The sequence below is a fragment of the Domibacillus sp. F004 genome, from assembly GCF_057814295.1.
The window spans coordinates 548,606-604,691 of sequence record NZ_JBVATB010000002.1; the positions used below are offsets into that span (position 1 = coordinate 548,606).

A 56,086-nucleotide genomic window follows, 5' to 3' on the forward strand; every position below is an offset into this window, starting at 1 on the left:
TACAAATGAACTTAAAAAGCAATCTAAAGACATCTATATACTGTTTAACAATAATTCTGGCGGGGACGCGGCAGACAATGCAAAGCAGTTTCTCGCGCTCTCCGGTATTCATTATGACAATCTTGCATCACGTCAGCTCGATCTTTTTTAGGGGGAACATCATATTATGGAATGGCTTATTTTACTTGGGATCGGGCTTATCGCTGCAACGGTCGGTGCACTCGTCGGTCTCGGCGGCGGCATTATTATCGTTCCGGCGCTGCTGTTTCTCGGCGGTACGTCGCTGCTTGATCCGGTCTCACCGCAAATAGCGGTCGGCACGTCATCCGTTATTTTAATCATTACCGGTCTTTCGTCCACGCTCGCTTACATGAAGCAAAAAAAGGTGGATTATAAACTCGGTTTTATTCTTTTTATTGGCAGTGCGCCCGGCAGCATCATCGGCGCGTATGCAAACAAAGAACTTGATATGAGTCAGTTTAGCTTATATTTTGGTTTATTTATGGTGTTCATGTCATTTGTTCTTATGTTTAAAAATCGTGCAAAGCCGCTGTTTGGCGCACGTGGTATGACCCGTACATTTACTGATAACGAGGGCACGCACACGTATTCAATTGAGCCAATTACCGGAACAATTGCCTCGTTTATTGTCGGCTTTTTTGGCGGACTGTTCGGCATTGGCGGCGGCTCGCTCATGGTGCCTGCAATGATTATGTTATTCGCTGTTCCCCCGCACGTTGCGGTGGCAACATCGATGCTGCTGATTTTCTTATCCGCGGGTGTCTCAAGCGTCACGCACATTTCGCTCGGCAATGTAGAATGGCTGTACGCTGCTGCACTTGTCCCAGGTGCATGGTTTGGGGCTAAACTCGGTGCTTGGCTGAATGCGCGAATCGCTTCGAAAACGGTTGTGCATCTTCTTCGACTCGTTCTTATTTTCGTCGGTGTCCGTCTCATTTGGCAGGGCATTATGTAAAAGGTGGAATTACTTATGAAAAAAACAATACACATTTATCATACAAATGATTTACACAGTCATTTTGAAAACTGGCCGCGCATCGCTCTTTTTTTAAAGGAAAGAAGACATCTTCATGAAGAAGCAGGCGATTATACATTTCTGTTTGACATCGGTGACCACGTAGACCGTGCGCATCCTTTAACAGAAGGGACACTGGGTTCTTTTAATGTAGAGTTATTAAATAAATCAAAATTTGATGCAGTCGCTATTGGAAACAATGAAGGCATTACATTGCCGAAAGAAGGATTAAATCGTTTATATGAACAGGCGAAGTTTCCCGTCCTTTGCGCGAATATATTTGATCAAAATGGTGCGCGGCCAGAATGGGCATTGCCGTATAGCTTCTTTCAAGCAGGTGATATAACAATCGCGGTAACGTCTGCCACAGCGCAGTATACAGCGTTTTATGAAGAAATTGGCTGGGAGATTAGGGATCCGCTTAACGAGTTGAAAATGCAAATTAAAGCGCTCAAAAAGCGAGCAGATTTTGTGATCGTACTCTCTCATCTGGGCATGTATGATGATGAAAAGATTGCACAGGAAACAGAAGCAGATGTCATTCTGGGCGGACATACACATCACTTATTTCACGAAGGAAAAGAAGTAAACGGTACATTGCTTGCGGCTGCTGGGAAATATGGTTATTTTACCGGTCATGTCGAAATTGATATTAATGAAGAAACAAACACTATTTGTGCAAAACGGGCACGTGTATATGAAACAAATCAGTCATTAAAAGCACCAGATGATGAAAAAGAACAGCAGGCATCCTTTCTAGAACGCGGGAAACAGGTACTGTCTATACCCGTTGTGCATCTTGAAAAGACATTAACGAGCGATTGGTTTAACCCATCTGTGCTGCCGAAAATGCTGACAGAAGCGCTAACGGAATGGTGCGGTGCGGATTGTTCCTTTTTAAATGCAGGTGTTGTGCTCGGAGACTTATTAGCCGGCACTGTGACGAAATACGATATTCATAGGCTGCTGCCTCATCCGATTAATCCGTGTGTAATTGAATTAACAGGAGCAGAGCTAGCCGAAGTACTCCGCCAGACAGGCGACGAAAATTGGGCCCATACGCAAATTAAAGGACTCGGTTTCCGTGGAAAAGTGATGGGACAATTCGTCTATGACCGGATTGAGATAGACGGCCCCGCTATTTTCATTGACGGGAGTGCACTTGATTTGAAAAAAACGTACAAACTGGCGACACTCGACATGTTCACATACGGTCATTATTTTGTAGAACTTCATCGCGCGCGTATAAAAACCTATTTTATGCCGGAATTTTTACGTGACGTATTAGAATGGAAATTATTGAAGTTATAAGACCTCTTCCCGCATACAATGCGGAAAGGGGGTTTTTTTATGCGACGGCGAAGAAAATGGCGAAGCAAGTCACAGTTGTCCATACGCCACCGCTTTATGATGGCTGTCCTTTTATTTATATTCGGCATTTTATTTATTTTATGGCTGATTAACCGGAATATTCAGCCCGTCCTTTTAAATTATGCAGATATGCAAACTGAGAAAATTGCTTCCATGGTGCTGCAAAAAGCCATAAGTAAAGAAATTACAGAAAACCTTGATATAAAAGACATTATGATTACGGAAAAAGGAGAAGGAGGCGCCACGACCTTTAACGCGGAAGTAATCAATAAAGTGCTCGCGGAAGTGACTGATCTTGCGGAGAAAAATTTGGATCAAGCAGAGGCAGGGAACCTGCAAGAGCTAGAAAAATTGTCGGGTGTTGATATTGATGTACAAAAGACCATGCAAGGAGAAGGCATTGCCTACACCATTCCACTCGGACAAATTACGAACAATGCGATACTCGGCAATATCGGGCCAAGGATACCGATTCGATTCTATGCGCTCGGGGACGTGACGTCCAATGTGGAGACAAAAGTGGAACCATTTGGCATTAATTCGGCCTATGTCGAAGTATACATTGAGCTTGAAGTAAATGTGAAAGTGATCGTGCCATTTGCATCAGAGACGAAGATCGTCAAGCAAACATTGCCAGTCGCAATGGGGCTCGTACATGGCACTGTGCCGAATTACTATAATCCGGATTCGGTTGGTATTCCAGCAAAATAATGTGGTGGTAAAGGTTCGTGTTTTCTGATAAGATGAAAACGAAATTAAACGCAAGAGCAATGAATGCAATCTCTCATTGCTCTTTTTATATGCTTATGCAGAGGAGAAATAGGATGGAGAATACAATCTTTTCGCTGTTGCCGCCAGTACTCGCGATTATTATGGTAATCCTTACACGTCGTGTGCTTCTGTCACTTGGCGTCGGCATTATCGCAGCAGCATTATTGTTAGCAGAGTTTAGCATTGGCAAAATGGTTTCAATCGCATGGTCCGCTTTTTCAATCAATGTTTATACGGTGACAGACGGAGTATTTGAATGGAGCATGTGGAATCTGTACATCATTTTCTTTTTGCTTATTCTTGGTATGATTACCGCATTTATTAACATATCGGGCGGCAGCCGCGCGTTTGGTGAATGGGCGGTAACACGTGTGAAATCGCGTACGAGCGCGCAAGTAATGACAGCGTTGCTCGGCATTCTTATTTTTATCGATGATTATTTTAATGCGTTAGCGGTCGGACAAGTATCACGTCCGATTACAGACCGCCATCGAATTTCTCGTGCGAAACTTGCGTACATTATCGATTCAACATCTGCACCGGTTTGTGTAGTCGCACCGGTTTCCAGCTGGGGCGCCTACATTATCGGTTTGATCGGCACGATATTGACAGCTCATCAAGTGGCGGATTTAACGGCATTTTCAGCATTTATGCAAATGATACCGATGAATTATTACGTCTGGGCGGCACTCGGGATGGTGTTCGTTGTCGCGCTGATGAACGCTGATTTTGGGCCGATGAAAAAGCATGAAGATCATGCCATTCAAACGGGTGAGGTTGTTTTTCATGGTCGTGAAATTCCAGGTGAAATGAAAGAAGATTTGCCTGTAAGTGATCGTGGGAAAGTAGGCGGTCTTGTATGGCCGATTGTCGCATTGATTGCAGGCACCGTTGCTTCAATGCTGTATACGGGCGCTCAAGCTGCTGGTGAAGGGGCAGGTCTTCTCGCGATTTTTGAAAACACAGATGTAGCCAAATCATTGTTCTTAGGCGGCCTTTTTGGTTTCGCTGTAGCCATTCTCGTATTTGCCCGCCAAGCATCCGTTTTTCCTGAAGGAGCAGGTGCTGTTTTTAGAAAAGGAATCGTAGAAGGAGTAAAAGCGATGCTCCCTGCTGTATACATTCTGTTTTTTGCCTGGACGATTGTGACGTTGATTGGTGAACTTGGCACGGGCACTTATTTGGCAGGACTTGTTGAACAATCAAATATGAACACGGGTCTTTTGCCTATTGTTTTGTTTGTGATTGCGGGCATTATGGCCTTTTCAACTGGAACAAGCTGGGGTTCATTTGGCATTTTACTTCCGATTGCTGGTGAAATTGCGGCGGTAACAGACATCGCATTGCTGCTTCCGGCAATGGCCGCTGTACTGGCAGGTTCGGTATTTGGCGATCATTGCTCACCTATTTCTGATACGACTATTTTGTCTTCAACAGGTGCTGGCAGTAATCACATCGATCATGTGATGACGCAAATTCCGTACGCGCTTATTTCCGCGGTTATTGCAGCGATTGGCTATCTTGTGCTTGGCTTTACAGGCAGCACATTTGCAGGGCTGTTCATCACGCTGGCATTGCTCGGGGCAGTGGCCTTTTTCTTGAGAAAGAAAAGAATAAGTATTTCATAATGAAAGAAGCAGAGGGAATTTTTTAAACATATATAAGGACAATTAGTTACCGAAATAGAAAGCCTGTATCCTAGATTACCAAGTAATCATTGATACAGGCTTTTTAAAAACATATCTCATCTTTACTAACGCTTCTCGTTACTATTACTTTCAAGCTCCAAAAGTCAAAAGACATTCCTCTCACTATAAAAATTCTTGATGTTCAGTTTCTGAATGATAACCCGTTTTCTTTTAAAGCAGACCTTAGTATAGGGAAAGAAGCTGGTCCAATACCGTGAAATTGTAAAATCTCTTTTTCAGTATATGTTGACAGCTGCTGCAAAGTAGTTATTCCATTGTGTTCCAATGCTCGTCTTGCGGGTGCCGAGAGAAGTGAAAGAAATCCGCTGTCAGGCTTGCGTTCTTGCTCACAAATTGGGCAGGAAGGACAATCGCTGCTTTTATAATAGTGGTGTCCTTTGTTGCAAGTTTTCAAACTCTTTTCTGAAGTTGTCATTTTCATCTATCTCCAATCTTAAGAATTTATTTTTTATGTTAAACACGCTGCCAATTAATGAATGGCATCCTGTATTCTTATCCAGTATCACTGTTTTGGTAGAGGTATTGCTTAGTCCGTTTTATCATCACTTCATTTTTCCAAATAGCGTTTTAACGCATCCAAATCTTTTGCACAAGCATTTTTAAAAATGCCAGCCATCATTTTCCCAAGCCATTTTGACAAGCCGGTAAGTCCTTTTATCTCACCAAATAAAATAATTTCTGTATGATCAGGCGATGGAGCGAGTATATATGTATAGATATATTCTCCTTTGCCCGTTGTTCCTTTCGTTCCATCACAGCGCAGCACCACTTTTTCTGGTTCCTCAAGTCCAACAACTTCAAAATATTCAGCGGCTTCTTTACCGAACATTTTTCTTGTTTCTTTCCATTGGCTTCCAACTTGCAAAGGCCCCTCATCGAATCGATCTAATCCCACTAAACCTTGCATCCAGTGCTTAGCAGAATCAAGGTCAATCAACCCTTTATATGCTTTTTCTTGAGAGACATAAAGGATTCTTTTTACTTCAAAACGAATACTCAAGCTCATTTCCTCCTTTTTGACGAATACGACTTTTCGCTTGCCGATATTTTTTCCATTGGTTCGATCCTTTTTTGCAGCGAGACATTTTCTTGCTCAAATCTGCTACTGCTTTGGCGCGAAATTGGGAAAGACTGCGCATCGCCCGTCCTGAAACTACTAAAGCTTTGTCCTCTGTTGCCACCGTCACCGCATGAATTTCTCCTAAATCACCACCGGCTACTTTACCGTCATACGAAGAGAGATCTTTTTCAGGAACTTGAACGGAATAACAAAACCAGTACGCTCCATTTCGCCACACAATTTCCGCATAATTGCAGTTTTCAAGATTTTCCTCGGACCGATTGGGAATGATGACTGCCTTGTTTTTCTTCGGAACCTTTTCCGTCCACGCTTTCTTTTTTGTTAACAAGTCTGAAAGAGCGTATCCATATTCGGCTTTCTTGATCGTGATGGTCTCTTTGAAAATGGACATGGACGCTTTTTTTAACGGAATGCAATAATAGTATTTTTTTCGCCACGGATATTTGGCTTTTTTATCCGTTTTTCGCAGCTGTCAAATGGTCTCACGGTTCGCTGCGTATTTATCCGCAATCGCTTGAACCGTTTGAGAATGAAGATCGTAGGTTTGTTTTCGAATGGCTTGAATCTCTGTTTTACTCAGCCACTTTTTACACGTGACATAATAAGAAGTCGCTTCTCGAACGATGTCATTCCAAACAGAAGCGGCTTCCCGTTGCATGATCCTTAATTCATCGTATACATGTTGATTATAAGGAATTCGAAAGGAATGTGTGACAAACATAGTGGTTCCCCTTCCTAGCTTGATACGCTCATCATAACAGAATATACGTTCTAGAAACAAAAGATAAGCGTTGAAAAAACAAAAAATTAGAACGATTAACATGTCAAAAGACACACCTCGTTCGACCTCACTCTCATCCCATGTCTAAAGACGATGGGCTTTCCCATTCGGAAAATCTGTAACACTTCTAAAATGGCATCCTTGTTAAATGAACCTGCCGCGTTAGCAGAAAAAGAAAAATTCTTTATTCTTTCCTCTTAATATGTATGTGTCGTTAAGAATTTCACTCTGCTTTTATTAGATGAGGAACTATGTTAAAGTAATTTTATATGGTCCAATGATTGGAGATGAAGCAGATGAGTACGAAAGAAGAATACTTGCGTAAACCGGAATGGTTAAAAATAAAGCTGAACACGAACGAAAACTATACAGATTTGAAAAAGATGATGCGTGAAAAGAAATTACATACGGTCTGTGAAGAAGCCAAGTGTCCAAATATTCACGAATGCTGGGCTGTTCGCCGTACGGCCACTTTTATGATTCTCGGCAGTATCTGCACGCGAGCATGCCGTTTTTGTGCGGTGAAAACAGGTCTGCCAACAGAACTTGATTTAGAAGAACCAGAACGCGTAGCGGATTCTGTTGCGCAAATGAATTTGAAGCATGTTGTGGTCACAGCCGTTGCCCGTGATGATTTAAAAGATGGCGGCGCTTACGTATTTGCGGAAACGGTTCGGGCGATACGCCGGAAAAATCCGTTTACATCCATTGAAGTTTTGCCATCTGACATGGGGGGCATAGAAGAAAATTTACAAATGCTTATGGAAGCAAAACCGGATATTTTAAATCACAATATCGAAACGGTTCGCCGTTTAACACCGAGAGTTCGGGCACGCGCAAAGTATGACCGCTCGCTTGAATTTTTGCGTAGAGCGAAAGAAATGCAACCGGAAATCCCGACCAAATCAAGCTTAATGATCGGCCTCGGTGAAACAAAAGAAGAAATCATTGAGGTAATGGATGATCTTCGTGCGAACAATGTAGATATTATGACGATCGGTCAGTACTTGCAGCCTTCGAAAAAACATTTGAAAGTTGTGAAATATTATCATCCGGACGAATTTGCGGAACTGCGTGCCATCGCGATGACAAAAGGATTCAGCCACTGTGAAGCGGGTCCTATGGTGCGTTCTTCTTACCATGCCGACGAGCAGGTAAATGCAGCGGCAAAAGCAAGACACGAAAAAGGCGAGGCGCGGGAAGCAAAATGATTACCATACAAAATGATAGCTATGAACTGATCGAAGAGCGGATGGATGGTTTCGATGAAGAAGCCTTCCGTGCCCGCTACAGTGACATTTTATCGAAATATGACTTCATTGTCGGCGACTGGGGCTACGGCCAGCTGCGGCTGAAGGGGTTCTTCGGTGATGACAACAAAAAAGCGTCATATGATAATAAATTTTCTACAATACGGGATTACTTACTTGAATACTGCAACTTTGGCTGCGGCTATTTTATTTTAAAAAAGCTGCCTGTCTCAAGTGCAAAATAAAAACCGGCTTAATGGCCGGTTTTTTTGTATAAAAGGGCGAATCTATGACAATATGAGCGAATCGGGAAAAGGCCCTGTTCGCAATGAACAGAGCCTTCTTATTAAATAACTTCATACAAAAATTCTTTTAATTCAGCAGCTTCTTCCTCATTTAAATCAAAGGCATACTCAATATAGCCAGGCTCGTCCAAATCATCGCGGCCAATAATTGCATACTTGTTTCCTTGCAAGTTTAGAACGATCCGCTTCCCGTAGTAGCGGTCCGTCTGCATTAACGCAAAATCATATCTCGCATGGTCACCGGCGAAACTGACAAAACGTGTCGTTGTCGTGTCCATTTCATCGTAAAGAAAAAAACGTTCACTCATCCGTGATCCTCCACTCGTTCATTTTCAACCATTGTATCACATGTTACAATAAGAGCGGAAAGGATGGATGCCAGTGTACTTTATTGACCGAAAAAAAATGGAATTAACACTCCGCTTTATGGAAGAGCAAATAATCTTTTTGGAACAACAGCCTGTATGGATCACACCGCTTGAACAGGCGGCGCTCGAACGGATTGCGCAAAGAATCGTTGAATCGATCATTGATGTCGGCAATGCGGTGATTGATGGTTTTATTATGCGTGACCCCGGCAGCTATGAAGACATCATCGATATTATGGAGGATGAAAAAGTCATTGCAAAAGAGCAGGCTGTCCCGCTTAAAGATGTGATTGGTCTTCGTAAAAAGCTTGTTCGTGAGTATACGGATATTTCACACGATGAAATGGCAGCGCTGTTAATCGCAAATAAAAAAGAATTGATTGATTTTCCGAAACGAGTCCGTGCCTATTTAGAAAATGAACTTGGGCCCGTTTCCGCATTTTTACCTGAGTGAGGAGAGAGAAAATTGACAAAATATAAAGGCTATTTAATTGATTTAGATGGAACAATGTATCTCGGCACGGATATTGTGCCGGGTGCTCCGGAGTTTATTGATCGGTTGAATGCGGCAAACATCCCGTATTTGTTCGTGACGAATAACTCATCACGTACGCCGAAACAGGTGGCGGATAAGCTTGTGAAAATGGGTATTCATACAACGCCGGAAAATGTGTTTACTACATCACAGGCGACAGCTCAGTTCATTCATGATGAAAAACCAGGGGCATCCGTCTATGTAATCGGTGAAGACGGAATTCTTGAAGCCCTTGCAGATAAAGGATTAGAGGTTGTAACCCATGAACATCCAGATTACGTTGTAACCGGTATTGACAGAGGCATTACATATGAAAAACTTGCAGGTGCATGTTTGTCTGTCCGAAACGGTGCCCGCTTCATATCGACAAATGGGGATATTGCTATTCCAACAGAACGCGGCTTTCTGCCAGGCAACGGCTCGCTTACATCGGTCGTAACAGTCTCAACAGAAACACAGCCGGTCTTTATTGGCAAACCGGAACCTGTTATTATGGAGCAGGCTCTTGCCGTACTCGGTACAAAGAGAGAAGAAACCATTATGGTTGGTGATTACTATGACACTGATATACGTGCAGGTATTGGGATCGGCATTGATACATTGCTCGTTTATACAGGAGTTACACAGCCGCACCACCTTGACCGTTACGAAATCAAGCCAACCCACACGAGTCACAATTTAAATGAATGGCCTATGTAAGAAACAGCTTAATCGCTGTTTCTTTTTTTTGAGATAAAGTTGGGCAAATGAGGGTATAGAGATAGCATGATTACTTAGGAGGAGGGTATGTATGCAACTTCCGAAACAATCGAAGTCTTACTGGAAAGATCATGCGTTAGCACCGTCTTTTGCACCGCTCGCTGCAAATATAACTGTTGATGTGACAGTCGTGGGAGGAGGAATTACAGGCATTGTGACCGCCTGGCTTTTAGCGAAAGAAGGAAAAAAAGTCGCTTTACTTGAATCGAGAAAGTTGATAGATGGAACGACGGGATCTACAACGGCGAAAATAACAGCACAGCACGGGCTTATTTATGCTGAACTGATTGATACGATGGGTGAAGAAAAAGCGAAGTTGTATTATAAGGCACAAGAAGAAGCACTCGCTTTTTTAAAGAAGACGACAGAACAAATGTCTATTGACTGTGATTTTGCAACACAAGATGCTTATGTTTACGCGGAAACGAAAAAAGCGGTTATGGAAATTGAAAAAGAGATTGAGGCGTATGAAGTTCTTGGAATAAACGGGGGACTGGCCGGAACAGAAGCAAGGATGAAGCTGCCATTTAAAGCAGAAGAAGCTATTGTGATGCGTGACCAGGCCCAGTTTCATCCGGTTAAATTTTTAGAAGAGCTCATCCGGGACATGGAAGAGGATGTGCTCATTTTTGAAGAAACGAGGGCGGCTTCAATCGAAAACAATAAAGTTCATACAACAGAGGGATATGAAGTGACAAGCGAAAAGACATCGTTGCCTCTCATTTTCCTTTTAACGATTTTGATGGATTTTATTTTTCGAAGCTCCATGTCGAGCGTTCCTATGCGATCCGTGTGAAAAGTGACAGAGAACTGGAAGATGGAATATACATCAGCGCGGATAAACCATCGCGGTCCTTACGTTACGCAAGGATGGAAAATGGAGGAAAATTGTTGATTGTCGGCGGTGAGAATCATCCAACTGGGCGCAGCGAGCAGGAAACGATGCATCACTATGAAAAATTAAACGACTTTACACAGCTTCATTTTGGCATTAGCGACATTTTATATCGCTGGTCAGCACAAGATTTACTCACATTGGACCGTGTACCGTATGTTGGTTTTAGTGCTGAGAATATTCTTGTGGCGACAGGGTACGCAAAGTGGGGAATGACAAATGGCACAGCTGCTGCTCGTTTGATGACCGATCTTGTGATGGGCCGAGAAAATCGGTTTACGGACTTGTTTGATCCGAAACGGCTGAAAATGAAAAGAGCGGATATGAAAACCTTCGTAACTGAAAATGTGAAAGTGGCAAAAGAGTTAATTGGCGGAAAGCTGAAAGGGCCAGCGACAACGGTTGATGATTTGAAGCCGGGCGAAGGCGGACTGGTTACCGTGGACAGCAAAAAAGCCGGTGCATATAAAGATGAACAAGGAAACTGTCATCTCGTTAACACGACATGCACCCATATGGGCTGTGAGACGGAATGGAACGATGCTGAGCGCTCATGGGATTGCCGTGCCACGGCTCGCGCTATTCATATGACGGCGAAGTGCTCGAAGGCCCAGCGCTTAAACCGCTCGCCCAATTTGACAGTGAAAACAAAGAGGAAACTAGTAAAGAATAAATTGTTTAAAAGATGAATAAGGAGCTGTCCATTCGAGGAAAGCTCCTTTCATCCTTTATTCCGTATGCGCTGCACGGTGAGCTAATCTGCTTGCCGCAGCAGCCGCAATTGCACCGACAATGTCATCTAAAAATGTATGCACCTGGCCGGTTGATTTATCGTTTAGCAATTGCAAAATACCTGGTTTTTGTTTATCAATATACCCATAGCTTGTTAATCCAATTGTTCCGTATACGTTCACGATCGCCGTCGCAATTGTTTCGTCAATGCCATATAAGCTTTCATCAGTTTCAATAATTGATTGAAGCGGCTCTTCAAGCATTTTTTTCTCCGCTAGCATATCAAGCTGTATACCGGTTAACACGGCATTTTGTACTTCGCGTTTTCGCAAAACCGCTTCCACGTGTACAACTGCTTCTTCCAGCCGCAAATTCGGGTGGTATGGCTGTTGCAAGTAAACGACGAGTTCCGCGATATCTTCCACTTTCACACCGCGTTCCGCAATCCAGCGGCGCGCTGTTTTTTCTGACATACTCATTACGTGTTTTTCTTCTAGAGACAAATGAATCACACCTTTTTTTGTCATTATATTTTATACACTATATTCATGCCCATATCTATTGTGTCATACTCGTAATGAAAATGGTACAATAAAATAGAATAATCCGAAAAGAGGTGCACAGATGAAACCATTTGTGTATGTAACGAGACAAGTACCGAATGCAATTTTTGAACGATTAACTGATAAGTATGAAGTAGAAACGTGGAAGGAAGCGGATAAAGCCGTTCCACGAGAGATTCTTCTAGATAAGGTATCAAAAGCGGATGCGTTGTTGACTGTTATTACAGATGTGGTGGATGAAGAATTACTCTCACGAGCTGCCTCGCTAAAAGTCGTTGCGAATATGGCGGTTGGTGTTGATAATATTGATCTTGATGCAGCAAGCAGGCACGGTGTATCGATTTGTAATACGCCGGATGTACTGACGGATACGACAGCAGATCTCACATTTAGCCTTCTTCTGGCAACCGCCCGCCGTGTAACCGAAGCCGCGGAATTTTTGAAAGAAGGAAAGTGGGCGAGCTGGGCGCCGATGATGTTCGTTGGAACGGATGTCCATCATAAAAAAATTGGCATCGTCGGCATGGGCAAAATTGGGACAGCTGTAGCGAAACGGGCTGCCGGCTTTGATATGGATATTTTGTATCATAACAGGAACCGTCATGAAGTGGCGGAAGAAATGCTAGGCGCACAATATCGTTCACTGGAAGAACTGCTGACGGAAGCAGACTTTGTCGTCTGTTTGGCGCCGCTCAATGACGATACACGTGGTTTGTTTCAACGAGAACATTTTCAAAAAATGAAAAATGATGCGATCTTTATTAACGCAAGCCGCGGATCTATTATAAACGAGCAGGCGTTAATTGAAGCACTTGAAGCAAAAGAAATCGCAGGGGCAGGACTCGATGTTTTTGACAAAGAACCTATTCAAGCGGATCATCCTTTTTTAGCGATGAAAAACGTTGTTGCACTTCCGCATATTGGGAGCGCATCAAAAGAAACACGCATGGCAATGATGAGGACATGCTGTGAGAATATTGAAGATGTTCTTGACAATCGCCACCCTAGAACGCTTGTTAATAAAGAGGTACTTCACTTCGATTAAAAAGAGCTGATCCGCCTATGGGATCAGCTCCTTCTTTATTAAAAAACTTGCTCCACTTCAACGACGCCCGGCACTTCTTCGAGCAGTGCACGTTCGATCCCCGCTTTCAATGTAATGGTAGAACTAGGGCAGCTGCCGCATGCGCCAAGCAAACGAAGTTTTACAATTCCATCTTCCACATCAACGAGTTCACAGTCGCCGCCGTCACGAAGCAGGAAGGGGCGTAATTTATCAAGGACCACTTGTACTTCATCGAATAATTCTTGTTCTTGCACTTCCATGGATAATTGTCTCCTTTCCAATCAATACATATATTATAATGATTTTAAATAAAAAATGCAATTTATCACGGTAAAAAGAAGGGAATTGATGAAAAAGACTCGATCGATGTTTGTTTACGAAGTAAAATAAATTTGTGCTGTTCCATGGATTTCCTGTCTTTAAAAGATCTATCGGTAAAGTTTCAAGCAAAAGAATCAAGTGAATTTTCTAATCTATCTTCGAGTAGCAGCCATATTCTATTTTCTCACCGCTAAAGGATGCATTGAAAAAGAACAGGTCAACAGGCCGTTACTATACTAAGGCTCTCTCCCGCCTGTGGCAAGGTTTTATTGATCGGTCTGTAAGCGGTCACTTATAAAATGAACGATCAAAACCAACAAAAAAGCCGGTAATAAGTGCCCGGCTTCAAAAGAGTTATCCATTATGATATTTGTACATCCATAACACACCGGACTTCAAGAATCGTGCGACACGACCTGTAATGGCACGATCTGCTACAAATCCGAAGCCCTGCTTTTTACCGAGTGAACCGAGTACGCCTTTTAGTTTCATTTCCGGCATTTTCTCTGGGAGCGGTTCACCCTTCCAGCGTTTTTGCAAAACGTCAACAATTTGCTCAGCTTGTTCTTCAGCCAGCTGTGCGCTCGGTGCATGCGGCAAGCTTGCACAGTCCCCGACAACATAAACATGATCATTACCTGGCACATTATGATAAGGAGTCAAGATAACACGGCCGGACCTGTCTTTTTCCACGTTCATTTCACGTACGACATGGCTAGGCTGAATACCCGCTGTCCAGACGATGGCATCCATCGGATACACATCTTCACGATTGTAAAGACGTTTTGGCTCCACACGAGTAATGCTTGCATTACTAATGACATCAACCCCATGATCGGTAAACCATTTTTCAATGTAGCGGCTCAATCTTTCCGGGAAGTCTTTTAAAATACGCGGACCACGGTCAAATAATTTAATGTCAAGATCCGGGCGGCTTTCACGCAGTTCACTAGCCAACTCAATACCAGAAAGGCCAGCACCGACAATGCCGATTTTAGAACCTGCAGGCATGTTATTCAATGTTTGGTATGTTTGACGTGATTTATGGATGGTTTGAATGCTGTGTGTATGCTCAGCGGCTCCCGGCACGTTATGAAATTTATCTTCACAGCCCAGGCCAACAATAAGATCATCGTAGGCAACTGCACCATTCGTTTTTAATATAACCTCTTTTTTATCTACATCAATGGCTGCAATTTCATCATAAATGAGCTTTAGCTTTTCATGTTCTGGAAATGGCACGCGCACTTCATGATCGGATACAGTTCCAGCTGCAAGCGCATAGTATTCCGTTTTTAAACAGTGGTACGGCACTCTGTCCACGAGTGTAATCGTGACATCGTCGGGCAAATGATTCGGCAGCAGCCTGAGAAGGACGCGCATATTCCCATAGCCTCCCCCTAATAAAACTAAATTTCTCATAGGTATACCCCTCTATTCGATAATTATATGTATATAAACCTGTTCAATTATTCACACCAAGTATAACGAAAATAGCATTATTATACAACCGGAATGGGGTAAACTTATGGCTTTTTTCAAAATGAATTTGATAGTACAATGAAACAGAAGAGGTGAACCTATATAATGAAGCCAATTATCGAATTTTGCGTCAGCAATTTAGCAAACGGATCGCAAAAAGCGTTTGAACAATTAGAATGTGATTCCAATCTTGATGTGATCGAATATGGTTGTCTCAGCTACTGTACAAGATGTTCGGAATCGCCATTCGCACTCGTCAACGGAGAAGTTGTCGGCGGCGAAACGCCGGAGGAACTTGTTGCTAATATATATACATTTATAGAAGAAACATGGCTATTTTAAACATCAAAAAAATCGGGGACAGTTTTATAGTACCCCCGGTTTTTCTTATGCTGATTCTCCCTGCATTTTTCTATGCTTGCGCAACTCATCCCATCGGTCACGCGTCATTTCGATGATTTGCTTTTCATTCGAATTGCGCTGCCGCTCAATAACTTTTGAAAAATAGGATACAGCTTGGTCGAATTTCTCGAGCTTGCGATTTAATTCCCCGAGCAAATACAACACTTTGATTTCTGACATTTTCGCTGAAACATCTTCTTTTGAAAAAGCTTCTTCATATTCGCGGGCGGCGATGGATATAAACCGTTTTTCCTCTTTTTTTCGTCCCAAGTCGCGGTAAATCCATGCGATTCGAAGTGCAAGCCCTGCAAGGGTCAGGTGCTTTTCCTTTTTCAAAACGCCTGAGTATAGAGCGAGTTTAAAGCTTTTGATTGCTTTTGAAGCTGTTCGTTCTCCGCTGTAATCTTGTTCCACCCAATGGTCTGCTATAGAAGCACGCAGCACACCAGCTGTTCCAGGTGCGAAATAAGGGGTAAAATCTTCGGTAAAGGAATAGCCGCAGTGACGGCAGACAGACACGTTGTAAAAGGATGGATTAATTTGGCCATCTTGATATAGTGGTTTTAAATCAGTGTCAAGTCCAACAACTTTAATGGTACTTTTGCGTACTTTTGTCGTATGAAAGGATTTCTGACATAAAGGACACTTTAGTTCTTTCGTGTAAAGAGGGGGGACAATTGACATTAGTTAAGCCTCCTGTTGATCGGTATAAGGTCTTTGTGCTTACTTTTATTATACAACAAGTCAGGTAAAAAGAATTAGTTTTCTAAAAAAATCAGCAAACAGTTCAGTTGAGGATTCAGGTAATAAACCGTATACTAGAAGAAAAGAAAAGAGGAGATTTCGTTTGTCTGAACAACAAATTGTCACTATTACGGAAGCAGCGGCTTTTCAAATAAAAGATATGATGAAACAAAATGAAGAAGAAGGATCATTATTGCGTGTAGCTGTCCACGGCGGCGGATGCAGCGGTCTTTCATACGGGATGGGCTTTACACCGGAAGCGGAAGCGGGTGATATTCAGCTGAATCAGTATGGTATACCAATTGTCGTAGCAGAAAATGACGCAGCGATTTTAAATGGAACCATCGTTGATTACAAAGAGTCGCTTATGGGTGGAGGTTTCACCATTGATAATCCAAATGCGATTGCTTCTTGCGGCTGCGGGTCATCTTTCAGAACGAAAGCGGACGCCGGAACGCCGGAGGAATGCTAACATTAGGCCATCCGCTAAGTGAATCGGTGGGGCTTATGTATTCCATTTGCGGGTCTTTCGTTGTAAGGCCAGCGTCTTAACTATATCGAGTGATTATTTTTACGCTTCTTGACGTATTTAACGATACGTTGGGAGGCGTTTTTTTATGTCGGAAGAACGATGATCAATCAAGCGAAGACGTACGAAGGTGGAAAAGAGAGCGAATCAATCAACAGATATTCAACCGATGGCACTCGAACCGGCTTTTCATTATATCATTAACGCGAAGATAAGCGAGGGCGTTCAAGATCAGCCCCGTGATGATTACTCAAACAGATGGCGTTCCGTTCCGTCTGAGTGGCTTAATGGGTGCGATGGTGCAAGCAATGATGGAATGACGTAATTACAGAAAAGCGGTGTTCCCATTGTATTAAAATCGACACCTATAAACGTGTATGTCAGCGGTATTAATAAGCCATGTGAAACGAGGATCAAGTTGCGCCACGCAATGTTGGTGCGGGCTATGAGGAGTTGTAATGGCTACGGAAGACTTAAACGTATCAAGGAGCCTGCAGGACTTCTATAATGGCGTGCTAGATCGTATACTAGATAATCTTTACCTTGAACAACTGCAAAGTAATTAAACTTTGGAGGTAAGAAAATGAAGTCTATTTTGATTCGGGTACCTTTTAAAAATATAAAGTGCCCTTTAAACTACTCTACAAATAGTGATATTTATCCGTATTTATGGGAGATAAATACTCCTATTTTGCCTGCCTTTTCTGTTGAATATTTCTCAGTTCAAACTGGTGCTTTGTCAAACGTTTCTAATGATGAGGGCAGAATTGAAGGCAACAAAATAATTATTGCAGCAGAATATCAACTATTGAAGCATGTAGATAGTCTGTTAATCGCTTTATATTATGATGGAATAAAGGATTACAGTTTACTCTTCCCATGGGTGAAAAATAATTCTTTAAGAAAAAGACTGGGTAATTTTTATGAAGAAGCCGAGAAAAACTATGAACAAGGTGCTTGGCTTTCATTTGCTCTACTATGCGGTGCTGTTTTCGAAGGAATGTTGCATGCCAAATTGAATCCACCTGAGAATAGAAGGACGTTTGAGGATATGACATCCGACGCATTTGCCAATGGAACTTTGAATAAGACGCAACATGACATAATGAAAAAAGTGAGGAAATCTAGAAATTTGGTTCACCCAAATATGAATAATATTCCTTATGTTACGAGAAGAGACGCGATGGATATAAGAGTAACTTTAGACAAATTAATAAAGCATTTTAGTGGGCTAAAATAAGTTTTAAACGATTTAATTTTTAGTAATAAGACAAACTTGTTACGATCATATACTTAAAACATGAATATATAAGGTGAAGATCTTATTTCTTAGTAATGTTTCCGTTTTTTAAAAAAGTAAATTCACTAAACACATATATGAACACATAGTGGATTTCTTTATAAAATAATTAAGGGGTGATTGAGATGGACGGAGAATCTATGCGGAGGTTAAAGAAACAGGGATTCATTATTGCCGGGTTCAATCTGGTATTTTTTCTTAACCTTGCACTTGAATTTATTCTATCCAATTAACTTTATTTTATAAATAAGAAGACCGACTGAGCTATAATGTCGGTCTTTTTCTTCATTCACTATTCCGCTTTAAATCTTAACCGTAAGCACCCAACTATACACTTAAAGGTTTGTCACGTCACTCCGCCAAGAACCGGTTACAGCAGCGACAGAGCCGGCGGAAACGAAGGATACGGCGGCAACAACGAAAGTAGCTGCGCAAGCCGAGCCGACTAAAGCCCCGCAAGCTAAAGCCGAAGACACGGTTGAAGAAGGCGGCTGCATTAAATATCGCGGCGCCGAGTGGTCCAATGAAAAAAAACAGACGTAAACTGTCGTAGCCTCAACACCGGGCGAATATCTTGTAATGTGCGGCATGTCCAAGCTCAGACGCAGCATCGGAAGTGGGGCATGTTCAGCCAGGGAATCCCGAAAGTAAGGAAGGAGAGCTGAGGCATGAAGCAACGGTGGAAAAGCTACGGGCTGTGGATCGCAGTGGCGGCGCTTGTCGGTATGGTACTGCAGGATTTTGGTGTAATGATCCCATCGGAAAGGTACGATACTTACGTAGATATCTTGCTAACGATCGCAGTGCTGGCGGGCATCATCAACAACCCGTCAGGATTCAATGACAAAAAGAAATAACGAGCGGCTCTTTTTTATATGTTTGGGGCAGCGATTACAAACCGAACCTACAACGCATCATTCGCCATTGATAATCCAAATGCGATTGCTTCTTGCGGCTGCGGGTCATCTTTCAGAACAAAAAAAGACCCAGGAAAATTGTTAAGGACTTTTTAATGAAATGTAAAGAAAACAAACGCAAATGCGTTTGTTTTTTTTGTTTCTGTAAAAAAAGTAAAGTTTCCATCATTTAGATATTTAAATAGAAAGTCGTGTGCTAGTATCATAATGATCATTTTAAGATGATCATTATAGATGTGGAAGGATGAGTTGAATGGGCAAGAAATTGAATTTTTATAAAGGAGTCACCGCTTTTTCTGCTGCTGCTGTCGCAGTAACAACGCTTTCTCCGGCTGCATCAGCTGCCTTTACAGATGTTTCTGAGCGATATGATGATGCTGTAACGTATTTGCTTGGCAAGAAAGTAACGGAAGGGCTTGCCGACGGAAGCTATGGGACAGCTGAACCGATTAAACGAATCGATGCAGCGATTCAAATAGCCCGTATGCTTCAGCTACCTGAATCAGGAGTTTACAAGAATACTAGCTTTACCGATGTGCCTGAACGGGGCAAATGGGCAGTAAATGCGCTTGCGGAGCTTGGAATTGTCGCAGGTAAAACGTCTTCCAAGTTTGGGTCAAATGACTTTATTACTCGTGGCGAGACAGCGCGTATGATGGCACTTGCCTATGAGCTTAACATCGATGCCTCGATAACTAAAACGGTTTTTACAGATGTAAATAAACGCTTTGCGCCATATGTTCAAGCGCTTGTTGACCAGAAAATTGCTTTCGGAAAAACAGCTGCTTCATTTGGTTCTGTACATAATATCACACGTGGTGAATGGGCTTTGCTGCTTCAGCGTACCGACACCATTGCAGGTCCTCCTGATAGAACACCGCCTGTTGTTACACCTGAACCGGAGTCACCTGGTTCTGGATCAGGGTCTGGTGGCAGCAGCTATAAATATGATCTAACGCTTATGCACACAAATGATACACATGCCCACATTGAAAATGCAGCCCGCAAAGCAACAGTTGTGAAAGAGTTTCGGGAAGAGAACCCGTCTTCTTTATTAGTAGACGCTGGAGATGTTTTCTCAGGTACGCTTTATTTCAACGAATTTAAAGGGCTAGCAGATTTAGAGTTTATGAATCTTCTTGGCTACGATGCGATGACATTCGGAAACCATGAATTTGATCTGGGTACAAAACCGCTTGCAGACTTTATTAAGAACGCAGAATTTCCATTTGTGTCCGCAAACGTAAATGCGTCAGCAGATGAGAATCTCTCTTCTTTCATGAACGAAGCGGTAACAGATGCACCGATGGACGGGAAAGTATACAACGGCATTATTAAAAAGGTAAAAGGAGAAAAAATCGGCATTTTCGGCTTAACAACGGCAGAAACGACAACGATTTCGTCTCCTGGTGATGACGTTCTATTCGAGAACTATATTCAAGAAGCAGAAAAAGCGGTTGACTCTTTTAAAGCGGAAGGTGTCAATAAAATTGTTGCGCTATCCCACATTGGTTTCAAAGATGGCGGCGGTGACAATGATGTGACGCTCGCTGAAGAAGTAGAGGGCATTGACGTCATCGTGGGCGGTCACTCACATGATAAGTTAAGTGAGCCATATATCGATGAGACAGGTGTAGAGCCAACCGTCATCGTGCAGGCGAATGAATATAATAAATTTGTAGGAACACTCGATGTTCAATTTGATCGATCTGGAAAAATTAAAGGGTATGCAGGAGAGTTAATTGAAATTGATGCAAAAAACGATGACGGATTGTTTGTATATGAAGAAGACCAGGAAGTGAAAAACATTTTAGCAACGAAATATAAACCAGCTATTGAGGACATGAAAGCACAAGTTGTCGGTTCCGCTTCAGAAGCGCTGGATGGCGAACGTGCTAACGTCCGTACGAAAGAAACGAATCTTGGCAACCTGGTCACAGATGCGATGCTTGCAAAAGCGAAAACAATTGACACGAGAACCGTGATTGCTCTTCAAAACGGCGGGGGCATCCGCGCTTCCATTGATGCAGGCGATATTACGATGGAAGAAGTATTGACTGTTATGCCGTTTGGCAACGCATTAGCCATCATGGACTTAACAGGTGCAGAAATTAAATCCGCTCTTGAGCACAGCGTCAGTCTTGCTCCAGGCCAAAACGGGGCATTTCTGCAAGCAGCCGGCTTGAAATTCACGTATGATTCTTCGAAAGAAGCGGGTTCACGTGTGACATCTGTTCAAGTAAACGAAGAGGGCACATTTAGAGCGCTTGATGAAGCGAAAACGTATACCGTTGCAACCAACACGTTTACGGCAAAAGGCGGCGATAATTATACAATGTTTAAAACAGCGTATGAAGAAGGCCGTGTGAGTGAGCCTGGTTTCGTTGACTGGGAAACATTCACGGAATATTTAGCAGCGAATCCAAATGTAAAAACTGAAGTAGAAGGACGCATTATTGAAGGGAAAACCGTTAAAGCAAGTGATATCAGTGGGACGGTTGCCGATCCAAAAACGATCGAAGGAAATATTGTCGTTTCTGCTGAAGAAGACAGCCAGTTATCTAATGTCACGATCAAAGGAGATTTAATCATTTCCGGCGGTTCTCTTGACCTTGTTAATGTAACAGTCGAAGGTGAAACCATTATCCAATAAAGGATTGTGAAAGATGAAAAGTCCATTCAAATTTATTCTTATTTTTATGCTAGCATTCAGTACATTTCTGCCGTATGTGCCAGCAGTAAAAGCTGCATCGATCACAGTGGCAGATGCCATTTCTAATAATTCAGGGACCGCAACGGTAGAGGGATATATTGTCGGTTTTGCGTTGTCAGGAAGTAGTTATACGACGGATCCTGAGCGTTATAAGGCCACCAATATTGGCATTGCTGACGAAGCGGGGGAAACAGATCCGACTAAGATAATGCCGGTTCAGCTTACTACTTCTGTTCGCGCAGGGATTAACTTGTTGGACAATCCCGGAAACCTCGGCAAAAAAGTACAGGTGACAGGTACGCTGGAAGCTTATTTTTCAGTACCGGGCTTGAAATCCCCAGCTACTGTCATCCTTTTGGACAATAACAGCCCAGAAGAACCTGAAGAACCGATAGATCTTGTGAAAGAATCCATTTCAGCTGTCCGCGAAAAAGCGGAAGGCACGAACGTATGGACATCGGGAACAATTACAGCTGTTTTTGGAAACCTGGTTTATATGCAGGATCATACGGCCGGTATTGTTTTGTACGGATCCGGCATGAATGTAGCAGTTGGTGATCGTGTCGATGTAAAAGGAAAGATCGATGACTTTAATACATTGCTTGAAATAGCTGTTCAAGCCGGTGGCGTAACAGTGACGGCGACAGGAGATGCACCGGCTCCATCGCCAATAGCTGTATCTGATTTAACAGAAGCAGTTGAAGGTACTCTTGTAAAAATTGATCATGTATCTATTTCAGCTTATTCTGGTGGAAATTATACAGCAAAAGATAAAGATGGGAACGAATTTCAAATCCGTCCGCAGGATGCCTCTCTTTTAACAACAGATACAAAGTATGATTCTATAACCGGCGTGCTCGGCTCTTACAATAATGTCTATCAATTAATTCCACGCGGGGCAGATGATATTGAAGCTGACTCATTCACTGTTCAGGCAGTTACAGCGAGCCCCACTGCAGGTATCGTTGAAGCAGGCACGACGGTTGCACTTGCTTCACTGACAGAGGAAGCAGAAATCCGGTATACAACAGATGGTTCTGAACCAATGAAAGACAGTGCGCTTTACACAACACCGATTACGATTAATGAGAATAAAACAATTAAAGCAAGAGCATTTAAAGATGGATTAACCGATAGTGTTGTGAAAGAATTTACCTATGTTATTCAAAAGGATATCATTCGTATTCACGACATTCAAGGAGCAGGGCATACGTCTCCATATAACAATTTGATGGTCGAAAATGTAGAAGGCGTTGTAACCCATATTGTGGACAGCAGCAATTTCTATATGCAGAGCGTTGAATCAGACGGTAATGAACAGACGTCTGAAGGAATTCTTGTTTACAAAAGGTCACATGGTTTAGATAAAGGCGACCTTGTTACCGTAAAGGGAACCGTAAAGGAATGGGTGCTTGAAGGATATGCTGAAAAACAGCAGACGGATCTACCGGTAACAGAAATAAACGCTTCTGCTGTAACGATAAAAGAATCAGGTCACGCACTTCCTGAAGCCATCGTGTTAAATGAAGACCGATTGATGCCGACTGAAGTGATTGACAATGACCAATTCGGTACTTTTGATCCGGAGCAGGACGGCATTGACTTTTTCGAAAGCGTGGAAGGAATGCTTGTTCAAGTAAATAGTCCGAAAGTGGTCGCACCGCAAAACTACGGGGAAGTCGTCGTTGTGCCAGGAAATATGGCGGTCAATACAACAGCGGGTGCCTTGCGCATTACAGCAGATGACTATAATCCTGAACGTATTCACCTTGATTTGGACAATGAAAAATTTGTTGCAAAAACCGGTGATTCATTTAACGGCAATGTGACAGGTGTGGTGAGCTACGGCTATAGCAATTTTAAGGTACTTGTTGACGACGTGCCCGTGCTGGTGGACGGTGGTTTAACAGGAGAAGAAACGACATTGACAGCGACTGAAGAAGGGTTGACCATTGCATCTTATAATTTGGAAAACTTTTCAACTGTTTCTGGCACGGAAAAAACGGACCGTCTCGCAGCAGGAATTGTCCAAAAAATGAAGTCGCCGGATATTATCGGTGTAACAGAAGTACAGGATAATGACGGCCCAACCGATTCCGGAATGACAGATGCATCCGAAAGCGCCGCTGCATTAATTTCCGCCATTAAAGGACTAGGCGGTCCAACATATGTATACACAGATGTAGCACCGGCAGACAAAATGGATGGTGGACAGCCAGGCGGAAATATACGTGTCGGTTTCTTATATAATCCGGAACGTGTTTCTCTTACAGCAGGAGCCAAAGGAACGGCGACAGAAGCGGTTGCTTATGAAAATGGCAAATTAACTGTAAATCCGGGCCGAATTGATCCGGAAAATGCGGCCCTTAGTGACAGCCGCAAACCGGTTGCCGCTCAATTTACATTTAAAGGTGAAACGGTCATTGTTGTCGCGAATCACTTTAATTCAAAAGGTGGCGATGAACCGCTATTTGGCAGAAACCAGCCGCCATACTTAGGTAGTGAAGTACAGCGCAAGCAAATAGCTGCCATCGTTAACGGATTTGTGCAGGATGTAAAAACAGCCGATCCGGATGCCAATGTTGTACTTGTTGGAGACTTTAATGACTTTGAATTTACAGATGCCCTTTCGTTCTTAAAAGGTTCGGAATTGACAAATATGATTGAAAAAGTACCGGCAGATGAGCGGTTCACTTATTCATATCAAGGAAATGCGCAAGTGCTTGATCATATTTTAGTCACGAACAACATGGCGGCTTCGACGGAAGTGGATATTGTTCATACGAATTCGCAATTTATGGAAGAAAATGGCCGTGCAAGTGATCACGATCCGGTTGTGATTCGGACTACGTTTGCGGGTGAAACGAATCTTGGGGAAATTCGCTATATTCAGAATATGAAAGCAAAAAAAATAACCATTGCAAAACCAAATATCTATCTGGACATTGATGCACAATCTATGTTTGAAGAAGGGATTGTCATTAAACATTCCGCTACACTTCAAGGAGAAGGGCTAAAAAATAATACAATTATTATCTCCACACCGCAAAAAGGACAGGTTATTGATCTGCGTGGGGCAGAAGTAAAAGAAGTCCGGATTGACACAGAACAAGAGGTGGAAATCATCGGCGCTGAAAAGGTAAAGAAATGGACCGATTCAGAAGGACAAGAAATGCAAAAGCCCGCTGCTTAATAAGCAAATAAACCGTCCGGCAGCTGCCGGACGGTTTTTAGGTTTTTAAGTGGTGAAACGGTAGAAATAGCAGTAAATAGAAAAATACAAACCGGTGCACAAAGGCGGCCCGGCTTTCTTGTATTTATATTCTTTTCAATGCTTCGCTAATAGGCACATCGCCTTGTACAATTTCAAAGATACGGCTTTCCGTCTTTTCAGCAAGCAAGCTTTGAACGAGTACCTCGGCCACGTCAGCTCGCGTGATCGGCTTTGTCCGGTCGGCGACTTGAACGGCGGCCTCAATTTTACCGCTGGCTGGACCGTCTATCAATGCTCCGGGCCGAACGATTGTGTAAGCAAGTCCGCTTTTCATCAAATGAGCATCTGCATCATGTTTTGCCTGCAAATAATGCTGAATAGACTCTGGTCCTGCGTCCGGTCGGTCTGCTCCCATCGAACTAAGCATGACAAAGCGTTCGATGCCATGCGAAACGGCAAGGTCAATTGCTTTAATCGCGCCGTTCCGATCGACAGCAGTCGTTTTATCCGGTCCGGTTGATGCGCCGGAACCTGCCGTAAAGATAACGGCATTCACATCGTTCATCGCATAACTGAAACCTTGTTCTAAGTCTGCCAATATAGGTTTAGCTCCGAGCTTTTCCATATCCGCCATCTGAGCCGTTTGGCGCACCATGGCTTTGACGTGGTGCTGTATGTTTTCCGACAAGTTTTTGACGACGAGCCGGCCTACATCGCCGGCCGCACCGATGACAAGTACCATCATAATGGACCACCCTTTTTTATAAGGCTGTGATAGACAATTGTATAACAGAGCCCTTTATCAATACTTTACCCGTATTGATGAAATTAAAACAAGGAAGTGCTGTGAAGCGGCTGCACTTTGGCTGACGGATCAATATAGGATTTGGCATTATTCACGGCAGTTGGTGCTTCTCCAAAACCGGTCGCAATCAATTTAACTTTGCCGTCGTACGCAGCGATGTCGCCCGCTGCATAAACACCTTCTATATTCGTTTCCATACGTGTATTGACCGGAATCTGATTTTTTACGATATTTAGACCCCAATTTTTCATTGGCCCAAGAGAGGAAACGAAACCATAATTAACAATCAAATCATCAATTTCCAGCGATTCAGTGCGATCGCCTTTTACTTCTTCAAGATGAATCACTTTCCCGTCAAAGGAAACCGGTATAAAGGGTGTCACAACCTGAACGCTTGATTTGTTCAGCAAATCAACGCTATGTTCATGTGCCCGGAATTTATCGCGCCGATGAATAATCGTTACTTCTTTTGCGACAGGTTCAAGCATCAACGCCCAATCGACCGCTGAATCACCTCCGCCTAAAACGGCGACACGGCGGCCAGCAAATTTTTTCAAATCCGTCACAAAATAGTGAACGTTTGGCAATTGTTTCGTCCCTTCAATCTCAAGGAGACGCGGCTGAAAGGCACCATTTCCCGCTGTAATAATGACGGCTTTCGTAAAATGTTCTCCTTTATCAGACATAAGCCGAATGCTGCCATCTGCTTGTTTCTCTAATTCTTCCACAGATTCTTCCAGACAAATTTCGACTGGAAACCGGTTCATCTGTTCCACGAGCCGATCCACAAGCTCCTGTGCTTTTACGGCCGGGAAACCCGCTACATCATAAATAAACTTTTCTGGATAAAGTGCTGAAAGCTGCCCACCCATATGTGGCAGACTATCAATAATCTTAACAGATGCCCCGCGCATACCAGCATAAAATGCAGCAAAGAGTCCAGTAGGACCGGCACCGATAATTGTAATATCTGTCATAAATTGATCACTCCTTTTTCTCATCATACAAAACATTTTGCCTCCTGTCGCGTCGGAAAATTCTTCGCAAAATAGCTTGAAAAAAGGAATGAAAACGACTATTATTAAAATAGTTCTGCAAATCTAAACATTTTGTGACAAATGAAAGGCGTTTTATATAATCATACGTGAAGAATATCACATTCTTTATGTCACTATTTTAAATAGAGGTGGGTAAATATGTCAGTGAGAAAGCCGAAAATTGTAGTCTTAGGTGCCGGTTATGGCGGTCTTGTTACTGTAACACGTCTTCAAAAAGCGTTGTCTGTGGATGAAGCAAATATTGTACTTGTAAATAAAAATGATTATCATTATGAAACAACGTGGCTTCACGAAGCATCGGCTGGTACACTGCACCATGACCGTGTACGTTACGATGTCGATTCCGTTATTAACCGCAGCAAAGTAGAATTTATCCGTGCAGAAGTACAGGATATTAAACCTGATGAAAAGAAAGTGATTTTAAACACAGGTGAAGTAGAATACGATTATCTCGTTGTAGCACTTGGCGGCGAATCGGAGACATTTGGAATCGAAGGCCTAAAAGAACATGCTTTCACCATCTCAAACGTTAACACAGCGCGTCAGCTGCGGGATCATATTGAATATCAATTCGCTACATATGCATTGGAAGAAGATAAACAAGAGGAACGCTTAACGATCGTTGTCGGCGGTGCTGGATTTACAGGCATCGAATTCCTTGGTGAGCTTGTGAATCGTGTTCCTGAGCTTTGCAAAGAATATGACATTGATTATGCAAAAGTACGCATTTATTGCGTAGAAGCTGCGCCGATGGTTCTTCCTGGTTTCGATCCGGAACTTGTGCAATATGCCGTTGCGTTGCTTGAGAAAAAAGGCGTTGAATTCAAAATCGGTACACCGATTAAAGGAGCAACTCCGGAAGGCATCATTGTTGCTAAAGGTGAAACAGAAACAGAAGAAATTAAAGCCGGTACTGTTGTGTGGGCTGCTGGTGTTCGAGGAAGCAGCATCATTGAAAAATCAGGCATCGAAAATATGCGTGCCCGTGTAAAAGTAAATCCGGATCTTCGTGCGCCAAATCAAGAAGACATTTTTGTCATTGGTGACTGTGCATTGATGATTAATGAAGAAATTAACCGTCCGTACCCGCCAACTGCGCAAATTTCAATGCAGCAAGGTGAAACAGCTGCTCGCAATATTGTGAAATTGGTAAAAGGAGAAAGCGATCTTGAAACATTTGTTCCTCATCTTAAAGGGACTGTATGTTCACTCGGTGATGACGATGCAATCGGCGTTGTATTTGACAAGAAATTGACAGGTACAAAGGCATCATTTATGAAGAAAATGATTGATAACCGTGCACTCTTCATGATCGGTGGCCCATCGCTTGTTCTGAAAAAAGGGAAGTTTAACGTACTTTAATAAATAAAAGGGCTCCGAATGTCAATTCGGGGGCCTTTTTTATTTGCAAAGGGGAAGAGACTGAGTGAAAAGGGGAAAAGTGTGGTTAGCTGCTGCCGGTCTTGTGATCGATAGCCGAGGGCGGTGGCTTGTTGTGAAAAAAGCATATGGCGGATTAAAAGGACAGTGGTCATTGCCTGCGGGATTTGTTGAGGCAGGAGAGCGTGCAGACGAAGCGGCCGTACGTGAAGTGAAAGAAGAAACGAATATTGACGCCACTGTATGCGGTGTAGCAGGCATTCGATCCGGTGTCATTAAAGATGATATAAGTGATACAATGATTATTTTTTATTTGACACTTAACGACGAAAAAGAACCGACTGCACACACAGGAGAGCTGCTTGAGGCATGCTGGATGACGGTAAAAGAATTGCAAGAAAGTGTGGATACATCCGTTTTGCTCCGAAATATCGTTACCTTATTTGAAACAGCCGGTCTTAGCTGTAAGGAAATTCCCGATCCTGGTCCGCAATTTGGCTATACGTCATACCGATTTTTCCTTTAAAATGAATATATCCATTTTAAAGGAAAAATCGTGTACTAAAAAGAGATGAAATTGGATATCCTACTTAGGAAGAAGTTTATTTCCGCCTTCGTTCAAAGAAGAAATGGAAATGCTTTTGTAAAGCATCGGCTGCGACTCCCCCTCGTTGCCGGTGTTTTTTGTCACAGATTCGTTGATTGACCTTTTTTGTCTTGTTCAGTAAACTAAACAGTAATGAGTTTAGGGGGAATCGTTTCATGCATATTGCAACCGTACTCGTGTCGTCATTACTCTTTTTTGTACTCTTTTTCGGCATTGGGTTTATTTTAAACATGCTGCTGCGTATGACGTGGATCATGGCTGTTATTTATCCACTCGTTACGATCGCGATTGTCGATGGCATCAGCACATTTGACTACATATTTAAGACGAATGAATCATTTGGCATTCTTGGCGAAAGAATTATAGGCCTGCAGCCTGTTGACATTACTATTTTATCAATCGGTTTTCTCGGTGCCGTTACGAGCGGATTTGTCATGCGTCTGTTGCGGGCAAAAGGGTATCAAATGTTTTAAAACGATCCTTACGCGGGATCGTTTTTTTTATGACCCTTTAATACGTTTTCAAGTTGTTCAAGCCCCACAAGCAGCTGCGGCGATGGACGGCAAAAGTATTTTTCTTCCATCACATAAATCGGTAGACCATTATACCCCGGTCGTTTTTTCACAATAGTCGTATTCACTTTGTCTGTCATCACACCAACCCAAGCAAGAAGCAGGACATCAGGTTTTTTTGAAACAACTGTCTCCCAATCTGTCTGTACACTTGCTTCTTCATGATCCGCAAACACATTTTCAGCTCCGCACAAAGCACTCATTTCTGTCAGCCAGTTTGCACGTCCAGGTGTAAACACAGGCTTTGGCCACCATTCCCAGTATACGCGCACTAGACGATTCCAATTGCGCGATCGGTACATGTCAAGCGACTGTTGCCACCGCTGCATCGCTTCCGATCCATTTATCCCGCAAGCCTCACCAATCTGCATGATCGACAGCCCGATATCATCAAGTGAATTTGGATTCGTCACAATATGCGGAATCCCTCGCTGCTCAAGCTCCGCCACATTTTTCTCCATTCCAGGTACACTTAACGATGCCAGCACCATATCGGGCTTTAATGCTTCCAATTTCTCCATATCAATCGACAAATCAGGCCCAAGCCTTATGCGTTCTAAATCTGAATAATCATCAACTCCGATAATTTGATCTTCAATATTTAAATATTCACATACTTCCGTATTGCTCGGACAAATAGACACAATCCTCATTCAAAATTCCCCCTTTATTCACTCCATTGTATAATAGCATGGAGGTGATATACATGTTTACGATTAAAAACGGACCAATCACAGAAACGAAATCAGATGCACTTCTCGTTGGACTATTTGATAAGCCGTTAAAGTTTGAAGGTGTACTAAGAATGCTCGATGATGCCTTTCAAGGAAATCTCACGGAGCTTGTCAAAAACGGCGATCTTTCCGCCAAAAAAGGAAAGGGTGCGATTATTCCGGCGATGGGTCAAATTCAAACGAAGCGCATCGTGTTTGCAGGAATTGGCAAAGAAAAAGAAGTGGATTTTCATGCCATTCATGAAGCCGTGACGAATGCAGCGAAGCAGTCAAAGAAATATGGACTCGAATCCATTGCTGTTGCCCTTGATTCATTTGTGACCGAAAACGTAACGGCTGTTGAAGCAGCCGAAGCCATTTTTGAAGCATTTTTCATGGCGCGGTATGAATACACGGGCTACCGAACGCCAGGCAACGAACCAGAAAAAATCTTGAAATCAATCGACGTATGGACAGACGGAGATGCGGCCGAAGTGATGGCAGCGTGCGCTGTCGGCAAAGCGATGGCAGAGGGAACAAATACGGCAAGACGTCTCACAGCCACGCCGCCCAATATGATGACAGCTACTGATCTTGCCGGCCATGCGCAAAAACTCGCCGAGCAATATGGGTTTGAAATTGAAATTTTGGAGCGGACAGAGATGGAGAAAATCGGCATGGGGTCATTCCTTGCTGTCGCGCAAGGTTCGGTTTCGCCGCCCAAAATGATTACACTTAAATATAAGCCGAACGATGAATGGGAAGACGTGCTTACCTTTGTTGGCAAAGGTGTCACGTTTGATACAGGCGGCTATTCGATTAAATCAAAAGACGGCATTGTCGGGATGAAAACAGATATGGCAGGGGCAGCTGCTGTTCTTGGTGCGATGGAAATTATCGGCGAACTGCAGCCGGATCAACCAGTAATGGCCGTCATTCCGGCAACAGACAATGTTATTAGCGGCCATGCATTTAAGCCGGATGATGTAATCACGTCGCTGTCAGGAAAAACGATTGAAGTGAAAAATACGGATGCAGAAGGGCGGCTCGTGCTGGCAGACGCAATCACCTACGCGAAACAGCAGCGTGCTGGGCGCATTGTCGATGTTGCTACATTAACGGGAGGTGTCATTATTGCACTGGGAAAAGATAAGACAGGAGCATTAACAAACAATGAACCATTTTTTGAACAAGTGCTTGAAGCCTCACATGAAGCAGGTGAGTTTATTTGGCAGCTGCCGCTCACAGAGTTTGATAAAAAACGGATCCGGCGCAGTGACGTTGCTGATTTAAACAATTCGCCGGGACGTGATGGACACGCCATTATGGGAGGGGGATTTATCGGTGAATTTGCGGAGGATACGCCGTGGGTTCATCTTGATATTGCGGGAAGCGCGGAAATGTCGCCGGGTGTCATGACGCGCACATTGGCTATTCTTGCCTTATCGTAAAAAGCATTGACAAGAGAGCAGCTGATTTGCTATTGTGTAATACGGCTTTTTAGTCTATTAGCATAGTAAAGGAAAAGAGGTACATATAAATGAATGCAGTCGTTATTGCCGTTCTCATTATGCTCGTTCTCAGCCTGCTCCGTGTCAATGTTGTTTTTTCACTCATTACTGGCGCGCTTTTAGGTGGATTGATCGGTGGACTTGGGATGGATGGCACAATCACCGCTTTTTCAGACGGCGTGGGCGGAGGGGCAAACGTAGCGCTCAGTTATGCGATGCTCGGCGGGTTTGCGGTCGCGGTTTCAAGCACTGGATTGCCGGAAGCACTCGTTGAGTTTGTTTTAAAATTTATTGGCAAAAAAGAAGAGGCACGGTCGCAAAAGCTGCCGAAGGCTCTCATACTCATTGTCATTTTGTTAATGGCTTGTTTTTCTCAAAATGTTGTACCGGTGCATATCGCGTTTATTCCACTTTTGATTCCGCCATTGTTAAAAATTATGAATGAACTTCGGATTGACCGGCGACTGACTGCTTGCATTTTAACATTTGGTCTTATTACACCGTATATGCTGCTGCCGGTCGGATTCGGACAAATTTTCCAAGGGATTATTGCGACGAATATGACGGCAAGCGGGCTTGAAGTAACGCTGGATCAAGTGCCGAAAGCGATGTTATTACCCGCTGTTGGCATGTTGGCCGGCTTGTTGATTGCAGTGTTTTTCACGTACCGAAAGCCGCGCGATTATGAAGATTCGCATTTACCCGTACTTGATGAATCAGACGCGCCTCTGAGTTATACAAAATCAGGTTTAATGATCGCAGGGATCGCCATTGTGGCTGCGCTTGCTGCCCAGCTTTGGACTGAATCCATGGTTTTTGGTGCACTTGCGGGGATTATTGTGCTCTATGTATTTCGTGCGGTGCGCTGGAGTGAAGCAGATCAGCTGCTCATGAACGGGATGCGGATGATGGCGTTTATCGGATTTGTTATGATTGCGGCATCCGGTTTTGCGAGCGTCATGGGTGCGACAGGGGACGTTGAAACACTTGTTGAACATTCAGCCGCGGCTATCGATGGAAATAAAGCGCTTGGTGCGCTGTTAATGCTTCTGGTCGGCTTACTTGTCACGCTTGGGATCGGTTCCTCGTTTTCAACAGTGCCGATTATCGCGACGATATTTGTTCCGCTCGCGCTTGAGCTTGGCTTCAGTCCGATGGCAGCCATTGCGCTTGTCGGAACAGCCGGTGCGCTTGGGGATGCCGGATCACCTGCATCAGACAGCACGCTCGGGCCCACGTCCGGTTTAAATGCGGACGGGCAGCATGATCATATTTGGGATACAGTTGTCCCAACATTTTTACATTATAATATTCCGGTCATCATTTTTGGCTGGATCGCAGCGATGGTGCTGTAATTGAAGCGCCCGCTTCCTAAAAAGAACGGGCGCTTTTTAATTTTTAGGAGGAATGGATATGGAAATTCAAAGAAAAGGAACATTACTTGAAGCGCTCGGCATGGAGATTGTTGAGGTGACCCGGGGACGAGTCGTGATGACCATGCCGGTGGATGAACGGACGCGTCAGCCGTTTGGCTATTTACATGGCGGCGCATCGGTTGCACTGGCTGAAACGGCGGCGAGTTTAGGCGCAGCAGCACTGATCGACCCCGAAGCGGAATTAAGTTTTGGACTAGAAATAAACGCGAATCATATTAAATCAAAACGTGACGGTATCGTAACAGCAACGGCTGAAATCGAACACCGGGGCCGGACGACGATGGTGTGGACCATTAAACTGACAGATGAAGAGGGAGCATTAATCTGCTTATCACGCTGCACAATGGCGGTTGTGAAAAAAAGATAATGTTTACTTCGTAGTCAGCGGGGAAATCTTTAGATGAAGGAGGGGATTCTCATGCCATGGAGCAAAAAGAATTATCCTGATTCGATGAAAAATTTACCGGACGATGTACGGGAAAAAGCCATTGAAATTGCCAATGCGCTTCTTGAAGACGGATATGCAGAGGGGCGGTCGATTGCCATCGCCATTGACCGGGCGCGAAGCTTTATCGGAAAAGAAGAAGCGGGACGGCCTTATTATGAAGTAAAGGCTAAAGAAGATAAATGGTGTTTAATGAAAAAAGAAGGGAAGCGGAACATACTTGCCGGGGAGACGAAACAGGACGTGCTGATGCGCGCAAAAGAATATGTCAGCGAACATGATGGCATTTTAATTGTTTATAAAGAAAATGGTGAAAAAGCAGAGACACTGTATAAATAAGAAAATACGAAAAAGGCTGCGGAGAAAGAATAGCCTTCCCCGGCAGCCTTTTTCTTGTTATTTCTTCTCTTCCAAATCATCTCGTACACTTTTACTCCACATTTTCACCCCGGAGTTGTAGGCAGCGCGACTAATTAAATGACCGGCGACCGGAGCGGTAATGAAGAAAAAGGCGATCCCGAGTAAGAGCCGGGAGCTGAACAAGCCATCCTTGGCAAGAAAATAAAAAAATGTCGCCAAAAGAATGCACATGACACCGAGCGTAGCGCTTTTAGAGGCCGCATGGTTGCGCGTATATACGTCTGGAAAACGGATCACACCGAATGCTGCAACGAGACTGAAAAACGCGCCTGTGAGCAAAAGAAATGCGATGAACACGTCACTGATCACGGTCATATTCGATAATCTCTCCTTTCTCCAAAAACTTCGCATATGCTACAGTTCCGATAAAGGCCAAAATACCAATGAGCAAAATAACATCTAAAAAGTTGCTTGTATTAAGGATCATAGAAAGGACAGCAGCGATTGATACGAGAATGACACCCATGGCATCCAGGGCGACGATGCGGTCGGGCGTCGTCGGTCCTTTGACGAGCCGGTAAATAAATCCAAGCATGGCGATAGCCAACAGGACAAGCGTTATTTTTAAGACGATATCCATCATCCGCGGCTCACCTCCATAATGGCTTTTTCAAATGAATTTTTAATGCTGTCAATGGCTTCTGACACCTCGCCAATATCAATCGCATGAATATACAGTGTTTTATTGTCATCCGATACATCAATGACGAGTGTACCAGGTGTTAATGTAATTAAGCTGGACAGCAACGTTATTTCCCAGTCTGATTTCAATTCGGTTTCCATCGCAAAAATACCGGGCCGCATCGTAAGTTTTGGACGGAGTACGAGCTTTAATACATCTATATTTGCTTTTATCAATTCAATTAAAAACAAGAAAAACAGATAGGCAACTGCCCAGACACGATGTATGTAAAATCGGTTTTTAAAAAAACGGCGCATACCGAACATAACGAGCAGCCCAAGTAAATAGCCAATAATGAATGTTCGTGCACTGAATGATACTTGCAAAAACATCCAAAGAAACGCTAAAAATACATTTAATAAAATTTGAAATGCCATACCATCTACTCCTTTAACACGGCGTCGATGTAGATTTCCGGATGGATGAGTGTGTCAACAGCCTGCATCACATAAGGATATACTGCTTCTGTTCCAACGCCGTACAAAACAGACAGTAAGACGAGTGCCGCGGCTGGCATGAACAATGAGCCTGTCCGCTTTTTCACATCAGGCAATGGGATTTCAGGTGTTTTCCAGAAAGCCTCCATAAACAGATTTACAACAGAATACAGGACGGCTAAACTCGACAGCAAGACGACAATTGCCCCCACATATTCACCTTCTGAAAAGCCGGAGCGAACGATTAATAACTTACCGGTGAATCCGGATAATGGGGGAATACCGGCCAGTGCGAACGAAGCAAGTAAAAAGGTCCAGCCAAGTGCTGGATACTGACGGATCAGCCCGCCCATTTTCGTTAAATTGGAAGTGCCGGCGAGATAAATAATGATTCCGCCGAGCAGGAAGAGCGCTGCTTTAATGATCATATCATGAATGAGATAAAAAACGGTTCCTGCAATAGATTCTTCGGTCATCGTGGCAATGCCGAACAACAGTACGCCAACAGCAATGACAATGTTATAAATTAAAATTTGTTTCACATCGCGGTACGCGAGAGCACCTATGACACCAGCCACAATCGTCAAGAGCGCAAGAAGCGATAATAAGTCATGAGTAAACGGCTGGTCGTGATAAAAGAACAGCGTATACGTGCGCAAAATCGCGTAAATTCCGACTTTTGTCAAAAGAGACCCGAACAAAGCGAGAATAGGTGCCGGCGGTGCAGCGTAAGAACCAGGCAGCCAAAAATAGAGTGGGAAAATAGCTCCTTTTAAGCCAAAAACGATTAAAAACAAAACAGCGAGCACCGTAATGATCGGCTCCGTACTAATCTCGGAAATACGCGCTGAAATGTGGGCCATATTTAGTGAACCGGTGACAGAATATAAAAATCCGACGGCAATAACAAAAATGGCCGATGAAATGACATTTACAAGAATGTATTTAATCGATTCACGCAGCTGTATTTTGGTGCCCCCAATGACGATTAATACATAGGACGACATGAGCATAATTTCAAAGAATACAAACAAGTTGAAAATATCACCTGTCGTAAAGGAGCCATTCACACCGAGCAGCAAAAACTGAACGATGGGATAGTAGTAAAACCGTTCACGTCCGTTTCCAATTGAATGGAATGAGTAGAGAACGACACATAACGTAATAATCGATGCTGTTAAGACAAGTAAAATGCTCAGCATGTCCGATACGAGTGTAATACCGAACGGTGCCGGCCAGCTGCCCATATCGACCGTTTGAATGCCATCCGTTTTTACTTTTGCCATTAGGATCAGTGCCGACACGACTGTCGAAGCAGAAGCAATAACGGACACGACCCGCTGAGCAAGAATACTTTTTGAGACAAACAGCAAGACAATCGCAGCCATAAGAGGGATAAGAATCGGCAAAACCGGTAAATTAATCATCAGCTTCTGTTCCTTTCAATTGCTCCATATTGTCTGTGCCAAGCTCTTGATAGGCGCGATAGGCAATAACAAGGAACAGTGCTGTGACGCCAAAACTGATGACGATTGCGGTTAAAATAAGCGCCTGCGGAATCGGATCCACGTACGAGGCAGCATGTTCACCGAGAACAGGTGCTGCGCCTGTTTTTAATCCGCCCATCGTCAGCAGCATTAAATGCGTGCCGTGGCTGAGTAGCCCGGTACCAACAATAATTCGGAGCAAGCTTTTCGAAAGCATTAAATAGACAGCCGCTGCAAATAGCAGACCGGCGATGATACACATTAAAATTTCCATTATTCACTCTCTCCAATCGTTTGAATAATGGTCATGGTTACACCAATGACAACAAGGTACACACCAAGGTCAAACAGCATCGCGGTGTGCAGGGATGTGATTCCAAAAATCGGCAGCCAAACATCACCGTATACATGGGTGAAAAAAGGAACATTAAATATCAATGATCCGGCGGCTGTACTAGCTGAAAACAATAAGCCGAGACTAATGAGCCATTTATAATCAGCAAGAAAGCCTTTTTTAACGGTTTTCATATCAAACGCCAGCATTAATAAGACGATTGCACCTGAAGTGAGCAGCCCGCCGACAAATCCGCCGCCAGGGTAATAGTGCCCGGCGAAGAAAAGGTGAACAGCAAAAAAGATAATCATAAAGAAAACGACTTTGGCGACGGTTTGAAAGATGACATCATTCGTTTTCATTTTGCTCGCCGCCTTTCTCCATACGCAATTTAATTAACCCGTAAATACCGAGTGCCGCAACAGATAGCACTGAAATTTCAAACAAGGTATCAAAGCCACGGAAGTCAACGAGAATGACATTGACCATATTTTCGCCGCCGGCTTTTGTATACGTGTTTTCAATGTAATATTCATTGATTGACGGAAATAGTTTTGTGCTGTGTGCTGAAATTCCGATCAGCGCCACGATGAGGCCCACACCAGCAGCAATGACCGCATTGCCAATTTGGAAACGTCTTTTTTCATCATGAAGGGATAGTTTTGGTAAATGGTAAAAGCAAAGTAAGAATAACGCTGTCGAAACCGTTTCAATGACGAGTTGTGTTAATGCAAGATCCGGCGCCCGGAAAATAATGAAGAAAAGCGAGACAATATACCCGACTGCACCGAGTGAAATAATTGATGTAAGACGTGATTTGGCTATTAAAATAGTAGCTGTTGCGATCAATAGGACAATCAGTAGTCCGACTTCATAAAAGCCAATTGGTGCTGTGCTGGATGAATCAAAACGGAATGCATCTTTCACCCACAAGGTAAAACCAAGAATAGCAATGAAAAAGGCAAAAATATAAACGAGATAGCTGCGAATAAATCCCGTCATGTATGATTTTGTCACCGAGTGTGATCCTCGCTCTGCTGCATACAAACTAGCGTTATACAATTTATTGAGTGTGACTTTTCCCGGGAAATAGTCGTACAATCCGATCCATTTCGGCAAAAATTTGTACAAGATAATCCCAATGACGACAACACCGATGGTCATCATTAATTCTGTTGTCATTCCATGCCAGAATGAAATATGTACGTCGAGTTGGCTGCCGTTTGGAATAATGGATGGCACGATGGCAGCGGCGGCTGGCTGAATTAAGCTGTACGACAGCAAGTTCGGGAATAACCCGAAAAGAATGACCAGCGCTGCAAGTACAATAGGTGAAATTAACATTCCAACCGGTGCTTCATGCGGCTGTTTCTCCAGTTTTTCCGGCTGAAATTTCCCACCGAATACCTTAAAGACAATAATCATGCTGTAAATGAAGGTGAAGACACTGCCAATCCATGCAAGAACAGGGAATAGAAGTCCCCACGTATCAAGATTGAATAGATTCAGTTCAGTCAGCTGAACCATCGATAAAAGAAACATTTCTTTACTTAGAAACCCGTTAAATGGCGGCAGGCCGGCCATTGAAAAGGCACCGATCACAGATAAAGTAAACGTAATCGGCATTAAACTCATTAATCCGCCAAGACGCCGAATATCACGTGTCCCTGTTTCATGATCAATAATACCCGTTACCATAAACAAACTGCCTTTGAAGGTCGCATGATTAATTAAATGAAACACAGCTGCAATAACGGCTGCTGTATATATATTATCATCAAGCGAGTCAAAGTGAAGCGCTGCCGAACCGGCACCGAGCAGCGACATAATTAAGCCAAGCTGACTGACCGTTGAGAACGCAAGAATCCCTTTTAGATCCGTTTGTTTCACGGCATTGAAGGATGCCCACACCATTGTGAACAACCCAATGGTCCCAACAATCCAGAACCAGTAGCTAGAAAAAGCAAAAATAGGGCTGAAGCGGGCGACAAGATAAATCCCTGCTTTTACCATTGTTGCCGAATGCAAGTACGCACTGACAGGGGTAGGCGCTTCCATTGCATCAGGCAGCCAAATGTAAAAAGGAAACTGTGCCGACTTTGTAAACGCACCAAGTAAAATAAGGATCATTGCCAGCAAAAAGAGCGGATGATTATTTAATTGAGGTGCCTGTGCAGCAAGCTCCCGTACACTAAATGTATCACCCATGAGCGAGAGAACGAGAAAACCGCCGAGCATCATCAATCCGCCAAAAACCGTAATGAGCATTGATTTTAATGCGCCATAACGGGAACGATCGCGGTCAAACCAGTATGCGATTAAGAGGAAGGATGAAATGGACGTCAATTCCCAAAACATATACAGCGTAATGACATTGTCTGATAACACAACGCCGAGCATTGCCCCCATAAACATAAGCAAATATACATAAAAATGCTGTAAGCTTTCTTTTGTCTTAGACAAATAGTAAATAGAGTACAGCACGACGAGTGCCCCGATTCCTGTAATCAGAAGAACAAACAGTAAGCTAAGGCCATCCACATACGCCGTGAAATCAATACCGAGCGATGGAATCCAGGCAACGGTTTGCGTGACGGAATCATTCTTCATTGTGACAGGAAGATATTGAAGAAAAGAAACAAAGAGAACGACCGGCAAGATCAAAACGAACCAGCCCGTATGTATAGTAGCTGCTTTTTTTCGTACGAAAGGAACGAATGCGGCCATAATAAAAGGAGCGAGTATGGCCCAGTGAAGCGAAGACAATAAAATCCCTCCTAAAGTATAGTATATGTTTAAAAGTATAGCGTAAAAAAATGATTGTGCATATCTTAATTCAGGGTAAGGTTGAAAACGTAATCATTTATAATAAATATGAAGAGAAGCGTAATTTTCATCAATTAAAAAATTTGGAAATGGCTAGAAACAGAGCAAATTTTGTTAGAAATTGTGCTTATTATCCAAAAAACATCGAAAATTGCTTGTCATCGTAACCACCCTCTTGCATAATGAAGAGTGACTGACTGTGACAGGGGAGAATCAATTTAATGAAAAACACATATTTAACCGGCTATATGCCGCTGCTTGCTATTTTACTTTTTAGCTTGTCAATCGCTATGTATGGACAGGCTCTCGTGGTTGAAGTGCTTCAAAAAGCGAACTTATACAGCGGAATGCTCGATTTCTTTACAAAAACAGAAATGAATCTTGTCGTAATCGGCGGGCTTATGCTTGTATTCACAATGATATTCGCTACGCTTAAGCTGCTGGCGAATACGGCGAATGAACTCGCCCTTTTATTTTTTTCAAAGGATACAGAAGGCGAATTGATGAAAAAAACACGGTTTGGTGCTGTTATTTTTTTCATTGGCGGGCTTGTCTCTCTCATTAGCTTTTCGTCTGCTGTCGGTATTCTGATTATTTTCCTTGTAACGGCAATGACGTACATCGTTTATTTCGTTTACAAATTAAGCCCACACATTACGACACCGCAAATGATCGGGATTATCGTTTTTGAAGCACTGTTCTGGATGTTCTTCGGACTGTTGCTCGCTTTAATTATCATGAAATTATACAATGGCATCTTAGCTTCTCTTCCATTGTAAAAAGAAAGGTCTCTGGAATTTTCCAGAGACCTTTCTTTTTACGAGTGTAATGAGAGGCAAATTTGAAATTGGGTAAATAAGGCGGCAATCAATGATTTATCCGGTTTAATCATTCCTTTTTCTGTCACAATGCCTGTGATCAAGTCAGCGACAGGTTGATCCTTCCGAATATATTTACAATTGGATAAATAGTATATATATTAATGACTAAAATTGAAAGAACAATCTAAGTAGGTGTATAAATGACCCATTTTGATCAATCAGTATTATTAAATAAGCTGCCGAAACAGTTTTTTGCGGCGTTGACGAAGAAAGCGGCACAGTATGTAAACGCAGGCTGCGACATCATTAATCTCGGACAAGGAAACCCGGATCAGCCCACGCCTCAGCATATAGTTGAATCGCTAAAGAGCGCTGCAGACCGCCCTGATTTCCATAAATATCCGCCGTTTCAAGGCCAGCTATTTTTAAAAGAAGCTGCCGCTGAATTTTACAAGCGGGAATATAACGTAGACCTGGATCCGGAAATCGAAGTGGCTATTTTATTTGGCGGTAAAGCGGGACTTGTCGAAATACCGATGTGTTTATTAAATGAAGGTGACTACATGCTTGTGCCGGACCCGGGTTACCCGGATTACTGGTCAGGGGCAGCAATGGCCGGCGCAAAGATGGATTACATGGCGCTGACAGCCCAAAATCTTTTTTTGCCGGAATATGGAAAGTTGAGCCGTGAACAGCTGGAGCGTGCAAAGCTTTTGTTATTGAATTATCCGAACAACCCGACCGGTGCTCAAGCAAATCGGGCCTTTTTTGATGAAACAGTTGATCTTGCCAGGGAGCATCACATATGTGTCGTGCACGATTTCGCTTATGGTGGTGTTGGTTTTGACGGCGTTAAGCCACCGAGCTTTTTACAAGCAAAGGGGGCAAAAGAGATCGGTGTAGAAGTATATACATTATCCAAAACATATAACATGGCTGGCTGGCGTGTTGGCTTTGTGGCGGGAAATAAAAGCGTGATTTCAGCGATTAATTTATTGCAGGACCACATGTATGTGAGCTTATTCAGCGCTATACAAAAAGCAGCAGCGGATGCATTAACCGGTTCGCAAGACTGCGTACGCGAGCTTTCGAATATGTACGAAAGCCGACGGAATGTGTTCATTCAGGCGTGTAGGGAAATCGGCTGGGATGTCACCATGCCAGCGGGATCTTTTTTCGCGTGGCTCCCAGTGCCGGTACCCTATACATCGGTTGAATTTGCCGATCTCCTTTTGGAAAAAGCCCATGTAGTCACGGCACCGGGAATTGGATTTGGAATTTATGGAGAAGGCTATGTGAGGGTTGGGTTATTGACGGATGAGAACAGGCTGTTAGAAGCTGTTGAACGGATCGGAAAGCTGGAGCTATTTGTTGACAAAACGGGGAAAAAGTGACACAATCCAAGCAAACTAGTTGGCATTCAGAATGGAGAACGAGTGATGAGTGAAGTGATCGCAACGTACCGGCTGTTTGATAAAGGTGGTCAATTTGAAAAAAGAGCAGAAGGTATCGCACTCGGTTTGACAATTGGTTCATGGACGGACTTGCCTCACCTTGAGCAGAGGAGCAGTTAAAGAAGCATAAAGGGCGAGTCATATCGATCAAAGAAACCGGATGTGAAACAGCAGAAGGACGAGAAGCGTATCTTGCGGCAAACTTCAGCACCGATTTACCAGCTATTTTAGTGCCGGTATTTGGTGAATTTTCATTAGATGGAGTCATCCAGTTAATGGATCTTGATTTTTCACGTGATTTGGCAAGATGGTTTCCTGGGCCGAAGTTTGGGGTAAATGGTATTCGTGAATTAACAGGTGCCTATGATCATCCACTCGTGATGAGCATTTTTAAAGGCGTCATAGGCCGTGACCTTTCCTACATGGAAAGACAACTGAAAGCGCAGCTTGATGGCGGTGTTGATATTATTAAAGACGATGAAATTTTATTTGAGAATAAACTGACACTCTTTGAAGAGAGATTAAAGCTTGGCAAACAGGCCATCGCTGAAAGCGGTAAAAAAGCGTTGTATGCAGTAAATTTGACTGGACGTAAATGCGACTTAAAAGAAAAGGCGCGCCGCGGTATTGAACTCGGTGCAAACGCCTATTTATTTAACGTATTCGCATACGGATTGGATGTATTGCAGAAACTTGCGGAAGACCGTGACATTCCGGTGCCGATTATGGCACATCCAGCTATATCCTGGCGTATTCATATTTGCACCCCATCACGGCATTTCGACAGAATTGATGCTTGGTAAGCTTGTTCGTATGGCAGGGGCTGATTTTCACTTTGTTACCTGAAAATGCCTTTGCATGTAAAAGTATATGGCGACAAGGGTGGAGTGACGTTTACTGGATAGGAAATGATTAAAGCCCTCGGTATATGCGAATAGCATACACAGGTTCCGGTGCCCATTATTCCAAACAATGCAGACATACCAAAGCTTGCTGAAGAGTTTGACAAGTAAGTATCAGCTGATGCCGGTGCCGTATTAATTCGCAATCATGGCATTACGGTTTGGGGACGTGATGCATTTGAAGTAAAAAAAAATTTAGAAGCGTGTGAATTTTTATTTGCGGGGCATATTAAATTACTTATTCTGAAAGGAGGATGAAAAAATGGCTTCTATTTATTTTCAAGAAACAGGTGAACGTGTAGCGGATCAAAATGCGGTCAATGCTTTTTTGACAGGGCAGGAAGTCATTTATGAAAAATGGGATATTACGAAGCTTCCTGAAAACTTGCGCGAAAATTATTCGTTAACAGATGAAGAAAAGCAGCAAGTGCTAGATGTATTCAAGACGGAACTTGATGATATTTCTGAACGTCGCGGCTATCAGGCGCGAGATGTTATTTCCTTATCAGACAGCACCCCAAACCTTGATGAACTATTGAAGAAGTTTGAAAACATTCACATTTATACAGATGATGAAGTGCGTTTTATTGTGAGTGGACATGGCATTTTCGCCATTCAAGCGAAAGATGGCCAATTTTTCAATGTGGAACTTGAGCCGGGCGATTTAATTTCAGTACCGGTCAACACACGTCATTACTTTACATTGATGGAAGATCGTCAAGTAGTAGCCATCCGTGTTTTCGTTACGCCAGAAGGCTTGGTGCCCATTTACGATGACGAGCAAGCACAAACAAAAGCATAAAAAGAACCGGAGCAGCTGCTCCGGTTCTTTTTATTTATCTCATGATTCGTTTCCAGATCTGCTGGTGCGGCCCGTAAGATTCCAGGTAGTGGATGTTTTCAGGGGTGTCTTTTCCGACCCAGACAGATGCTGTATAGCCTTCTGTCAAACCGGCAAACCAGAGATCGCGAACGTTGTTTGTTGTGCCTGTTTTTCCGCCAATATAAGATGTTGCAAAATTAGCTTTTCTTCCGGTTCCGTTTTTTACAACGCTTGTCAGCATATCGCGCATTTTATACGTTGTTGCTTTCGACCATATTTTAACCGGCTCCTCTTTCCACATATAAAGAGTATTGCCATGCAAGTCCGTTACTCGTTTAATTGCACGTGGTTTTGTGAACGTGCCATCGACAAATGATGTGTAGGCACCAGCCATTTCCAACGTCGTAAACCCGTCAACACCGCCAAGCGAAGCAGAAGGATGGTGATCTTCCACCGTAATACGGTTAAAGTCAAATTTATCAACATAAGAAAATGACCGTTCAATGCCGGTCCGCATGTAAAGGCGAATCGCAGCTGTATTATATGACTTTGTCAATGCTTCTTTCAGTGTCACCATTCCATATTCTTGCTTGCTGTAGTTATTCGGACAATAGCCCTGATAGCAATATTTGTCCGCTGAAACGAGATCATTCACACCGGCACCGAATGTTTCTATATACGGAGCGAAGTCGAGCAGCGGTTTAATTACTGAACCTGGCTGACGGTACCCTTGGTGTGCCCGGTTAAATTGCGTCACATCAAAGTCTTTCCCGCCGGACAACGCGACAATGTCACGCGACTGATTTCCAATGACAGCAGCAGAACCTTGCACAGATGAACCGGCGAGTACGTTATTTACCGCACTGACCGTTTTTTCTTGCATAGCAGGATCAAGTGCCGTATGAATAATGACACCTGAGGCCAGCACTTCTGCTACGCGTACGCTCAATTTTTCTTGAATCGCCTTGCGCGCATCACCTTCTGCGTTAATCAGCTGTTGGTCAAATCCTTCTGCTTTCGCGATTAAATCTGTGAATTCATCCCTCACATATGTGGAGTAGTCGGGATATTTATGGAGACGACTGCGTACATTCAATGTAATTTTTTCATTTTTAATTTGTTCGGCTTCATTTGCTGTAATAAATTCTTCCCGCGCCATAATGTCAATAAGGCGTTCTTGACGCGTTTTTGTATTATCAAAGCGTTCCACTGGGTCATAGAGTGATGGATTGTTTGGAATTGCTGCAATAAAGGCCATTTGTGCTTTTGATAGCTTGTCCACCGGTTTTTGGAAATAATACTGTGCCGCGGCTTCCACACCGTATACATTGTGATTGAAGTAAATAACATTTAAATACAAATTCAAAATGTCATCTTTCTCAAGCTTTTTCTCAATTTGATACGAGTAAAGCACTTCAGATATTTTCCGGGCCAATGTCCGGTCTTGCGTTAAATAAAGGTTACGGGCTACTTGCTGGGTAATCGTGCTTGCACCTTGCTCGATTTCATCTGACTGGGAATTAACTAAGAACGCCCGCATGACAGCCGCTGCGTCAATACCGGAATGTTCATAAAAATGTTTGTCTTCCGATTGTAAGAACAATTCCTTTAAAAAGGCAGGAATTTTTTCACTGTCAACAACAACTCGATTTGGTTGATGAAGCTCGACATACGTGTTGCCATTCGTATCTTTTATCTTGCTTGCCTGCGGCAAATCAACTTCTTTAATAATGATTTTTTCTTCTACATAATCATCAAAATTTTGCACTTTACCTGCTTCGGCATCGGCGTAATAAAACGTCATAACGGATGCGGGGATAAGCAAAATAATGAGGACATACCCAAAAACCGTTCTCATTCACTAACCGCCTTTTTTGAGGTTTGACTTTTCTATCTTATGTATATAATCATAAAGGAAAAAAAGATGGAAATAAAGGGTTGTTTTTCACATGAATGAGCTATTCGAACGAAATATTGTACATAAGTTCGTACTCTTTTTTTACTAATTGAAGTGCTTGTAAGCTGCGAACTGTAAATGCATCATCCTTCGCGATAAGCCGATTTTCAAGTTTCATGACAGCAGCTTGAAGCGAATCTTTATAATTTTCCGCTTCACCGTTAAATGGGTGAACAGCTGACTCGGGGATATTAGCCTGTTCGTTAAGAGCAAGTGCTTTCCGCTCATGAAAGAACGAGACGTCTGCCGTATTTGGGTAATGCAGGTCTCCTTGCGCAGGGTGCCGCAGCACAGATGATATTTTGATCGTATAGCCGCCAGGGCGAATTGCTGTAACTGTTCCTGTATATTTGCCGGATTTATAATGGGCTGTTACTGAATCACCAATATTCAATAAAATCTCCTCCTTCAAAATTCATTCAAGATTCATTGTATCAATTTTCGTTATTTAAAGGAAATGACACAATCACGATGTTGGATTTATGCTGTTCTCCTGCTATAATATACGGGTACGACAGAATGGAGGCATGCAGTATGCTGACTAATTTGATGCTTGGTTTTGGCAACTTTTTATACTTTCCTGAAGATAAATCTGAGTATATCCCAGCCGCCATTTCAATGGGTGTATTTGTTTTAATGGCTTTCGCTGCCTTTTACTATATTAAACGGGTGTCGGAAAAGGAAGAACAAAAAACAAAACAATTGGAAGAGCAGATTAGTAAGATAAACAAACAAAATAAAGGATAAATGAAAGAAGACATTCCGCGATCTGCGGGAGAGGTTCGCGAACTCCCTCTATAAAAAACTAAGGGAAAAACCGGCATGTGACGGTTTTTTTCTATTGTCTTCGCGAGCTTTTTCTTCTTTTTTATACGACTAGAAAGAAGGAACATAAAGATGCTAAAAGATGAAAAAGCTGTGGTCGTATTTAGCGGCGGCCAAGACAGTACAACATGTTTATTCTGGGCAAAACAAACATTTAAAGAAGTGCTGGCAGTGACATTTGACTATGGACAGCGTCACGATGCAGAAATTGACGTGGCAAAAGAAATCGCTGCTCATTTTAATGTCCCGCATCACATATTAAATATGGGCCTATTAAATCAGCTGGCACCGAATGCGTTGACACGCACAGACATTGCGATTGAAGAAAGAGATGGAAAGCTGCCGTCCACATTTGTGGAAGGGCGCAACTTGCTGTTCTTATCGTTTGCTGCCATTCTTGGCAAACAGCATGATGCCCGCCATATTGTGACGGGCGTCTGCGAAACAGATTTCAGCGGGTATCCAGACTGTCGCGATTCGTTTATAAAATCATTGAATGTGACGCTTAATTTATCGATGGATCATGAATTTGTCATTCATACACCACTTATGTGGCTCGATAAAAAAGAAACATGGGCGCTGGCCGATCAGCTTGGTGCATTTGAATACGTACGTGACAATACACTAACGTGCTATAACGGTGTAAAGGGCTCAGGCTGCGGTGAATGCCCTGCCTGCAAGCTGCGTCAAAATGGACTCGATCAATACCTTAAACAAAAAGGGGGAAACGTGTCATGATGCAGCAAATTTATCCGGCACCGGCACATGATTTCCGCTATGAATTAAATAAAGACTTTCAATTTGCTGCGGCGCATTACGTACCGCATGACGAAGCGGGAGCATGCCGGAAGTTACATGGACACACCTATTTTGCCAATATTACGGTCGCTGGTGATGAGCTAAACGAATCTGGCTTTTTGACCAACTTTCAACTGATTAAGTCGCTTATTCATAAGCGCTTTGACCATACTGTATTAAATGACGATACGTTATTTTCTGAAGACGTATCGGAGCGCTTTCCGACAACAGAAGTCGTCGCACGCGTCATTTGGGAAGTTATCCAAAAAGAGCTTAATGAAACACCGAATAAACCGAAATGCCTGCAAGTCTATTTGCGTGAAACGCCGACAAGCTATGTAGTTTACCGCCCGAAACAAGGAGATTTCTTATGATTCCTGTACTTGAAATTTTTGGCCCGACTGTGCAGGGGGAAGGGGCTGTGATTGGACGGAAAACGATGTTTGTACGAACGGCAGGCTGTGATTACCGCTGTTCCTGGTGCGATTCAGCTTTTACATGGGACGGCAGTGCGAAAGACGATATTCGTAAAATGACTCCTGAAGACATTTATGAAGAGCTGCTGACCATTGGCGGCGACACATTTGATCATGTGACGATTTCCGGAGGCAATCCCGCTCTTTTGCCCCACATTGCGGGCTTGCTCGATTTGTTTAAAGAAAAAGGGATTGTGTCGGCGCTTGAAACGCAAGGATCTAAATTCCAGCCTTGGTTTCGTGACATCGACGAGCTGACCGTCTCACCGAAGCCGCCAAGTTCTGGAATGGACACGGACTTTGATAAGCTAAGGGATATTATTAAACGAACAGCTGGACAACAAGTTAGTTTAAAGGTCGTTGTCTTTAATGAAGAAGACTTAGCCTATGCAAAGAAAGTGCACCATATATTTCCTGGTATTCCCTTTTACATTCAAGTAGGGAATGATCGCCTTGACGAAGTAGATGATGAAAAACTGCTTGTCTACTTGGCAGAACGTTATGAATGGCTTATTAACCTTGTTATGCCGGATCCCGAATTCAAACGGGTTCGTGTTCTTCCCCAGCTTCATACATTTGTATGGGGAAACAAAAAAGGCGTGTAATGCAAATACCCCGTCTGCACAATGCAGACGGGGTATTTGGGAGGGAGTAGCTTTATTTTATAGAGTCCACTGCTTTTTTCATTCTTTCTACGCCGTCTTGTACGAGCGACCGCGGGCAAGCAACATTTACCCGCATAAACCCTTCGCCGCCAGGCCCATATTTTGCGCCATTTCCAAGGGCAACGCCGCTGTCTAAAAATAAGGCGAGCAGTTCTTTGTCTGAAAGGCCAAGTTTTCGGCAGTCGATCCAAACGAGGTAGCTGCCTTCTGGCTCCATGACGGTAAGTTCAGGGATTTCCGCTTCTATATACTCCTTTACAAGGCGGTTGTTTTTTTGAATGTAGTCAATTGCTTCATCCAGCCAATCGTGACCGTAACGGTAGGCTGCCTCCATTGCGGCAATCCCAAGTCGATTTAACGTAAATGCCCCTTGGCGCGCAAATACTTTTTGCATTTTCATCCGTACTGCTTTATCTGGAATGATGAGAGCAGACGCTTGCAGCCCTGCCAAGTTAAAGGTTTTGGACGGCGCGATTAACGTGACTGTAAACGCTGAATACTCTTCAGCTAAAGAACTGATGGGCACATGTTTATGAGGTGCTCGAGTTAAATCGGAGTGGATTTCATCGGATACGATGTATACATTGTGCTTTTGACAAATGTCTGCAAGCCGCGTTAGTTCCTCCTTTGTCCAAACCCGGCCTCCAGGATTATGGGGCGAACATAAGACAAACATTTTCGCTTTTTCTGAAATGATTTTTTCTTCAATATCGGCAAAATTCATTTCATAATGATTATCTTGAAGGAAGAGTTCACTGTGCACGAGTTTTCGATCATTTTTTTCGACCATATCGAAAAAAGGATTGTAAACAGGGGGCTGTACAATGACCGCGTCACCTGGCTTTGTCAATGCTTCTATAGCAGCAGCAATGGATGGTACGACACCGTGATTAAACAGCAGCCATTCTTTTTGAATATTCCAGTTATGGCGAACATGCATCCATGTGACAATAGATTCACGCGTAGAGTCTGGCACAAGCGTATATCCATAAATGCCGTGAGCAGCTTCTTTTTGGATCGCTTCAATTACAGCATCCGGTGCTTTAAAGTCCATATCGGCTACCCACATTGGAAGCACATCTTCTTTTCCAAACACCGCTTTTAATTCATCCCACTTTACAGCATTCGTTCCACGGCGCTCGATGACTTCATCAAATCTTGACATCAAATCCACTCTCCTTGACAATAAAGTTACTCCCATTATGTTAATGGAAAATGAAAGGTGATACAAATGAACGAAACTGCCCAACTTAATTTTGCACTAGCCGACGTGTTAAATGGCTTCGATCCATTCAACGCTGGCGCAGGCTTTTACGATACGGAAATTGCGGATGTTATTTACGCCGTCCACCGTTTGGATGAAATCAACGAACTCGCTGCAGCCATTCGATCTATTTATGAGCATTCTTTTGATGCACCGATGCCAGGTGGAAATCCACTACAGCTTGCGGAGCAACTGCTTATAATTAAAAACAATGCCTCTTGCTATTTGTGAGAAATCACAAAAATAATCGATTTTTTTATTAAAATGCACAAAGCTGGGTGATTTTGATATAATAAAACACGTAGTTTTTTACATACTTGAGGAGGCTCATTAATATGAACCTAAATGATAAAGAAATAGAAATCCTTGAAATACTGCAAAAAGATGCACGCTTTGAAGCGGTTGACATTGCAAAAATGACTGGGCTTACCGAAGCGGAAGCGGGAAAAATCATCCGCTGTCTTGAAGAAGAAAAAATCATTGTTCATTACGCGACGCTTGTGGATTGGGCCAAAATGGATAATTACACTGGTGTAACGGCAATGATCGATGTGAAAGTAACACCGAAGCGCGGCGTCGGCTTTAATGAAGTGGCAGAAAGAATTTACCGCTTTGATGAAGTCAGTTCTGTTTATTTAATGTCTGGCGCGTACGATTTATCGGTGACCGTTGAGGGGAAATCGATGAATGAAATTGCCCGTTTTGTTTCTGAAAAATTATCGACACTTGATTCTGTTATATCGACAACTACTCATTTCCAATTGAAAAAATATAAGCATGACGGCATCATTTACACATCAAACGATCAAGATCATCGAATTGTGGTGTCACCGTGATGACGATGACGAAAAATTACATTGCCAAATCAGTTGAAAATATGCGTCCATCTGGTATCCGGAAGTTTTTCGATCTGGCTGCGACGATGGAAGGTGTTGTTTCCCTTGGTGTTGGGGAACCGGACTTTGTTACATCATGGTCGATTCGCGAAGCGGCTATTTCATCATTAGAACGAGGATTCACATCTTATACAGCGAATGCAGGATTAATTGAATTGCGTCGTGAAATTGCCCATTATATGAGCAGCCGTTTTCATGTAAACTATTCGCCGCAGGATGAAATCATTGTCACAAACGGTGCCAGTCAAGCACTCGATATTGCGATTCGCGCGATTACTGACCCGGGCGATGAAATTATTGTGGTAGAACCATGTTTTGTTTCTTATGCACCGCTCGTAGAACTTGCTGGCGGGAAAGCCGTTACGATCGGTACAACCGGCGAAACAGGGTTTAAATTGCAGCCGGAACAGCTTGAAGCGGTCATTACAACGGAAACGAAAGCGATTCTCCTTTGTTATCCGAACAATCCAACCGGAACACAGCTGGATAAAACAGATTTACAGCTTATAGCGGATATTGTGAAAAAACATGATTTGCTCGTAATTGCGGATGAAATTTATGCGGAACTTGCCTATGATCAAGATCATACATCGATTGCTACACTGGATGGCATGCGTGAACGAACCATTTTAATTAATGGGTTTTCAAAAGGATTCGCGATGACAGGCTGGCGTCTTGGCTTTACATGTGCGCCTGAAGAAATTTCAGGCGCAATGCTGAAAATTCATCAATATGCGATGATGTGTGCATCAACACCGGCGCAATATGCTGCAGTTGAAGCATTGCAGCATGGCATGGCTGATGTTGAAAGCATGAAAAAGGATTATCGCCGCCGTCGTAATTATCTTGTCCAATCATTAAATGAAATAGGGCTGGACTGTCATTTACCAGGTGGTGCATTTTACGTTTTTCCGTCGATTCAGTCAACAGGACTTACATCTGAGCAATTTGCTGAGCAGCTGCTGCTTGAACAAAAGGTAGCTGTCGTACCAGGTTCTGTTTTTGGCAAAGGGGGGGAAGGTTACATTCGTTGTTCGTACGCTTCATCTATGTCTCAATTACAGGAAGCAATCAAACGAATCGGCCTTTTTATTGAAAAAAGAAACATGCCTGAAGTTGCGTTGAAAAAATGAATGAAAGAAAAGCAAAAAAGGAAGAGCGAAATTTTCGCTCTTCCTTTTTTATGTAGTAAATACATGGTTTTACTGCTTTTTTATAGGGAAAACGAGTCATTAATATTAAGTCATATGAAAGTGTGGTATAATATCGCGACGCATAAAACAAGAAAACAATTAAAACTGGAGAGATTTGATGGAACAAAAATTTGAACCTGGACAAATTATCACTGGAAAAATCACCGGTATACAGCCATACGGTGCTTTTGTTGCGCTTGAACATGGCCGCCAGGGACTTGTTCACATATCAGAAATTACCCACGGGTTTGTACGGGACATTAACGATTATTTAACAGTCGGTGAGGATGTAACGGTCAAAGTGCTTTCGGTTAACGAAGACGAAAGTAAAATCAGTTTGTCCATTCGCGCGACAGAAGAAGGCGGCCGGCGTCAGCGTCGGGGCATACGCATTGATGACGATGGAGACGGCTTTCATCCGTTGAAAGATAAGCTGCAGGAGTGGATTGAACAGTCGGTCAGAGAAGAGCGGAAAAAAGGTTGATTATAAGGGTTGCGAACGGGCTGTTTGCCACGTACAATGGAGGCGGAACTGATTAAGTATTAATAAAAATGATACTAAAAGAGGCGAATATAAATGGCTGAAAATCTAAACTTGTTCACATCAACTCAGCAAGTTATTAAAGAAGCATTAACAAAACTAGGTTACACAGAAGAAATGTACGAACTTCTTAAAGAACCGCTCCGTATGTTAACGGTACGTATTCCGGTTAAGATGGATGATGGCTCCGTTAAAATTTTTACAGGCTACCGTGCCCAACATAACGATGCACCGGGACCAACAAAAGGCGGTGTCCGTTTCCATCCTGAAGTAAATGAAGAAGAAGTGAAAGCATTATCAATGTGGATGACGTTAAAAGCAGGTATTGTTAATTTGCCGTATGGGGGCGGGAAAGGCGGAGTGGTGTGTGATCCGCGACAGCTTTCTATGCGTGAAATTGAAAACATCAGCCGTGGGTACGTGCGGGCAATTAGTCAGATTGTGGGCCCGACAAAAGATATTCCAGCGCCGGATGTATATACAAATTCACAAATTATGGCATGGATGATGGATGAATACAGCCGCATCCGTGAATTTGACTCCCCAGGCTTCATCACGGGAAAACCAATCGCGCTTGGCGGTTCGCACGGACGTGAAAAAGCGACGGCACAAGGCGTAACTATCTGTATCCATGAAGCCGCAAAAAAACGGGGCATTGATATTCAAGGTGCTCGTGTCGTCGTGCAGGGCTTTGGCAACGCAGGCAGTTACTTAGCAAAATTCATGCATGATGCAGGGGCGAAAGTAGTTGGGATTTCTGATGCATATGGCGGCCTTTATGATCCGGATGGATTGGATATCGATTACTTACTGGATCGCCGCGACAGTTTTGGCACAATTACGACATTATTTGACAATACGATTACGAACCAGCAGCTACTTGAGCTTGATTGTGATATACTCGTTCCGGCAGCAATTTCCAATCAAATTACCGAGAAAAATGCGTATAACATTCAAGCGTCTATTATCGTTGAAGCAGCAAATGGCCCAACATCACTCGAAGCAACACGAATTTTAACAGAACGCGGCGTATTGCTTGTGCCGGACGTACTTGCAAGCGCTGGCGGTGTAACCGTTTCTTATTTTGAATGGGTGCAAAACAACCAAGGATACTACTGGACAGAAGAAGAAGTGAACCAAAAACTCCAAGAAAACTTAATTCAAGCATTCAATAATATTTACGAAGTATCACAGACACGCGGCGTCGATATGCGCCTGTCCGCTTATATGGTCGGCGTTCGCCGTGCAGCGGAAGCTTCGAAATTTAGAGGATGGGTGTAAACCGGCTGAATTCCAGCCGGTTTTTTGAATGGAGTTTAATTATTTGAAACGTCACCATCTATTGCACATAATAAAAAGAAGAATCTGTTGTAGAACATTGTTGATTTTTGTTTCATCGAGCTAGGGCAGTCTTCTAGGCTAAGACGAAATAACAGAGTTGAAAAGAAAAGGAGTGAGAGGGAAATGAATGAATTTGTCTACTGGAATCCAGTAAAGTGGATTTTTGGCAAAGACACAGTCAATCAACTGAGAAATAACATTGCTTCTTATGGTGAAAATATACTGCTCGTATACGGCGGTGGAAGCATAAAAAAAAGCGGTTTGTACGAAAAGGTTTTAAAAGAATTGCAGGGCTTTAATATAACAGAACTATCGGGAGTAGAACCGAATCCGCGCCTGACAACAGTCAAACGCGGGGCAGAACTGTGCAGAGAAAATAATGTCGGCTTTATTTTAGCGGTTGGCGGCGGCAGTGTTATCGACTGTGCAAAAGCGATTGCAGCGGCAGCGAAATTTGATGGTGAGCCGTGGGATTTCGTGACAAGAAAAGCGTCAGTTGAAAAGGCTATTCCATTAGGCACAATTTTAACATTGGCAGCAACGGGATCTGAAATGAATTCAGGATCGGTTATTACGAACTGGGAGACGAATGAAAAGCTTGGATGGGGAAGTGCTCACGTGTTCCCGAAATTTTCAATATGCGATCCGTTTTGGACGACGACAGTTCCGCGTGATCAGACGACATATGGCATTGTTGACATGATGGCACATATGCTTGAGCAGTACTTCCATCATGCTGATCAAACCGATATACAGGATCGGATGATTGAAGGGACGCTTAAAACAATTGTCGAATTAAGTCCGAAATTGATGAATGATCTGCAAAATGAAAAATTGCGTGAAACGATTATGTTCGCAGGCACGATCGGTTTAAACGGGATGCTGCAAATGGGGTACAAGGGCGACTGGGCCACACATAATATTGAACATGCCGTTTCTGCTGTATATGATATTCCGCATGGGGGCGGTTTGGCGATTTTATTCCCGAATTGGATGAAATACACAATTGACGAGAAGCCGGAACGTTTTAAACAGTTGGCTATTGGTGTATTCGAGATTGATCCGGCGGGAAAGACAGACAGAGAAGTAGGAATGGAAGGCATTGAAGCGCTGCGCCATTTTTGGACAGCCATTCAAGCACCTGTCCGTCTCTCAGATTATGATATTGATGACAGCCGCATAGATGAAATAGCAGAAAAAACACTTTTTAACGGACCGTTCGGTCATTTTAAGCGCTTGGATCGCAATGATGTGAAAGCTATTTTACGTGCATCTCTTTAGCCGGGCAAAAATAAGCCCGGTTTTTTCGGTTTTTTTTTCTTGCGAAACCGTGTGCAGTCGTATACAGTAAAGTGGAAAATACAGTTAGACGGAGGTTTTTGAGGATGACGCACATTCAATTTGATTATTCAAATGCCCTTTCGTTTTTCGGCGAACATGAAATCGCATATTTACGCGACGCCGTAAAAGTGGCGCACCATTCCCTTCATGAAAAAACAGGACAGGGACACGATTACTTAGGCTGGATTGATTTGCCTGAAGATTATGACAAAGGAGAATTTGTCCGTATTCAGAAAGCAGCGGAAAAAATCCGTCAAGATTCTGACGTGCTCGTTGTCATTGGAATCGGCGGTTCCTATCTTGGCACTCGTGCGGCCATTGATATGCTAAATCATAGCTTCTACAACGTCGTATCATCTGAAAAACGTAACGGTCCACAAGTTGTTTTTGCCGGCAATAATATCAGCTCTACATATATGAGTGACTTGATTGACTTACTTGATGGGAAAAATTGGTCTATTAATGTGATTTCAAAGTCGGGTACAACGACAGAACCAGCGTTAGCTTTCCGTATGTACCGTGATTTGCTTGAAAAACAATACGGAAAAGAAGAAGCGAAAAACCGTATTTATGCAACGACAGACCGTGCAAGAGGCGCATTAAAAACGGTTGCAGACGAAGAGGGTTATGAAACATTTGTTATTCCAGATGACGTTGGCGGCCGCTATTCCGTATTAACAGCTGTAGGCTTACTTCCAATTGCCGCAACGGGATTGAATATTGAAGCAATGATGCAAGGTGCTCGAGATGCACGTACAGCATACAGTTCATCTGAACTTGAGGAAAACGGAGCATATCAATATGCAGCAGTTCGGAACATCCTCTATAACAAAGGCAAAACAATTGAAATGCTTATTAACTATGAACCAGGCCTTCAATATTTTTCTGAATGGTGGAAACAATTATTTGGCGAAAGTGAAGGGAAAGATGGTAAAGGTATTTTCCCATCATCCGCCAACTTTTCAACAGACCTTCATTCACTTGGTCAATACGTGCAGGAAGGACGCCGTGACTTATTTGAAACAGTCATCCGCGTTGAAAACTCGCGTAAGTCATTAGTTGTTGAAAAAGCAGAAAATGATCTAGACGGTTTGAACTATTTAGCTGGTCAAAAGGTTGATTTTGTCAACAACAAGGCGTTTGAAGGAGCGCTTTTTGCTCATACAGATGGAGGCGTTCCGAACTTGACTGTGTCTATTCCAGCGATGGATGAATACACGTTTGGTTATCTA

General features: G+C 43.1%; 62 protein-coding genes, 2 pseudogenes and 1 riboswitch (2 of these 65 cut by a window edge). Of the genes and pseudogenes, 42 read left to right on the forward strand and 22 right to left on the reverse strand.

Features of this window, described 5'->3' with window-relative positions; all coding sequences use genetic code 11:
- From ACZYRN_RS08280 to ACZYRN_RS08300, 5 genes are all read left to right on the forward strand, one after another.
- Window positions 1–151, forward strand: partial view of a DUF72 domain-containing protein gene (locus ACZYRN_RS08280; RefSeq protein ID WP_488911051.1) — the 3' end only. It extends 695 nt beyond the left edge of the window; 151 of the gene's 846 nt are visible here — the last part of the coding sequence; the start codon falls outside the window, past its left edge; the stop codon is at window positions 149–151.
- A gap of 15 nt (window positions 152–166) precedes the next feature.
- Window positions 167–976 carry a sulfite exporter TauE/SafE family protein gene (locus tag ACZYRN_RS08285; RefSeq protein WP_488911052.1) on the forward strand — a complete coding sequence of 270 codons (810 nt, stop codon included), beginning with the start codon at window positions 167–169 and terminating at the stop codon, window positions 974–976.
- A gap of 15 nt (window positions 977–991) precedes the next feature.
- Window positions 992–2,347: a bifunctional metallophosphatase/5'-nucleotidase gene (locus tag ACZYRN_RS08290; protein WP_488911053.1), complete on the forward strand. Its 1,356-nt coding sequence runs from the start codon at window positions 992–994 to the stop codon at window positions 2,345–2,347.
- A 39-nt stretch (window positions 2,348–2,386) separates the two neighbouring features.
- Window positions 2,387–3,118 (forward strand): sporulation protein YunB, encoded by a 732-nt coding sequence (gene yunB, locus ACZYRN_RS08295; RefSeq protein ID WP_488911054.1) that lies wholly within the window; start codon window positions 2,387–2,389, stop codon window positions 3,116–3,118.
- 113 nt (window positions 3,119–3,231) lie between these two features.
- On the forward strand, window positions 3,232–4,806 hold the full coding sequence (locus ACZYRN_RS08300) for a Na+/H+ antiporter NhaC family protein (RefSeq protein ID WP_488911055.1): 1,575 nt from the start codon (window positions 3,232–3,234) through the stop codon (window positions 4,804–4,806).
- A 202-nt stretch (window positions 4,807–5,008) separates the two neighbouring features.
- Here ACZYRN_RS08300 and ACZYRN_RS08305 read toward each other — a convergent pair whose 3' ends face one another.
- The 4 genes from ACZYRN_RS08305 to ACZYRN_RS08320 all read right to left on the reverse strand — a co-directional run bounded on the left by ACZYRN_RS08305 (window position 5,009) and on the right by ACZYRN_RS08320 (window position 6,689).
- Complete coding sequence (locus ACZYRN_RS08305; protein ID WP_488911056.1) at window positions 5,009–5,302, reverse strand: RNA polymerase alpha subunit C-terminal domain-containing protein; 294 nt, start codon at window positions 5,300–5,302, stop codon at window positions 5,009–5,011.
- Between the two features lie 132 nt (window positions 5,303–5,434).
- Window positions 5,435–5,893, reverse strand: a complete 459-nt coding sequence (locus ACZYRN_RS08310) for an SRPBCC family protein (protein WP_488911057.1) — start codon at window positions 5,891–5,893, stop codon at window positions 5,435–5,437.
- A complete protein-coding gene (locus ACZYRN_RS08315) occupies window positions 5,871–6,359 on the reverse strand; it encodes a hypothetical protein (protein WP_488911058.1) in 489 nt (162 codons plus the stop codon). Before ACZYRN_RS08315 ends, ACZYRN_RS08310 begins: the two co-directional genes overlap by 23 nt.
- A gap of 81 nt (window positions 6,360–6,440) precedes the next feature.
- Window positions 6,441–6,689, reverse strand: coding sequence for a hypothetical protein (locus ACZYRN_RS08320; RefSeq protein ID WP_488911059.1), 249 nt, complete (start codon window positions 6,687–6,689; stop codon window positions 6,441–6,443).
- Between the two features lie 356 nt (window positions 6,690–7,045).
- Between ACZYRN_RS08320 and lipA the strand changes: the two genes are divergently transcribed.
- Together lipA and ACZYRN_RS08330 are read left to right on the forward strand one after the other, a co-directional pair.
- The gene (gene lipA / locus ACZYRN_RS08325) at window positions 7,046–7,960 is read left to right on the forward strand and encodes a lipoyl synthase (RefSeq protein WP_488911060.1); all 915 of its coding nucleotides are present in this window, start codon (window positions 7,046–7,048) and stop codon (window positions 7,958–7,960) included.
- Window positions 7,957–8,244, forward strand: coding sequence for a YutD family protein (locus ACZYRN_RS08330; RefSeq protein ID WP_488911061.1), 288 nt, complete (start codon window positions 7,957–7,959; stop codon window positions 8,242–8,244). Before lipA ends, ACZYRN_RS08330 begins: the two co-directional genes overlap by 4 nt.
- A gap of 101 nt (window positions 8,245–8,345) precedes the next feature.
- Here the strand turns inward: ACZYRN_RS08330 and ACZYRN_RS08335 are convergent, their stop codons facing one another.
- Window positions 8,346–8,612 carry a DUF3055 domain-containing protein gene (locus ACZYRN_RS08335; RefSeq protein WP_488911062.1) on the reverse strand — a complete coding sequence of 89 codons (267 nt, stop codon included), beginning with the start codon at window positions 8,610–8,612 and terminating at the stop codon, window positions 8,346–8,348.
- A gap of 73 nt (window positions 8,613–8,685) precedes the next feature.
- Here ACZYRN_RS08335 and ACZYRN_RS08340 point away from each other — a divergent pair, with 73 nt between their 5' ends.
- The 4 genes from ACZYRN_RS08340 (at window position 8,686) to ACZYRN_RS08355 (ending at window position 11,550) form a co-directional block, all read left to right on the forward strand.
- Entirely contained in the window at window positions 8,686–9,126 is a 441-nt protein-coding gene (locus ACZYRN_RS08340; RefSeq protein WP_488911063.1) for a DUF86 domain-containing protein, read from the forward strand.
- Window positions 9,127–9,138: 12 nt separating this feature from the next.
- The gene (locus ACZYRN_RS08345; RefSeq protein ID WP_488911064.1) at window positions 9,139–9,906 is read left to right on the forward strand and encodes a TIGR01457 family HAD-type hydrolase; all 768 of its coding nucleotides are present in this window, start codon (window positions 9,139–9,141) and stop codon (window positions 9,904–9,906) included.
- Between the two features lie 91 nt (window positions 9,907–9,997).
- The gene (locus tag ACZYRN_RS08350; protein ID WP_488911065.1) at window positions 9,998–10,762 is read left to right on the forward strand and encodes an NAD(P)/FAD-dependent oxidoreductase; all 765 of its coding nucleotides are present in this window, start codon (window positions 9,998–10,000) and stop codon (window positions 10,760–10,762) included.
- Window positions 10,759–11,550 (forward strand): FAD-dependent oxidoreductase, encoded by a 792-nt coding sequence (locus ACZYRN_RS08355; RefSeq protein WP_488911066.1) that lies wholly within the window; start codon window positions 10,759–10,761, stop codon window positions 11,548–11,550. Before ACZYRN_RS08350 ends, ACZYRN_RS08355 begins: the two co-directional genes overlap by 4 nt.
- A 39-nt stretch (window positions 11,551–11,589) precedes the next feature.
- Here the strand turns inward: ACZYRN_RS08355 and ACZYRN_RS08360 are convergent, their stop codons facing one another.
- Complete coding sequence (locus ACZYRN_RS08360; protein ID WP_488911067.1) at window positions 11,590–12,120, reverse strand: phosphatidylglycerophosphatase A family protein; 531 nt, start codon at window positions 12,118–12,120, stop codon at window positions 11,590–11,592.
- A gap of 97 nt (window positions 12,121–12,217) precedes the next feature.
- On the opposite strand from ACZYRN_RS08360, the gene ACZYRN_RS08365 reads away from it, so the two are divergent.
- Window positions 12,218–13,201: a 2-hydroxyacid dehydrogenase gene (locus tag ACZYRN_RS08365; RefSeq protein ID WP_488911068.1), complete on the forward strand. Its 984-nt coding sequence runs from the start codon at window positions 12,218–12,220 to the stop codon at window positions 13,199–13,201.
- A gap of 38 nt (window positions 13,202–13,239) precedes the next feature.
- Here ACZYRN_RS08365 and ACZYRN_RS08370 read toward each other — a convergent pair whose 3' ends face one another.
- Window positions 13,240–13,482, reverse strand: a complete 243-nt coding sequence (locus tag ACZYRN_RS08370; RefSeq protein WP_488911069.1) for a NifU family protein — start codon at window positions 13,480–13,482, stop codon at window positions 13,240–13,242.
- Between the two features lie 415 nt (window positions 13,483–13,897).
- Window positions 13,898–14,965, reverse strand: a complete 1,068-nt coding sequence (locus ACZYRN_RS08375; protein ID WP_488911070.1) for an NAD(P)/FAD-dependent oxidoreductase — start codon at window positions 14,963–14,965, stop codon at window positions 13,898–13,900.
- Between the two features lie 165 nt (window positions 14,966–15,130).
- Between ACZYRN_RS08375 and ACZYRN_RS08380 the strand changes: the two genes are divergently transcribed.
- Window positions 15,131–15,367 (forward strand): YuzB family protein, encoded by a 237-nt coding sequence (locus ACZYRN_RS08380; RefSeq protein ID WP_488911071.1) that lies wholly within the window; start codon window positions 15,131–15,133, stop codon window positions 15,365–15,367.
- 45 nt (window positions 15,368–15,412) lie between these two features.
- Here the strand turns inward: ACZYRN_RS08380 and ACZYRN_RS08385 are convergent, their stop codons facing one another.
- Window positions 15,413–16,111 (reverse strand): DUF2225 domain-containing protein, encoded by a 699-nt coding sequence (locus tag ACZYRN_RS08385; RefSeq protein ID WP_488911072.1) that lies wholly within the window; start codon window positions 16,109–16,111, stop codon window positions 15,413–15,415.
- A 220-nt stretch (window positions 16,112–16,331) separates the two neighbouring features.
- Here ACZYRN_RS08385 and ACZYRN_RS08390 point away from each other — a divergent pair, with 220 nt between their 5' ends.
- From ACZYRN_RS08390 to ACZYRN_RS08415, 6 genes are all read left to right on the forward strand, one after another.
- Window positions 16,332–16,643 carry a HesB/IscA family protein gene (locus ACZYRN_RS08390; protein WP_488911138.1) on the forward strand — a complete coding sequence of 104 codons (312 nt, stop codon included), beginning with the start codon at window positions 16,332–16,334 and terminating at the stop codon, window positions 16,641–16,643.
- A 187-nt stretch (window positions 16,644–16,830) separates the two neighbouring features.
- On the forward strand, window positions 16,831–17,025 hold the full coding sequence (locus ACZYRN_RS08395; protein ID WP_488911073.1) for a hypothetical protein: 195 nt from the start codon (window positions 16,831–16,833) through the stop codon (window positions 17,023–17,025).
- Between the two features lie 258 nt (window positions 17,026–17,283).
- On the forward strand, window positions 17,284–17,940 hold the full coding sequence (locus ACZYRN_RS08400; protein ID WP_488911074.1) for a DUF4145 domain-containing protein: 657 nt from the start codon (window positions 17,284–17,286) through the stop codon (window positions 17,938–17,940).
- Window positions 17,941–18,668: 728 nt separating this feature from the next.
- Window positions 18,669–18,857 carry a holin gene (locus ACZYRN_RS08405; protein ID WP_488911075.1) on the forward strand — a complete coding sequence of 63 codons (189 nt, stop codon included), beginning with the start codon at window positions 18,669–18,671 and terminating at the stop codon, window positions 18,855–18,857.
- Between the two features lie 313 nt (window positions 18,858–19,170).
- Window positions 19,171–21,570 carry a 5'-nucleotidase C-terminal domain-containing protein gene (locus ACZYRN_RS08410; protein ID WP_488911076.1) on the forward strand — a complete coding sequence of 800 codons (2,400 nt, stop codon included), beginning with the start codon at window positions 19,171–19,173 and terminating at the stop codon, window positions 21,568–21,570.
- Between the two features lie 13 nt (window positions 21,571–21,583).
- A complete protein-coding gene (locus tag ACZYRN_RS08415; protein WP_488911077.1) occupies window positions 21,584–24,823 on the forward strand; it encodes a DUF8508 domain-containing protein in 3,240 nt (1,079 codons plus the stop codon).
- 124 nt (window positions 24,824–24,947) lie between these two features.
- On the opposite strand, the gene ACZYRN_RS08420 is transcribed toward ACZYRN_RS08415, so the two are convergent.
- On the reverse strand, window positions 24,948–25,589 hold the full coding sequence (locus tag ACZYRN_RS08420) for an SDR family oxidoreductase (protein ID WP_488911078.1): 642 nt from the start codon (window positions 25,587–25,589) through the stop codon (window positions 24,948–24,950).
- An 83-nt stretch (window positions 25,590–25,672) separates the two neighbouring features.
- Window positions 25,673–26,650 carry an NAD(P)/FAD-dependent oxidoreductase gene (locus ACZYRN_RS08425; protein ID WP_488911139.1) on the reverse strand — a complete coding sequence of 326 codons (978 nt, stop codon included), beginning with the start codon at window positions 26,648–26,650 and terminating at the stop codon, window positions 25,673–25,675.
- A gap of 201 nt (window positions 26,651–26,851) precedes the next feature.
- On the opposite strand from ACZYRN_RS08425, the gene ACZYRN_RS08430 reads away from it, so the two are divergent.
- The 3 genes from ACZYRN_RS08430 to ACZYRN_RS08440 all read left to right on the forward strand — a co-directional run bounded on the left by ACZYRN_RS08430 (window position 26,852) and on the right by ACZYRN_RS08440 (window position 29,167).
- Window positions 26,852–28,069 (forward strand): NAD(P)/FAD-dependent oxidoreductase, encoded by a 1,218-nt coding sequence (locus tag ACZYRN_RS08430; protein ID WP_488911140.1) that lies wholly within the window; start codon window positions 26,852–26,854, stop codon window positions 28,067–28,069.
- A 64-nt stretch (window positions 28,070–28,133) separates the two neighbouring features.
- Window positions 28,134–28,613, forward strand: a complete 480-nt coding sequence (locus tag ACZYRN_RS08435; RefSeq protein WP_488911079.1) for an NUDIX domain-containing protein — start codon at window positions 28,134–28,136, stop codon at window positions 28,611–28,613.
- Between the two features lie 236 nt (window positions 28,614–28,849).
- A complete protein-coding gene (locus ACZYRN_RS08440) occupies window positions 28,850–29,167 on the forward strand; it encodes a YuiB family protein (RefSeq protein ID WP_488911080.1) in 318 nt (105 codons plus the stop codon).
- Between the two features lie 8 nt (window positions 29,168–29,175).
- Here the strand turns inward: ACZYRN_RS08440 and ACZYRN_RS08445 are convergent, their stop codons facing one another.
- The gene (locus ACZYRN_RS08445; RefSeq protein WP_488911081.1) at window positions 29,176–29,919 is read right to left on the reverse strand and encodes a cobalamin-binding protein; all 744 of its coding nucleotides are present in this window, start codon (window positions 29,917–29,919) and stop codon (window positions 29,176–29,178) included.
- A 53-nt stretch (window positions 29,920–29,972) separates the two neighbouring features.
- On the opposite strand from ACZYRN_RS08445, the gene ACZYRN_RS08450 reads away from it, so the two are divergent.
- The 4 genes from ACZYRN_RS08450 (at window position 29,973) to ACZYRN_RS08465 (ending at window position 33,710) form a co-directional block, all read left to right on the forward strand.
- Window positions 29,973–31,430 (forward strand): leucyl aminopeptidase, encoded by a 1,458-nt coding sequence (locus ACZYRN_RS08450; protein WP_488911082.1) that lies wholly within the window; start codon window positions 29,973–29,975, stop codon window positions 31,428–31,430.
- Between the two features lie 89 nt (window positions 31,431–31,519).
- Window positions 31,520–32,845 (forward strand): Na+/H+ antiporter family protein, encoded by a 1,326-nt coding sequence (locus ACZYRN_RS08455; protein WP_488911083.1) that lies wholly within the window; start codon window positions 31,520–31,522, stop codon window positions 32,843–32,845.
- Window positions 32,846–32,903: 58 nt separating this feature from the next.
- A complete protein-coding gene (locus tag ACZYRN_RS08460) occupies window positions 32,904–33,293 on the forward strand; it encodes a hotdog fold thioesterase (protein ID WP_488911084.1) in 390 nt (129 codons plus the stop codon).
- Between the two features lie 51 nt (window positions 33,294–33,344).
- A complete protein-coding gene (locus ACZYRN_RS08465) occupies window positions 33,345–33,710 on the forward strand; it encodes a DUF2188 domain-containing protein (protein ID WP_488911085.1) in 366 nt (121 codons plus the stop codon).
- Between the two features lie 57 nt (window positions 33,711–33,767).
- Here the strand turns inward: ACZYRN_RS08465 and mnhG are convergent, their stop codons facing one another.
- From mnhG to ACZYRN_RS08500, 7 genes are read right to left on the reverse strand one after another with little or no spacing between them, the layout of a single operon-like run.
- Complete coding sequence (gene mnhG, locus ACZYRN_RS08470; protein WP_488911086.1) at window positions 33,768–34,106, reverse strand: monovalent cation/H(+) antiporter subunit G; 339 nt, start codon at window positions 34,104–34,106, stop codon at window positions 33,768–33,770.
- A complete protein-coding gene (locus ACZYRN_RS08475; protein WP_488911087.1) occupies window positions 34,090–34,374 on the reverse strand; it encodes a Na(+)/H(+) antiporter subunit F1 in 285 nt (94 codons plus the stop codon). The genes mnhG and ACZYRN_RS08475 overlap by 17 nt, the downstream gene beginning before the upstream one ends.
- On the reverse strand, window positions 34,371–34,850 hold the full coding sequence (locus tag ACZYRN_RS08480) for a Na+/H+ antiporter subunit E (RefSeq protein WP_488911088.1): 480 nt from the start codon (window positions 34,848–34,850) through the stop codon (window positions 34,371–34,373). The genes ACZYRN_RS08475 and ACZYRN_RS08480 overlap by 4 nt, the downstream gene beginning before the upstream one ends.
- 5 nt (window positions 34,851–34,855) lie before the next feature.
- Complete coding sequence (locus ACZYRN_RS08485; RefSeq protein ID WP_488911089.1) at window positions 34,856–36,337, reverse strand: Na+/H+ antiporter subunit D; 1,482 nt, start codon at window positions 36,335–36,337, stop codon at window positions 34,856–34,858.
- Window positions 36,330–36,671: a Na(+)/H(+) antiporter subunit C gene (locus ACZYRN_RS08490; protein WP_488911090.1), complete on the reverse strand. Its 342-nt coding sequence runs from the start codon at window positions 36,669–36,671 to the stop codon at window positions 36,330–36,332. The genes ACZYRN_RS08485 and ACZYRN_RS08490 overlap by 8 nt, the downstream gene beginning before the upstream one ends.
- A complete protein-coding gene (locus ACZYRN_RS08495) occupies window positions 36,671–37,093 on the reverse strand; it encodes a Na(+)/H(+) antiporter subunit B (RefSeq protein ID WP_488911091.1) in 423 nt (140 codons plus the stop codon). The genes ACZYRN_RS08490 and ACZYRN_RS08495 overlap by 1 nt, the downstream gene beginning before the upstream one ends.
- The gene (locus ACZYRN_RS08500) at window positions 37,080–39,497 is read right to left on the reverse strand and encodes a Na+/H+ antiporter subunit A (protein ID WP_488911092.1); all 2,418 of its coding nucleotides are present in this window, start codon (window positions 39,495–39,497) and stop codon (window positions 37,080–37,082) included. Before ACZYRN_RS08500 ends, ACZYRN_RS08495 begins: the two co-directional genes overlap by 14 nt.
- A gap of 281 nt (window positions 39,498–39,778) precedes the next feature.
- Here ACZYRN_RS08500 and ACZYRN_RS08505 point away from each other — a divergent pair, with 281 nt between their 5' ends.
- From ACZYRN_RS08505 to ACZYRN_RS08525, 5 genes and pseudogenes are all read left to right on the forward strand, one after another.
- The gene (locus tag ACZYRN_RS08505) at window positions 39,779–40,336 is read left to right on the forward strand and encodes a DUF5366 family protein (RefSeq protein WP_488911093.1); all 558 of its coding nucleotides are present in this window, start codon (window positions 39,779–39,781) and stop codon (window positions 40,334–40,336) included.
- 242 nt (window positions 40,337–40,578) lie between these two features.
- Window positions 40,579–41,772, forward strand: coding sequence for a pyridoxal phosphate-dependent aminotransferase (locus ACZYRN_RS08510; RefSeq protein WP_488911094.1), 1,194 nt, complete (start codon window positions 40,579–40,581; stop codon window positions 41,770–41,772).
- Window positions 41,773–41,817: 45 nt separating this feature from the next.
- Window positions 41,818–42,663 (forward strand): annotated as a pseudogene (locus tag ACZYRN_RS08515) (RuBisCO large subunit C-terminal-like domain-containing protein); the annotation flags it as partial.
- Window positions 42,664–42,737: 74 nt separating this feature from the next.
- Window positions 42,738–42,992: pseudogene (locus ACZYRN_RS08520) on the forward strand (class II aldolase/adducin family protein); the annotation flags it as partial.
- Between the two features lie 4 nt (window positions 42,993–42,996).
- A complete protein-coding gene (locus ACZYRN_RS08525) occupies window positions 42,997–43,536 on the forward strand; it encodes an acireductone dioxygenase (RefSeq protein WP_488911095.1) in 540 nt (179 codons plus the stop codon).
- Between the two features lie 34 nt (window positions 43,537–43,570).
- Here ACZYRN_RS08525 and ACZYRN_RS08530 read toward each other — a convergent pair whose 3' ends face one another.
- Entirely contained in the window at window positions 43,571–45,415 is a 1,845-nt protein-coding gene (locus ACZYRN_RS08530) for a transglycosylase domain-containing protein (protein ID WP_488911096.1), read from the reverse strand.
- 100 nt (window positions 45,416–45,515) lie between these two features.
- On the reverse strand, window positions 45,516–45,908 hold the full coding sequence (kapB, locus tag ACZYRN_RS08535; RefSeq protein WP_488911097.1) for a kinase-associated lipoprotein KapB: 393 nt from the start codon (window positions 45,906–45,908) through the stop codon (window positions 45,516–45,518).
- Window positions 45,909–46,048: 140 nt separating this feature from the next.
- Here kapB and ACZYRN_RS08540 point away from each other — a divergent pair, with 140 nt between their 5' ends.
- From ACZYRN_RS08540 to queE, 4 genes are all read left to right on the forward strand, one after another.
- The gene (locus ACZYRN_RS08540; protein WP_488911098.1) at window positions 46,049–46,261 is read left to right on the forward strand and encodes a hypothetical protein; all 213 of its coding nucleotides are present in this window, start codon (window positions 46,049–46,051) and stop codon (window positions 46,259–46,261) included.
- 24 nt (window positions 46,262–46,285) lie between these two features.
- A riboswitch (PreQ1 riboswitch) is annotated at window positions 46,286–46,329 on the forward strand.
- Between the two features lie 82 nt (window positions 46,330–46,411).
- Complete coding sequence (gene queC, locus ACZYRN_RS08545) at window positions 46,412–47,077, forward strand: 7-cyano-7-deazaguanine synthase QueC (protein ID WP_488911099.1); 666 nt, start codon at window positions 46,412–46,414, stop codon at window positions 47,075–47,077.
- The gene (locus ACZYRN_RS08550) at window positions 47,074–47,511 is read left to right on the forward strand and encodes a 6-pyruvoyl trahydropterin synthase family protein (RefSeq protein WP_488911100.1); all 438 of its coding nucleotides are present in this window, start codon (window positions 47,074–47,076) and stop codon (window positions 47,509–47,511) included. Before queC ends, ACZYRN_RS08550 begins: the two co-directional genes overlap by 4 nt.
- A complete protein-coding gene (gene queE / locus ACZYRN_RS08555; RefSeq protein ID WP_488911101.1) occupies window positions 47,508–48,218 on the forward strand; it encodes a 7-carboxy-7-deazaguanine synthase QueE in 711 nt (236 codons plus the stop codon). Before ACZYRN_RS08550 ends, queE begins: the two co-directional genes overlap by 4 nt.
- A 52-nt stretch (window positions 48,219–48,270) precedes the next feature.
- Here the strand turns inward: queE and ACZYRN_RS08560 are convergent, their stop codons facing one another.
- Window positions 48,271–49,443 (reverse strand): MalY/PatB family protein, encoded by a 1,173-nt coding sequence (locus ACZYRN_RS08560; RefSeq protein WP_488911102.1) that lies wholly within the window; start codon window positions 49,441–49,443, stop codon window positions 48,271–48,273.
- A gap of 66 nt (window positions 49,444–49,509) precedes the next feature.
- On the opposite strand from ACZYRN_RS08560, the gene ACZYRN_RS08565 reads away from it, so the two are divergent.
- The 7 genes from ACZYRN_RS08565 to ACZYRN_RS08595 all read left to right on the forward strand — a co-directional run.
- A complete protein-coding gene (locus ACZYRN_RS08565; protein ID WP_488911103.1) occupies window positions 49,510–49,773 on the forward strand; it encodes a DUF1871 family protein in 264 nt (87 codons plus the stop codon).
- Window positions 49,774–49,877: 104 nt separating this feature from the next.
- Window positions 49,878–50,378: an Lrp/AsnC family transcriptional regulator gene (locus ACZYRN_RS08570; RefSeq protein ID WP_488911104.1), complete on the forward strand. Its 501-nt coding sequence runs from the start codon at window positions 49,878–49,880 to the stop codon at window positions 50,376–50,378.
- Complete coding sequence (locus ACZYRN_RS08575; RefSeq protein WP_488911105.1) at window positions 50,378–51,571, forward strand: aminotransferase; 1,194 nt, start codon at window positions 50,378–50,380, stop codon at window positions 51,569–51,571. Before ACZYRN_RS08570 ends, ACZYRN_RS08575 begins: the two co-directional genes overlap by 1 nt.
- Before the next feature lie 178 nt (window positions 51,572–51,749).
- A complete protein-coding gene (gene yugI, locus ACZYRN_RS08580) occupies window positions 51,750–52,115 on the forward strand; it encodes a S1 domain-containing post-transcriptional regulator GSP13 (RefSeq protein ID WP_488911106.1) in 366 nt (121 codons plus the stop codon).
- 93 nt (window positions 52,116–52,208) lie between these two features.
- Entirely contained in the window at window positions 52,209–53,453 is a 1,245-nt protein-coding gene (locus ACZYRN_RS08585) for a Glu/Leu/Phe/Val family dehydrogenase (protein WP_488911107.1), read from the forward strand.
- Between the two features lie 183 nt (window positions 53,454–53,636).
- Window positions 53,637–54,794, forward strand: coding sequence for an iron-containing alcohol dehydrogenase (locus tag ACZYRN_RS08590; protein WP_488911108.1), 1,158 nt, complete (start codon window positions 53,637–53,639; stop codon window positions 54,792–54,794).
- A 104-nt stretch (window positions 54,795–54,898) separates the two neighbouring features.
- On the forward strand, window positions 54,899–56,086 hold the 5' portion of the coding sequence (locus ACZYRN_RS08595; protein WP_488911109.1) for a glucose-6-phosphate isomerase. 168 nt of this gene lie beyond the right edge of the window; only the first 1,188 of its 1,356 coding nucleotides appear in the window; the start codon lies at window positions 54,899–54,901; its stop codon lies off the right edge, out of view.

Bases quoted from the DNA above. Each gene is read 5' to 3' on its own strand.
- ACZYRN_RS08560 (WP_488911102.1), bottom strand. From the start codon at position 49,443: ATGTCAAGATTTGATGAAGTCATCGAGCGCCGTGGAACGAATGCTGTA.
- lipA (WP_488911060.1), top strand. From the start codon at position 7,046: ATGAGTACGAAAGAAGAATACTTGCGTAAACCGGAATGGTTAAAAATA.
- ACZYRN_RS08410 (WP_488911076.1), top strand. From the start codon at position 19,171: ATGGGCAAGAAATTGAATTTTTATAAAGGAGTCACCGCTTTTTCTGCT.
- ACZYRN_RS08415 (WP_488911077.1), top strand. From the start codon at position 21,584: ATGAAAAGTCCATTCAAATTTATTCTTATTTTTATGCTAGCATTCAGT.
- ACZYRN_RS08505 (WP_488911093.1), top strand. From the start codon at position 39,779: ATGAAAAACACATATTTAACCGGCTATATGCCGCTGCTTGCTATTTTA.
- ACZYRN_RS08320 (WP_488911059.1), bottom strand. From the start codon at position 6,689: ATGTTTGTCACACATTCCTTTCGAATTCCTTATAATCAACATGTATAC.
- ACZYRN_RS08360 (WP_488911067.1), bottom strand. From the start codon at position 12,120: ATGACAAAAAAAGGTGTGATTCATTTGTCTCTAGAAGAAAAACACGTA.
- queC (WP_488911099.1), top strand. From the start codon at position 46,412: ATGCTAAAAGATGAAAAAGCTGTGGTCGTATTTAGCGGCGGCCAAGAC.
- ACZYRN_RS08590 (WP_488911108.1), top strand. From the start codon at position 53,637: ATGAATGAATTTGTCTACTGGAATCCAGTAAAGTGGATTTTTGGCAAA.
- ACZYRN_RS08310 (WP_488911057.1), bottom strand. From the start codon at position 5,893: ATGAGCTTGAGTATTCGTTTTGAAGTAAAAAGAATCCTTTATGTCTCT.
- ACZYRN_RS08375 (WP_488911070.1), bottom strand. From the start codon at position 14,965: ATGAGAAATTTAGTTTTATTAGGGGGAGGCTATGGGAATATGCGCGTC.
- ACZYRN_RS08445 (WP_488911081.1), bottom strand. From the start codon at position 29,919: ATGAGGATTGTGTCTATTTGTCCGAGCAATACGGAAGTATGTGAATAT.
- ACZYRN_RS08550 (WP_488911100.1), top strand. From the start codon at position 47,074: ATGATGCAGCAAATTTATCCGGCACCGGCACATGATTTCCGCTATGAA.
- ACZYRN_RS08380 (WP_488911071.1), top strand. From the start codon at position 15,131: ATGAAGCCAATTATCGAATTTTGCGTCAGCAATTTAGCAAACGGATCG.
- ACZYRN_RS08370 (WP_488911069.1), bottom strand. From the start codon at position 13,482: ATGGAAGTGCAAGAACAAGAATTATTCGATGAAGTACAAGTGGTCCTT.
- ACZYRN_RS08405 (WP_488911075.1), top strand. From the start codon at position 18,669: ATGAAGCAACGGTGGAAAAGCTACGGGCTGTGGATCGCAGTGGCGGCG.
- ACZYRN_RS08530 (WP_488911096.1), bottom strand. From the start codon at position 45,415: ATGAGAACGGTTTTTGGGTATGTCCTCATTATTTTGCTTATCCCCGCA.
- yunB (WP_488911054.1), top strand. From the start codon at position 2,387: ATGCGACGGCGAAGAAAATGGCGAAGCAAGTCACAGTTGTCCATACGC.
- ACZYRN_RS08400 (WP_488911074.1), top strand. From the start codon at position 17,284: ATGAAGTCTATTTTGATTCGGGTACCTTTTAAAAATATAAAGTGCCCT.
- ACZYRN_RS08300 (WP_488911055.1), top strand. From the start codon at position 3,232: ATGGAGAATACAATCTTTTCGCTGTTGCCGCCAGTACTCGCGATTATT.
- ACZYRN_RS08440 (WP_488911080.1), top strand. From the start codon at position 28,850: ATGCATATTGCAACCGTACTCGTGTCGTCATTACTCTTTTTTGTACTC.
- ACZYRN_RS08290 (WP_488911053.1), top strand. From the start codon at position 992: ATGAAAAAAACAATACACATTTATCATACAAATGATTTACACAGTCAT.
- ACZYRN_RS08335 (WP_488911062.1), bottom strand. From the start codon at position 8,612: ATGAGTGAACGTTTTTTTCTTTACGATGAAATGGACACGACAACGACA.
- ACZYRN_RS08425 (WP_488911139.1), bottom strand. From the start codon at position 26,650: ATGAGAAAAAGGAGTGATCAATTTATGACAGATATTACAATTATCGGT.
- ACZYRN_RS08330 (WP_488911061.1), top strand. From the start codon at position 7,957: ATGATTACCATACAAAATGATAGCTATGAACTGATCGAAGAGCGGATG.
- ACZYRN_RS08450 (WP_488911082.1), top strand. From the start codon at position 29,973: ATGTTTACGATTAAAAACGGACCAATCACAGAAACGAAATCAGATGCA.
- mnhG (WP_488911086.1), bottom strand. From the start codon at position 34,106: ATGACCGTGATCAGTGACGTGTTCATCGCATTTCTTTTGCTCACAGGC.
- ACZYRN_RS08465 (WP_488911085.1), top strand. From the start codon at position 33,345: ATGCCATGGAGCAAAAAGAATTATCCTGATTCGATGAAAAATTTACCG.
- ACZYRN_RS08540 (WP_488911098.1), top strand. From the start codon at position 46,049: ATGCTGACTAATTTGATGCTTGGTTTTGGCAACTTTTTATACTTTCCT.
- ACZYRN_RS08315 (WP_488911058.1), bottom strand. From the start codon at position 6,359: ATGTCCATTTTCAAAGAGACCATCACGATCAAGAAAGCCGAATATGGA.
- ACZYRN_RS08390 (WP_488911138.1), top strand. From the start codon at position 16,332: ATGATGAAACAAAATGAAGAAGAAGGATCATTATTGCGTGTAGCTGTC.
- ACZYRN_RS08455 (WP_488911083.1), top strand. From the start codon at position 31,520: ATGAATGCAGTCGTTATTGCCGTTCTCATTATGCTCGTTCTCAGCCTG.
- ACZYRN_RS08525 (WP_488911095.1), top strand. From the start codon at position 42,997: ATGGCTTCTATTTATTTTCAAGAAACAGGTGAACGTGTAGCGGATCAA.
- ACZYRN_RS08285 (WP_488911052.1), top strand. From the start codon at position 167: ATGGAATGGCTTATTTTACTTGGGATCGGGCTTATCGCTGCAACGGTC.
- ACZYRN_RS08305 (WP_488911056.1), bottom strand. From the start codon at position 5,302: ATGACAACTTCAGAAAAGAGTTTGAAAACTTGCAACAAAGGACACCAC.
- queE (WP_488911101.1), top strand. From the start codon at position 47,508: ATGATTCCTGTACTTGAAATTTTTGGCCCGACTGTGCAGGGGGAAGGG.
- ACZYRN_RS08570 (WP_488911104.1), top strand. From the start codon at position 49,878: ATGAACCTAAATGATAAAGAAATAGAAATCCTTGAAATACTGCAAAAA.
- ACZYRN_RS08475 (WP_488911087.1), bottom strand. From the start codon at position 34,374: ATGATGGATATCGTCTTAAAAATAACGCTTGTCCTGTTGGCTATCGCC.
- ACZYRN_RS08365 (WP_488911068.1), top strand. From the start codon at position 12,218: ATGAAACCATTTGTGTATGTAACGAGACAAGTACCGAATGCAATTTTT.
- ACZYRN_RS08575 (WP_488911105.1), top strand. From the start codon at position 50,378: ATGACGATGACGAAAAATTACATTGCCAAATCAGTTGAAAATATGCGT.
- ACZYRN_RS08460 (WP_488911084.1), top strand. From the start codon at position 32,904: ATGGAAATTCAAAGAAAAGGAACATTACTTGAAGCGCTCGGCATGGAG.
- ACZYRN_RS08385 (WP_488911072.1), bottom strand. From the start codon at position 16,111: ATGTCAATTGTCCCCCCTCTTTACACGAAAGAACTAAAGTGTCCTTTA.
- ACZYRN_RS08420 (WP_488911078.1), bottom strand. From the start codon at position 25,589: ATGATGGTACTTGTCATCGGTGCGGCCGGCGATGTAGGCCGGCTCGTC.
- ACZYRN_RS08350 (WP_488911065.1), top strand. From the start codon at position 9,998: ATGCAACTTCCGAAACAATCGAAGTCTTACTGGAAAGATCATGCGTTA.
- yugI (WP_488911106.1), top strand. From the start codon at position 51,750: ATGGAACAAAAATTTGAACCTGGACAAATTATCACTGGAAAAATCACC.
- ACZYRN_RS08495 (WP_488911091.1), bottom strand. From the start codon at position 37,093: ATGAAAACGAATGATGTCATCTTTCAAACCGTCGCCAAAGTCGTTTTC.
- ACZYRN_RS08510 (WP_488911094.1), top strand. From the start codon at position 40,579: ATGACCCATTTTGATCAATCAGTATTATTAAATAAGCTGCCGAAACAG.
- ACZYRN_RS08485 (WP_488911089.1), bottom strand. From the start codon at position 36,337: ATGATTAATTTACCGGTTTTGCCGATTCTTATCCCTCTTATGGCTGCG.
- ACZYRN_RS08565 (WP_488911103.1), top strand. From the start codon at position 49,510: ATGAACGAAACTGCCCAACTTAATTTTGCACTAGCCGACGTGTTAAAT.
- ACZYRN_RS08480 (WP_488911088.1), bottom strand. From the start codon at position 34,850: ATGGCATTTCAAATTTTATTAAATGTATTTTTAGCGTTTCTTTGGATG.
- ACZYRN_RS08490 (WP_488911090.1), bottom strand. From the start codon at position 36,671: ATGGAAATTTTAATGTGTATCATCGCCGGTCTGCTATTTGCAGCGGCT.
- ACZYRN_RS08585 (WP_488911107.1), top strand. From the start codon at position 52,209: ATGGCTGAAAATCTAAACTTGTTCACATCAACTCAGCAAGTTATTAAA.